The organism is Pseudomonas sp. RA_15y_Pfl2_54 (assembly GCF_963971015.1).
In the GTDB taxonomy this organism is placed as follows: Bacteria; Pseudomonadota; Gammaproteobacteria; order Pseudomonadales; family Pseudomonadaceae; genus Aquipseudomonas; species Aquipseudomonas baetica_A.
In genome coordinates this window covers 54316-111077 of record NZ_CAXAPN010000019.1, presented here as the reverse complement: position 1 = coordinate 111077, position 56762 = coordinate 54316, and the positions used below count along the sequence as shown (strand labels likewise).

Here is a 56762-nt window from a genome sequence, read left to right as displayed (position 1 = left end):
CAGGATGCGCTGGAACGGTTTGCCGTCCCACCATACTGCCGTTTCGCGACCGTCGGCGGCGATCAGTTCGGCGCTCAGCCCCAACCGTTCAAGGTTCTCTCTGACTCGCACCAGACGCTTGGCTTCCAGATCCACCGCTACCACGCCAGCCAGCGCAGGTTCTGCCTCAAGGATGTGGCAGGTCTTGCCTCCCGGGGCGCAGCAGGCATCGAGCACCCGCTGGCCCGGAGCGAGGTCAAGCAAGTCGGCGGCCAGTTGCGCCGCTTCGTCCTGCACGCTGATCCAGCCATCGGCAAAACCCGGCAGGCTGCGCACGTCGGCGGCGGCTTCGAGGACGATGCCGTCGCGGCTGTAAATGCACGGTGTCGCCGCGATACCGGCGTCAGTCAGCAACCCCAGGTAGGCGTCGCGACTGTGATGACGGCGATTGACCCGCAGAATCATCGGCGGATGCGCGTTGTTGGCTTCGCAGATCGCTTCCCACTGCTCGGGCCAGAAAGCTTTCAGGGATTTTTGCAGCCAGCGGGGGTGGGCGGTACGCACCACCGGATCACGCTCCAGTTCGGCGAAAATCGGTTCGCTCTCGCGTTGCGCGTTACGCAGCACGGCGTTGAGCAAACCCTTGGCCCAAGGCTTTTTCAGCTTGTCGGCGCACCCTACCGTTTCACCGATGGCGGCGTGGGCCGGCACACGGGTGTAGAGCAGTTGGTAGAGCCCGACCAGCAGCAGTGCCTCGACATCGGCGTCGGCGGCCTTGAAGGGTTTCTGCAGCAGTTTTTCCGCCAGCGCCGACAAGCGTGGCTGCCAGCGCGCTGTGCCGAACGCCAGATCCTGAGTGAAGCCGCGATCGCGATCCTCGACCTTGTCCAGTTGTGTCGGCAGGGAACTGTTCAGCGAGGCTTTGCCACTCAGTACCGCGGCGAGTGCCTTGGCGGCGGCCAGACGCGGGTTCATTGCGCGGCCACCGCAGCGCCCAGCACGGTGCCGACAGCGAATTTCTCACGACGGCTGTTGAACAGGTCGCTGAAGTTCAGCGCCTTGCCGCCGGGCAATTGCAGACGGGTCAGGCACAGTGCCTGTGCGCCGCACGCGACGATCAAGCCGTCCTTGCTGGCGCTGAGGATGGTGCCCGGTGCGCCGTTGCCTTCGGCGAGCGTCGCCGCCAGCACTTTCAACGCTTCACCGTTGAGGGTGCTGTGGGTGATCGGCCATGGATTGAAGGCGCGGACCAGACGCTCCAGCTCAACGGCCGGGCGGCTCCAGTCGATGCGCGCTTCGTCCTTGTTGAGTTTGTGCGCGTAGGTGGCGAGGTCATCGTTCTGCACTTCGCCTTCCAGCGTTCCGGCAGCGAGACCGGCAATCGCCTGCACCACGGCCGGTGGGCCCAGCTCGGCGAGACGGTCGTGGAGACTGCCGCCGGTGTCTTCGGCGCTGATCGGTGTGACGACCTTGAGCAGCATCGGCCCGGTGTCGAGGCCCGCCTCCATGCGCATCACGGTCACGCCACTTTCGGCATCGCCCGCTTCCACGGCTCGCTGAATTGGCGCTGCACCGCGCCAGCGTGGCAATAAGGAGGCGTGGCTGTTGATGCAGCCCAGGCGCGGAATATCCAGCACCACTTGCGGCAGGATCAGGCCGTAGGCGACCACCACCATCAAGTCCGGCTTCAGCGCGGCGAGTTCAGCCTGAGCGTCAGCGTTGCGCAAAGTCGGCGGTTGCAACACCTGGATATTATTTTCCAGCGCTAGCTGTTTAACCGGGCTCGGCATCAGTTTTTGCCCGCGACCGGCCGGACGATCCGGTTGGGTGTAGACCGCAACGATCTCGTAAGGGCTGCTCAGCAAGGCCTTGAGGTGTTCAGCGGCGAATTCAGGGGTACCGGCAAAAACGATGCGCAGTGGCTCAGTCATGGAAGGCGTCTCATAAAAAGAAAAAGGCTTGCCGCAGCAAGCCTTTGAAGAGGGGCATCAAGCGTTCTGGCGATGCAGCTTTTCCAGTTTCTTCTTGATCCGGTCGCGTTTGAGCGTGGACAGGTAATCGACGAACAATTTGCCGTTGAGGTGGTCGCATTCGTGCTGGATGCACACGGCGAGCAGGCCTTCGGCGATCAGCTCATAGGGCTTGCCGTCGCGGTCCAGCGCCTTGATCCTGACCTTCTGCGGGCGGTCGACGTTTTCGTAGAAACCCGGCACCGAGAGGCAGCCTTCCTGATACTGATCCATTTCTTCGGTCAGCGATTCGAACTCGGGGTTGATGAATACCCGTGGTTCGGTGCGGTCTTCGGAAAGGTCCATCACAACGATACGTTGGTGCACATTGACCTGGGTCGCGGCGAGGCCGATGCCCGGCGCTTCATACATTGTTTCAAACATGTCATCGACCAACTGACGCACTTCGTCGTCCACTACGGCCACAGGCTTGGCGATAGTACGCAGACGCGGGTCCGGAAATTCGAGGATGTTTAAAATGGCCATAGGCTGATTGCTGCACGTATTGAGTAAAGTCGGGTCGATGGCCTGGCAGGTCCGAAGATGCAGGCTACCGTTGTGAAGCGTAGCTAATGCAGTTTGCAGTAGCGAGCCACGGGGGCTCTGACGGTTCACGCGAACGCACATGATAAAGGGATTCGCTGCATGAGGAAAACACTACTCGCCCTGCTGCTTCTGGCTTCGGCCGGCGTGGCGCAAGGGCAAGTGCAACTCAGGGATGGTTTTCCACAGCAATACACGGTGGTTTCGGGGGATACCCTCTGGGATATCTCCGGCAAATACCTGCGTGAGCCCTGGCAATGGCCACTGTTGTGGCGGGCCAATCCGCAAATTGAAAACCCCAACCTGATCTACCCCGGCGACACGCTGACGCTCAATTACGTCAACGGCCAGCCGCAACTGACCCTCAACCGTGGCGAGTCACGGGGCACGATCAAGCTGTCGCCACGAATTCGCACCAGCCCGGTGGCCGAGGCGATTCCGAGCATCCCACTGAAATCGATCAACAGTTTTCTGCTGAGCAACCGCATCGTCGACAAGGTCGAGGACTTCGACAAGGCGCCGTACATCGTTGCCGGTGATGCCGAACGGGTGCTCAGCGGCACCGGAGACCGCATCTTCGCTCGCGGCCATTTCGACCCGAACCAGCCGGTTTACGGGATTTTCCGCCAGGGCAAGGTCTACACCGATCCGCAGACCAAGGAGTTTCTGGGGATCAACGCCGACGACATCGGTGGTGGTGAAATCGTTGCCACCGAAGGCGACGTCGCCACCCTCGCCCTGCAACGCACCACTCAGGAAGTGCGCCTCGGCGACCGTTTGTTCAGCGGCGAAGAGCGTTCGATCAATTCGACCTTCATGCCCAGCGCCCCGGCCAGCAACATCAACGGGGTGATCATCGACGTGCCCCGCGGCGTCACCCAGATCGGTGTGATGGACGTGGTCACCCTGAACAAGGGCAAACGCGATGGTTTGGCCGAAGGCAATGTGCTGGTGGTGATGAAAACCGGGGAAACCGTGCGTGACCGCATCACCGGCCAACCCTTGAAAATTCCCGACGAACGCGCCGGATTGCTGATGGTGTTCCGCACCTACGAAAAGCTCAGCTACGGCCTCGTGCTCAACGCATCGCGCTCGCTGGCGGTGCTCGACAAGGTGCGCAATCCGTAAGCGTGCCCAACAAGTTACCAACAGAGTTATCCACAGCTTGTTCCGAATGGTTCGGGGCTTATAACGATCAAGGATGATCCATGATGATGTCTGTCTGTACGCCCGTTTCCCCGGCGGAACTGGAAGCGCGCCTGCGCCTGCACCGCTTGCCGGAAATCGGCCCGAAGCGGTTTGCCAAATTGCTCGAAGCCTTCGGCTCGGCTTCCAAAGCCATCAGCGCCCCGGCAAGCGCCTGGCGCTCGCTGGGTTTGCCAGCGGCATGCGCTGAAGCGCGGCGCTGTCTTGAAGTGCGCGAGGGCGCCAGTCATGCAATGCGCTGGCTAGAGCGCCCAGGTCAGCATTTGCTGATGTGGGATCAACCGGATTACCCGGCCTTGTTGGCACAGATTCCCGATCCGCCACCGCTGCTGTTCGTGGCTGGCGATCCGCTTATTCTGGAGAAACCGCAACTGGCGATGGTGGGCAGTCGACGCGCTTCGCGTCCGGGAATGGACACAGCGGCGGCGTTTTCCCGCAGCCTCGCCGGGGCTGGTTTTGTCATCAACAGTGGCTTGGCGTTGGGTATTGATGCCGCCGCGCATCAAGCGGCACTGGACGTGGGAGGGCAGACGGTCGGCGTGCTTGGCACGGGTCTGGAAAATTTTTATCCACAGCGCAATCGGCGACTGGCTGACACAATGATTGCCTCGGGCAGCGCGGTGCTTTCGGAGTTCCCGCTGGACGCCGGACCGAGCGCGAGCAACTTCCCGCGACGTAACCGGATCATAAGTGGCTTGTCCCTTGGTGTATTGGTGGTGGAGGCAAGTGTCGCCAGTGGTTCGTTGATCACCGCGCGGCTGGCGGCGGAGCAGGGGCGCGAGGTTTACGCCATTCCTGGCTCCATTCATCACCCCGGTGCGCGGGGTTGTCACCAGTTGATCCGCGATGGCGCGGTGCTGGTGGAAACCATCGAACATATTCTTGAAGCGCTGCGTGGCTGGCAGCGTCTACCGATATCCACCGACACCCCGAAAACCGATCACCCACTGCTGCGCCTGCTCCACGCGGCGCCACACACCAGTGAAGCCTTGGTCGCCAGCAGCGGCTGGGCTTTGCCCAAAGTGCTGGCGGCACTGACCGAACTGGAAATGGACGGCCGTGCAGTGTGTGAAAACGGTCGCTGGTTGGCGAGGACACGCTAGGTTTTACAGGGAAGATCGGTAAACTGCGCGAAACCTGTTTGCGGAGAGTTTTTCATGGTCAACAGTTGGCGTGTGCAACAAGCCGCACGAGAGATTCGTGCCGGGGCGGTGATTGCCTATCCAACCGAAGCCGTCTGGGGACTGGGTTGCGACCCGTGGAACGAAGAGGCGGTGGATCGGTTGCTGGCGATCAAGAATCGTTCGGTCGACAAGGGCCTGATTCTGGTCGCCGACAACATCCGCCAGTTCGACTTTCTGTTCGAAGACTTCCCGCAGGAGTGGATCGACCGCATGGCCAGCACCTGGCCAGGGCCGAACACCTGGCTGGTGCCGCACCAGAACCTGCTGCCTGAGTGGGTTACGGGTGTACACGACACCGTGGCGTTGCGAGTCAGCGATCATCCGCAGGTGCGCGACTTGTGCTCGATGGTCGGGCCGCTGATTTCGACCTCGGCCAACCCACAAGGGCGTCCGGCGGCGCGCACGAGGTTGCGGGTCGAACAGTATTTCCGTGGGCAGATCGATCTGGTGCTGGGCGGGGAACTGGGTGGACGCAAGAACCCCAGCGTCATCCGTGATCTGGCCACCGGCAACGTCATTCGTCCCGACTGACGCCCCCCTCAATCGATAGTATGAGTCCTCCTCGCCTTTATAGGGCGAGGAGGGCTGCATATGCCTACGACTTATCTTTCGAGTCACTAACAAATTTCAACAGTTTGTTGTTTATATTTTTCCCGCTTACGTCAGACTTGTCGCCAAGTATTAAAAACAGGTAACTTTTCCCACGTCATTATCAGAAATCGCGCGGTGGCGATATTTCCAAAAGCATCCATTATTTCAATGCGCTCAGAAAACTTCGATAAGTTAACGTCTGCGGAGAAGGAATGGATACTACGGATTTACAATTAACGGATTATCTTCAGTCACTTCAGGCGGAATTGAATGATCGCCATGAAAATTGTCGTGTCGTTATTCTTGAAGCGGGATCAGACACGCGAGAGTTCGAACGATTTATTGGTCGGCAATTTCGGCTTCGATTACAGCATTACATGCTGACATCAAGGGCTGTTTTGCTTGAAAAGAAGCTGGCGATAGTGTCGCGCAGTACTCATTTTTTACTGTATCAACATGAGCAACTGGTGGCGGTATTAAGAGTGACTCCATCGCCGTTCGAATGGGCGTCACTGACGCAGCAACATGTTGCTCCCACCATGGTGCTATCGCGCCATGTCGAGTTCAGCCGGTTGATCACTCTCTCGCAAAACCATCTGCCGGTTCCGATCAACTGTCTGCTGGCGGCCGCCACAGAGTGGGCCATCACGCGCGGTCATGAGGGTGTCGTCGCACTTTGCCGATCGCCACAACGGCGATTGTTCCAACGGTTCGGTCTGACACCGATTACCTCTGAGGCCCTTCATATCGAACAACGCGCCCGCGGCGATTACTGGCTGCTGTCAGCGCAATGGAAGCAAGTTTTCGCCGCCGTGCAACAACCTGCCCATACAACCACCCTGCACCTGGAGAGCCACGATGATCACGCCCGTCAATTTTGAACAACAGTTGAGCCTGCTTGATGAACGAATCGAAAGTTCGTGGGCGGCAATCCTGAATAATTCACGGCTGGTAAAAGCTATACGCGAGGGAAGTGTTTCCAAAGCGTTATATGCAATCTACATGATCGAAACTTTTCACTACACCGCACATAACGCACGAAACCAAGGTCTGGTGGGGGTGCGACATGCCGATAATCCGGTTTATGCAAAGTTCTGTTTTGAACATGCGGCGCAAGAAGTCGGCCATGAAAAAATGGCGTTGCATGATGTCATGAGTCTTGGTCTAAAGAGTGAAAATTTTAAGATTCCGCCGGCAGCTCCGGAAACTGAAGTGCTGATTGCTTATTTATACTGGATTTCCTTTACCGGCAATTCGCTACAACGGCTGGGATACAGTTATTGGGCAGAAAATGCCTATCATTTCATAAATCCGCTGATTAATAGCCTGCGCGAGACACTCTCGCTAAAGCCGGCTCAGTTGACGTTCTTCATGGCGCACTCCGATATTGATGTCGAACACTTCCATGAAATAAAACTCATCCTGCAGCGCACGTGTAAATCTCAGTCCGACTGGGATGCCATTGCGACTGTCATGGAGACCAGTTTGCGCTTGACCGGCAACATGCTTGAAGCCGTCTATGACCAGTATGAAGCCTGGCAAAACGGCCGCGCGCCGCGTTATGACTTCCTTCACGCGTTGGATAAATCATGAAGTCCGCACTTCGATTTTCAGGGCTGGCGGAGGGAAACCCGCATGGCTGACTATTTCGATCGTCTGAACTATGCACTGGGGGATGAAGACACCGCGCTTGAATACGCGATCCTGCCCCAACGTGCCAGGCATGTGGTGGGTGTCGCCGGGAGTGGCGGACGTCTTCTACCGCTGCTGGCCCGCAGGCCGGTGCGGATGACCTGTACCGATATCAGTGCGCCCCAACTGGCGTTCACGCGGTTGCGGTTTGCCCTGCTGCAACAGACCGATCATGAGTCGTTCATGGCATTCATGGGTTACCGGACAGACGTTTTGGCCAAACAACGCCAGTCCCTGTTTCAGCATCTGGATTTGCCCCGGACCGATCGCCGCTGGCTGTCAGAGTTGTTCCAGTCCCGTCAATGGCAAGCGCCGATCTACATGGGCGCCTTCGAGCAGGCCCTGCAGCGGTTGGCGATGGTCAATCGACTTTTTACCGGCAAAGCGGGTCGAGGCATCTTTGAACACAACGATCTTGGCGAGCAAACGCAATATTACCTAACCCGCTTTCCACTCAAGCGCTGGAAGGCTGTGATCGCCCTGCTGGGCAATGCAGCCGTGCTCAATTCCCTTCTCTACAAAGGCTCGTTTCCACCCAACAACCTGGGCATCAGTTCCCGTGCGGCGTATCTGAAGATTTTCCACGCGATGTTCACCACTCAGGTCGTGCGCGAGAGCTTTTTCCTGCAAATGCTGTTTTTCGGTGAACTGCGCTATCGGCAAGGTTTTCCGCTTGAGTGCGATCCGAAGATTTTCAAGCGTGCCCGTGAGGCACTTCAGCAGTGCGAGTTGCACGTAGTACAGGCCGACATGCTCGACTGTGTTGCCATGCACGCGGATGTTGATTTCGTCTCGCTCTCCGACGTGCCCTCGTTCTTGCCCGAAGCCGCTGGCACCCGTGTTTTGCAGCGATTGCGCCCGTCTCTGGCCGATGAGGCTTTGACGGTCATGCGTGGCCATTTGCATGTGGTTCAACCCGATTGTTCAGGTTTCAGCGATGTCACTGCCGAGTTCCAGAAAGCGATCGCACAAGAAAAAACCCAGCTCTGGCGTGTACAGGTCTATCGCCGGACCCTTTCGCAGGTATCCCGATGAATACTCAACAACCGACCGTCAATTGGGTCAAAAACCGTGTCCGCCAGGCGCGTGACGACCAGCAGCAGTTGTTCCAGGCAGGGCTCAACGGCCTGAAACTGATGAGGCGCGAGGGCAAGGACATCGAATTGAGCAGCGGCGAACGACTCACCGAGTTCCTTTCATGCTCCTACCTGGGGCTTGAGTGCGACCCCCGCCTTATTCAAGGCGCGGTGGACGCCGTCGAATCTTTCGGTGTGCAGTTTGCGGCCGCAAGAACCCGGGCGCTGCTGCCGCCGATGCGTCAATTGGATAAGCAGTTGGACCAGATATTTCAGGGCCATACGGTCACCTTCAACTCGGTGGGCAGCGCGCATTTGGGCTGCCTGCCATTGCTCGGTTCCGGCGAGTTGCCGTCTTATCCGTTGCGTCGTGGTCCCTGCTGGATAGTCGACCGGGCGGCCCATGCCTCGATGCAAGTGCTACAAGGGATTCTGTGGCAGTTCGGCCCTGTACGGCGTTGTGATTGCAGCGATGTGGAGCAGGTCGAGCAGGCATGTTCAACGGCGGTGGCGGCTGGCAATACACCGATCATCCTGACCGACAGTATTGGCTCGATGCGCGGCCTTTATCCGATCAAACGACTGTTGCAGTTGGCCGAGCGTTTTGAAGGCTACCTTTATGCCGATGATGCCCATGGCACCTCGATCCATGGGGTGGCAGGTGGTGGTTATGCATTGGTCGCTGCCGATAAGCGACTGCGCGATCGTTTGATCCTTCTGTCATCGCTGTCCAAGGCATTTGGTGCGACCGGCGGGGCGATTACCCTGCTCACGGCCGGCGATGCCGAGATGATTCGGCGCCATGCGTCGACCTATACCTTCGGTGGGCCACTGTCGATGGGCGGTGTCGGCGCGGCGGTTGCCTCCGGGAAAATTCACCTTTCGCCGGAACTCGGTCAGTTACAGGCTGCCCTGTGGAGAAATGTTGCCCGGATCGACACTCTGCTCGGTTCGGTGCTGGGCAACCATGAAATCGCATCACCCATTCGTTTCGTCCGTGTGGGGGCCGAGCGCGATGCAATCAGTCTGGCATTGCACCTGCGTCGGCAGGGCATCGCTGTCACAACCGCGTTATTTCCGGTGGTGGCCAAGGGCGAGGCGATTTTACGTCTGGCCATCAGCGCGAATCACAGTGAGGGGCAGTTGGAATGTCTGGCCAATGCGGTCAGGAGCGGGTTCGATGAGTTAGGCATTCGTCAGGGAGGGCGTGACGATGAGCGATGATCGGCTAGTTACTGACCAAGCCTTTGCACGCAAACTGGCTTACGCGCGCTCTCTGCCGTGGTTCTGTGCGTTGTGTCCGCAGATCCTGCAAGTGCAGACCCTGGAGGACCTGCATCTTCTGCCGATTCAAGCGGTGGAGGATGAATCTGGCGGTGTGCTGTTCTCCGTACTTGGCGAGGCTTCTCACCGTACGCCGGGCGGCGGGCTGACCCTGACGTCAGGAGGCAGCACCGGCAACCGTAAACACATCACGCATTCCTGGGCGTTCAACGCCGGTATCGTGCCGCTTGGAGCGCGGATGTTTGGGGGGGAAGATGAACGTCCAGGCGTGGTCATCAACGGTCTGACCGCCGGCGAAATGCAGGGTGCCTTTCAATATGCGGCGGCCCTTGTCCAGCATATCGGTGCGCGCCTGTTGCCAGCCGGATCACTGATGGGCGTCCAGCGGATTGCCGAGCTGATCGAGTCACAAGCGGCCGACGCGCTGATTTGTACCCCTTCCCTGGCAGCGGCGCTGTTCAACCACAACGATATTGATGCGGCACAGTTGGCCAGTCTGAGATGGCTCTACTATATCGGGGAACCCTGCAGTCAACCGCTGCGCGAGCAACTGGCCCGGGACTGGCCGGCGCTGAAGATCCGGTCGCTGGGCTACAGCTCGACGGAAACCGGCCCCATCGGCTTTCAGTGCGCTCATCTTGAGCACGGCTTTTATCATTTGCACGCCGACGCGATGCTGATCGAAGTGGTTGATCCCCTGACTTTACAAGCGGTGGCTGATGGTAACAGCGGTGAGTTTCTGCTGACGCCGCTGCTGCCCGATCATGTGCCGCTGTTGCGTTATCGAATGGGTGATCGCGGGCGAATCCTTCGCAACGTATCGAGTTGCGCCTGCGGCAGCAGCTTTCCCGTGCTGGAACTCCAGGGACGGGTTGAGACAACGATCAAGCTAGGCGGCGCGATCATCACTCAACGACAGGTATTGGACCTACTTGGGCAAGCGCTGGCCAAACTGGGCCCCACCGATGTCCAGGTACAGATCCATCGGCGAGCTAGCGGTGCGAGCCTGTGCGTGGTCATCGCTGAGGACAAACTATACGACGGCGCACAAGCGGCTATCGAACAGGCGCTGCACAATGAAGTGCAGGTGAGTGCATTGCTCAGGCTGCCCGGCGTACAGGGCTTGCAGGTGCTGGCTCTTGCCCGCAGCGGCTTCCAAACAAACGCCGCCGGCAAGACGCCATTTTTTGTTGAGTTGGACGACGCCACGAGGAAGCGATGACGATTCATCGGGAGCGCGTGCTGTCAGGGCAGCAGGATCGTGGAGCCGGTGGTGCGCCGTGCCGACAACTCGGTCTGCGCCTTCGCTGCATCAGCCAGTGGATAGCGTTGACTGATAGCCACGTTGAGCTTGCCGCTGATGATCATCTCGAACAGCTCATCGGCCATGCGTTGCAGGTTCTCGGCATTGTTGGCGTAGGTCGCCAGGGTCGGCCGGGTCACGTACAGCGAACCTTTCGCCGAGAGAATTCCCAGATTGACACCGTCGACTGCACCGGACGCGTTGCCGAAGCTGACCACCAGCCCTCGCGGCGACACGCTGTCGAGCGAGGTCAGCCAGGTGTCCTTGCCGACGCCGTCATACACCACCGGGACTTTCTTGCCGTCGGTCAGCTCCAGCACGCGCTGCGCGACGTTTTCGTGGCTGTAGTCGATGGTCGCCCAAGCGCCGTTGGCTTTGGCCAGCTCAGCTTTTTCTTTGGAGCTGACGGTGCCGATCAGCTTGACGTCCAACGCCTTCGCCCATTGGCATGCCAGCGAACCGACACCGCCAGCAGCGGCGTGGAACAGAATGGTTTCGCCACCCTTGAGCTCATAAGTCTGGCGCAGGAGGTACTGCACGGTCAGGCCCTTGAGCATGACCCCGGCAGCGGTTTCGAAACTGATGGCGTCTGGCAGGTGCACCAGATTGGCTTCGGGCAGAACGTGCAGTTCGCTGTAGGCACCCAACGGGCCGCTGCCATACGCCACGCGGTCACCGACCTTGAACCGGGTGACCTCGCTGCCCACCGCATCGACGATGCCCGCACCTTCGGCACCCAGACCGGACGGCAAGGCCGGCGGTGCGTAAAGACCGCTGCGGAAGTAGGTGTCGATGAAGTTCAGGCCGATGGCCTTGTTGCTTACGCGAACCTGCTGCGGGCCAGGCTCCGCAGGCTGGTAGTCAATATAGTCGAGGACTTCGGGGCCGCCGTGGGCGCGGAACTGGATACGCTTTGCCATCTGCCTGCTCTCCTTGGGGCTTTTGTGAGGTCCCTATCCAACTCCCATGCTTGATCTTCGTCAACTGCGGTGCGCCGGTTTGCGGTGGTATGCTACGCGCCCATTTGCGTCGCCCCCCGCCTGCGGGGCGCCGCGTAGTGATGCCCGATTCAAGGTGAAGCCATGACGACCCGCACCGACGCCGTAAAGGCCTATCTGCTCGACCTGCAAGACCGTATCTGCGCCGCGCTGGAAATCGAGGACGGCGGCACGCGCTTCGTCGAAGACGCCTGGGCCCGACCTGCTGGCGGTGGCGGTCGCACCCGCGTGATCGAAAACGGCACGCTGATCGAAAAGGGCGGCGTCAACTTTTCCCATGTCTTTGGCAGCGGTCTGCCGCCGTCGGCCAGCGCCCATCGGCCGGAACTGGCGGGACGCGGCTTTGAAGCCCTCGGCGTATCGCTGGTGATTCATCCGCACAACCCGCATGTGCCGACGTCGCACGCCAACGTGCGCTTTTTCATCGCCGAGAAGGAAGGTGAGGAGCCGGTCTGGTGGTTCGGCGGCGGCTTTGACCTGACCCCGTATTACGGTAATGAAGAAGATTGCATCCATTGGCACCGCGTCGCCGAGCAGGCTTGCGCGCCGTTCGGGGCCGACGTCTATCCGCGTTACAAGGCTTGGTGCGACACCTACTTTCACATCAAGCATCGCCACGAACCGCGCGGCATCGGCGGCCTGTTCTTCGATGACCTGAACGAGTGGGACTTCGACACCAGTTTCGCCTTCATGCGCGCTATCGGTGATGCCTACATCGATGCGTACCTGCCCATCGTGCAGCGACGCAAGAACGATGCGTTCACTGCAAAACAGCGTGAGTTCCAGGAATTCCGCCGTGGCCGCTACGTTGAATTCAACCTGGTTTACGACCGTGGCACGCTGTTCGGCCTGCAATCGGGCGGGCGTACCGAGTCGATCCTCATGTCGCTGCCGCCACAAGTGCGCTGGGGCTACGATTGGAAAGCCGAGCCCGGCAGCGAAGAAGCGCGCCTGACCGAGTACTTCCTGCAAGATCGCGACTGGCTGGCTCAAGCCTGAGGACATCTGATGGATCGTTACGTCGTTTTCGGTAACCCGGTCGGCCACAGCAAATCGCCGATGATTCACAAGCTGTTCGCCGAGCAGACCGGGCAAAGCCTCGATTACAGCACCCTGCTGGCGCCACTCGACGACTTTTCAGGCTGTGCCACGGCGTTCTTCCAGGAAGGTCGTGGCGCCAACGTCACCGTGCCGTTCAAGGAAGACGCCTATCGCCTGGCCAACAGCCTGACCGCTCGTGCACAGCGTGCTGGCGCGGTGAACACCTTGAGCAAACTGGCTGACGGCTCGCTGTTGGGCGACAACACCGACGGTGCCGGGCTGGTGCGGGATCTGACGGTGAACGCCGGATTCAGCCTGACCGGTAAACGCATCCTGCTGCTAGGCGCCGGTGGCGCTGTGCGTGGGGCGCTGGAGCCGTTGCTGGCGGAAAAACCGGCGTCGGTGATCATCGCCAACCGCACGGTGGAGAAGGCCGAATGGCTGGCCGAATTGTTCTGTGATCTGGGGCCGGTATCGGCCAGCGGTTTCGACTGGTTGCAGGAGCCGGTGGACGTGATCATCAACGCCACCTCCGCCAGCCTCACCGGTGACGTGCCGCCTATTGCGCCGAGCCTGATCGAGTCGGGCAAGACCCTGTGCTACGACATGATGTACGGCAAGGAGCCGACCGCGTTCTGCCGCTGGGCCAGTGAACACGGCGCGGCGGTGTCGATGGATGGTTTGGGCATGCTGGCCGAGCAAGCTGGCGAGGCGTTCTTTTTGTGGCGCGCAGTGCGGCCCGACACGGCGCCAGTACTCCAAGAGTTGCGTCGTCAACTCGGCCTTTAAAAGCTTCGCGAGCAAGCCCGCTCCCACGTTGGAATGCATTTCAAATGTGAGAGCGGGCTTGCTCGCGAATGGCCGCACCGCCGATCCTGGATCAATCCTCAAACCGGATCGGACACTGCTGCGGCCCTTCGAGCTTGCGCAACTCCTCCACCACCTGCGGCCGCGCACCGCGCAACGTCAGGCTGCGATTGTGCCGCAATAAACGCCGCGCCTCCTGATGCAGCATCTCCACCCCTGAATAATCGATGAAGTTGATCTGCTGCGCCTCAATCACCACCCGCGTGCCGTGCATGCGTTGCAATCGCACTTGCAGGTAATGGCTGGCGCCGAAAAAAATCGAGCCGCCAACCCGCAGCACATCGTCCTCACCATCGCGAAAATGCTGCACCCGTGGTTGTGAAGTGCGCTTGAGATAGAAGAACAGCGACGCCAGCACCCCGGCGTAAATCGCCGTCTGCAATTCCAGCAACAACGTGGCGAGACAGGTCAGGGCCATGACCACGAACTCGGCGCGGCTGACCCGCAGCAATGACCGAATGCCGCGATGATCCACCAGTCCCCAGGCGATCAACAAAATGCTGCCGGCCATGGCTGGAATGGGAATCTGCGCGATCAGCCCTGCCCCGAAAATCGCAAACAGCGCCACCCAGATCGCCGAAAACACTCCGGCCAGCGGCGAGCAGGCGCCCGCCTCGTAACTGAGGCCCGAGCGGGTAAACGACCCGGCCGACAGCGAGCCGGAAAAGAACGCCCCGACGATATTGGATAAACCCTGTGCCCGAACCTCTTGATTGGCGTCGAGCAGTTGTTGCGAGCGCGCGGCAATCGAGCGGGCAATCGACAGGCTGGTGACCAGCCCGAGCATGCCCACCGCGACAGCGCTCGGCAGCAGGCGCAGGATCAAGTCCAGATCCAGCGGCAAGCCACTGAACGGCGGCAGACGCCCGATAAAAGCGCTGACCCGGTGCACATGCCCGAACATTGCCGGCCACAGCCAAACCAGCAAGCTGGCCAGTACCAGTGTGATCAACAGCGTTGGCCAGCGTGGCAGCAATTGTTTCAACACCACGCCGACCGCGACCGTGGCCACGCCAAGCACCAGCGAAGGATTATCCACAGCCCTGAGGTGTTGCAGCAGATCCATCAAACTGGCCAGCGCCGTGGCTTTGGCCGGCAGATCCAGCCCCAACAGATTGGGCAACTGGCCGATGGCAATCACCACCGCCGCCCCCAGGGTGAAACCGAGTACTACCGAATGCGAGACGAAGTTCACCAGTGCGCCAAAGCGCAGCAAACCGATCAGCCATTGGAAAACCCCGGCCAGAAAGGTCAGCAGCAGAATCAGGGTGATGTAGTCCTGTGACGCTGGCACGGCCAATGGACTGACGCTGGCAAACAGCACAATCGAAATCGCCGCCGTTGGCCCGCAGATCAGATGCCACGACGAACCCCACATGCAGGCGATCAACACCGGGATGATCGCCGCGTAGAGACCGTATTCGGGTGGGAGTCCGGCGATCAGCGCGTAGGCAATCGACTGGGGTAACGCGAGAATTGCACCGCTGAGGCCGACGATCAGGTCCCGTCCGACGCTGGCGCGGGTTTGCCGGGGCAGCCAGGTGAGGAAGGGCAAAAGTGAGCGGCGAGTGGGGAAGGCCATGGGTCCTCGCGGTTTGGGGTTTGCGCAAGAGTAACAGGGTAAAACGTGCGGGAGCGTGCCCTCTGGTGAATGCGGTGGGTCATTCGACAAAGACACCGCAATCGCGAGCAAGCCCGCTCCCACGGGGTGAGACGACTGCCTCTAGTGAATCAGAGCCTGGCTTTTACCGCCGGCAAGGCAGCCTTCCCATCCAGCGTCTTCACGCCGTCCAGCCACTTGTCCAGCACCGCCGGATTCGCCTTGATCCAGGCCTTCACCGCCTCAGCATTGCTGACCTTCTTGTTGGTCACCTCAGCCATGATGCTGTTCTCCATCTCCTGAGTGAACGAAAGATTGGTCAGCAATTTACCCACATTCGGACACGCCTCGGCGTAGCCCTTGCGCGTCAACGTAAACACGCTGCCGGTGTCGCCAAAGTACTTTTCGCCACCCTTGAGGTAATGCATTTTCAACTGCACGTTCATCGGGTGCGGGGTCCAGCCGAGGAAGGTGACGAACTTCTGTTTCTTCACCGCCCGCGACACTTCGGCGAGCATTGCCTGTTCGCTGGACTCGATGAGCTTCCACTGGCCCAGGTCGAAGTCATTTTTCTTGATGATTTCCTGCAGCGAGATGTTCGCGGGTGCGCCCGAACCGATGCCGTAGATTTTCTTGCCGAACTTGTCGGCGAATGTATTCAGATCCGCGAAGTTATGCACACCCGCGTCCCAGACGTAATCCGGCACGGCGAGGGTGAATTCGGTGCCGTCGAGGTTCTTCGCCAGTTGTGTCACGTCACCGGTGGCGATGAACTTGTCGTAGAAGCCCTGCTGCGCCGGCATCCAGTTGCCCATGAACACATCCACCTGGCCATCCTTCAGGCCGCCGAAAGTAATCGGTACCGCGAGGGTGTCGACCTTGGCCTTGTAGCCCATGCCGTCCAGCAGAAAACCGGTGATGGCGTTGGTCGCGGCGATGTCGCTCCAGCCAGGATCGGCCATTTTCACCGTCTCGCAATTTTGCTCGGCAAATGCCGAGGCGCTGCCCAGAGCCAGCAGGCTGACCGTCAGTACTGTGGATAACTTGCGCATGGACTTCCCCTTAACGTTATTGGTTTTGGCAGGGTTGTGGATAACGTGCTTTGCGTTCCAGATCATCGAGGTCGATATGGTTGCGCATGTACTGCTGACTGGCATCCACCAGCGGCTGGTGATCCCAGCTCTTCAGTTTGCCGACGGTCAATGCATCGGCGACAAAACGGCGGCGACGCTGGCTCGCGAGGACAGCCCGGTGAATGGCGGGGATGTCCCACTTGGCCCGTGCCTCGGCGAGAAAATCGTCGAATAGCTGGTGATGTTGCGGCGATTGGCTGAGTTCTTCCAACTCGCGCGGATCGTTGCCTACGTCGAAGAGTAGGCAAGGGTCGCTTTCACTGTAGATAAATTTCCAGGCGCCACGGCGGATCATCATCAGCGGACTGATGGTGCCTTCGGCCATGTATTCGCCAAATACCTCGTCATGGCCGCCCTGCCCTTGCAGGTGTGGCACCAGCGAGCGGCCATCCAGCGGCAGGCCCGGCTCCAGGGTGCCGCCGGCCAGTTCGACGAAGGTTGGCAACAGGTCTGCGGTCGATACGGCAGCGCTGATGCGCCCGGCCTCGAACTGGCCAGGCGCACTGATCAACAGGGGCACGCGGGCGGCCATTTCGTACCAGTGCATTTTGTACCAGAGGCCTTTCTCGCCCAGCATGTCGCCGTGGTCGCCGGAGAAGACGATGATCGTTTCGTCCATCAGCCCTGTGTCTTCAAGGGTTTGCAGGAGTTTGCCGACGTTGGCGTCGATATAACTGCAAGCGCCGAAGTAGGCACGCCGAGCATCGCGAATCTTATCCACAGGCAGCGGCTTGTCCCACAGGTCGTAAACCTTGAGCAGGCGCTGCGAGTGCGGGTCGAGTGAATGTTGATCCGGCGTTGTCGGAAGCGGGATATCGCCATCGTCGTACAAATCCCAGAAGGCCTTGGGAATTGTGTACGGATCGTGTGGGTGAGTCATCGACACCGTCAGGCAAAACGGCTGATCGCCGTCCTCGCGAATGTGATCGAAAAGATATTGCTGGGCCTTGAACACCACTTCTTCGTCAAAATCGAGTTGGTTGGTGCGCACGCAGGGCCCGGCTTGCAGCACCGAAGACATGTTGTGATACCAGGTCGGCCGCACGTCAGGCTCATCCCAGTTCACCGACCAACCGTAATCGGCCGGATAAATATCACTGGTCAGGCGTTCTTCGTAACCGTGCAACTGATCGGGGCCACAGAAATGCATCTTGCCCGACAGCGCGGTGCGGTAGCCGAGACGGCGAAGGTAGTGGGCGTAGGTCGGAATGTCGGCGGGGAAATCGGCGGCGTTATCGTAAGCACCGATTTTGCTCGGCAATTGACCGCTGACCAGAGTGAAACGCGACGGCGCGCACAATGGGCTGTTGCAGTAAGCGGCGTCGAACACCACGCCTTGGGCGGCGAGGCGCGAAAGATTCGGCAGTTTGATTGGCGAAGGGCCGTAGAACGGCAACATTGGCGCGGCCATCTGATCGGCCATGATGAAAAGAATATTCTTGCGCTTCATGTGATCGCGGCATTCCATAGTGAATATTTATGCGACATTGCTGCGATCAAGCTTGGAGTCCATGCTCTATCGGGTAAAGCCCATGCCGGGCAATGACTGGGATAAGCTCTGCTTATGTATGAAGCGTTAGGCGATCTGTCTCTCGACCTGTTGCGTGCCTTCGATGCCGCCGCGCGCCATCGCAGCTTTACTGCGGCAGCGGTTGAGTTGGGCACCACGCAACCGGCCATCAGCCAACAGATCAAACGACTGGAGGAGCAGCTCGGTACGCGCCTGTTTGATCGCATCTACCGGGGCATCGAACTGACTGAGGTCGGCATGATCCTGTTCGAGCAAGTTAGCCTTGGTTTGCAGAATATCGACGCAGGATTGAGCGCGATCAGCACACAGCAGCAACACGAGGTGCTGCAGGTCGCCACCGATTTCGCCTTCGCCGCCTATTGGCTGATGCCGCGTCTGCACCGCTTCCACGAAGCCAATCCCCACGTCGATGTCAGCCTGGTCACCAGCGAACGTAACCACAACATGCTGCGCACCGACATCGACGTGGCGATCCTGTTTGGCGACGGCCGCTTTAAACAGGGCGAGAGCCATTGGCTGTTCAGCGAAGAAGTGTTCCCGGTGTGCAGTCCACTATTGCTCAAGGATCGCCCGGCGCCCTTGCCTGCTCAGGCGTTGCTGGAATTGCCCCTGCTGCACTTGCGCGGTGAAAACAGCAGCAACTGGTTTGACTGGAGTGGTTTGTTTCGCCAATTGGGCATCACCACGCCGCCGGCACCGGGGCAGCTGCGTTTCGACAATTACACGCTGTTGATTCAAGCGGCGATTGGCGGGCAAGGCGTGGCGATTGGCTGGCGGCACCTTGTGGATAACTTGCTGACTCAGGGTTTGCTCTGTCGCCCGATTGCCGAAACGACGCTGTCACGGCTGGGCTATTACGTCGTTCTGCCGCAACGCAAACGGCGGGGGGCGCTGATTCAACTGTTTGTTGACTGGTTGATGGAGGAACAGGCCAGCAGTGCAGAATCGCTCAATGGACTCGCACTGCCGTCCATTGCCATCTAGAACCTATTGGCCGGTCGCCACAAAATTCACATGCTGCCCGACATGCAGATTCAAGCGCAGCTCATCGGCAATCCCCACCGCGACCCGGTTCAAACGCTCCAGCGGTTCGGTTAGCCCCGGCTCCAGATGGCCTCCAACCTGGCTGAAATGCTCAACGGTCAGCCCCGCGACGCCATGGGGCGCATTGACCAATGTCCATTGCAACGGACTGCTTTGCAGGGCCTCACGGATTTCTTCGGCGGCGTGGCGTTGCAGGCGATCGTCGAGGTCCGGTTCGTCGAGCACGGCGAAATCGCCCACCAGAAACAGCCGCGAAACATTGGCCAATTGCAGGCCATCGACCAGCGCGTCGACCGCGAGCACCTGTTCCACCGGCCCAAGCACGATGGACCTTTCGACGTGATCGCTGCTCAACGGCAGGCCCGGCGCATCCAGCAGGCAAATCACCGCCGAGCTTCCCGCAACGCTTTGATTGACCCGCTCGGCATCGAACAGATCGCCACTTTTTGTACGCAACCCCGGACGCGGCGCGAGCGCCGTCAAATCGTCGAGAATGGCGATGACTTCATGCTGACGACGCAGCAACTCAGCCATCAACGCACCGCCCAGGCTGGCCATGGCACCATAGAGCACCACTTTAACCGCTGGGGTTTCGGCATTTTTCATGGCTGATCCCTTTTCTTGTCCCTTCTATGGCGTGTGACATGCGGGCAACGCCGAGGGTTCGAACCGATTTGCGAGGGCTTCAGATGCAACCGATCAAGGGCTACCACGCCCACGTCTATTTCGACGCCGCCTCCATCGACCAGGCACGCGCGTTATGCGAGCAAGCCGCTACGTTGTTTCCATTGAAAATGGGCCGCGTCCACGAACGCCCGGTCGGCCCGCACCCCGACTGGAGTTGCCAGTTGGCCTTCGGCCCGGAGCTGATCGGTGAAGTACTGCCCTGGCTGGCGCTCAATCGCAAAGGCTTGGTGGTGTTTTTGCACCCGGACACGGGCGATGATTTGCTTGATCACACCGAGCATGCGATCTGGATGGGCGCCATGAGGCCGCTGAATCTGGCTGTTTTTTGATGACGCCCGCCGCATTCGGCGGGCCGGTTGACCGTTCACTCAAAGCTTTCACCCACGAAAGCTGGCTGAAAGCTTCCCCCATTAGGATCGCCCCCACTGCCGGCAACAGACCGGTTGGCCAATCCGTGTGATACCCGCACGAACGGCCCAATTAACAACAACAATGGTGATTCTGATGTCCTCTGTAGCCCGCCTCCGCGCTGTCACTCCGTCCGTACGTCTCGTGCTGCCCGCTCTGCGCTGATCCCGCCCGATCCGCTCATTCCATTAGCCGCGCTACGCCCGGAGTATTCCCATGCTGACTTTCCTTGGCTTTGCCATGGTCATCACGTTCATGTTCCTGATCATGACCAAGCGCCTGTCCGCGCTGATTGCGCTGATCATCATCCCGATCCTGTTTGCCCTGTTCGGTGGTTTTGCGCCGAAGATCGGTCCGATGATGCTCGAAGGCATCACCAAGCTTGCGCCGACCGGCGTGATGCTGATGTTCGCCATTCTCTATTTCGCCCTGATGATCGACTCCGGTCTGTTCGACCCGGCCGTGCGCAAGATCCTCAAACTGGTCAAGGGTGACCCGCTGAAAGTTTCGGTCGGCACCGCCGTACTGGCGCTCGTCGTTTCCCTCGACGGTGACGGCGCGACCACTTACATGATCTGCGTGGCCGCCATGCTGCCGCTGTACAGCCGCATCGGCATGAGCCCGCGAATCATGGCCGGCCTGATCATCCTGGCCGGTGGCGTGATGAACATGACGCCATGGGGCGGCCCGACCGCCCGTGCTGCCAGTGCGTTGCACGTCGACCCTTCGGACATCTTCGTGCCGATGATTCCGGCCATGGCGGCCGGTGTGGTGGCGATTCTGCTCATTGCCTATTTCTACGGCAAACGTGAGCGAGCGCGTCTGGGTGAGTTGCACCTGATCGACGATGAGATCGATCACAGCGAAATCAGCGTTTCGCAGTTCCCGGACGCCCGTCGTCCGAAGCTGATCTGGTTCAACGGCGCCCTGACCTTCGGCCTGATGTGCACCCTGATCGCTGGCCTGTTGCCGCTGCCGGTGTTGTTCATGGTGGCGTTCAGTATTGCCATGATCGTCAACTATCCTTGCCTGCAAATGCAGAAGGATCGCGTCGCGGCTCACGCCGGCAGTGTGCTGGCAGTGGTCGGGCTGATCTTTGCGGCGGGTATCTTCACCGGTATCCTGTCGGGCACCGGCATGGTCGATGCGATGTCCAAGAGCCTGCTGGCGGTGATCCCGGATTTCCTCGGTCCTTACCTGGCCGTGATCACGGCACTGGTGAGCATGCCGTTCACGTTCTTCATGTCCAACGACGCGTTCTACTATGGCGTGTTGCCGGTGATGGCCGAAGCCGCCAGTCACTACGGCATCACCGCCGTGGAAATGGCCCGGGCCTCGATCGTCGGTCAGCCCGTTCACTTGCTCAGCCCGCTGGTGCCATCGACCTATCTGTTGGTGGCCCTGGCCGGGATTGATTTTGGCGACCACCAGCGGTTCACCCTCAAATGGGCGATCCTGGTTTGTATCTGCATTCTGATTGCTGCACTGCTGCTCGGGACTTTCCCGGTGTTCAGCACTCTATAAGCCCAAGACTCACCGTTTGCGGTCCTGGCTTCGTGGTTTGAAGCCAGGACCTTTTTCGGTTTAACACACGCTCAAAGGAATACACATGGATTGGCTGACCAACCCCGAAATCTGGGTTGCCTTCTTTACCCTGACCGCCCTGGAAATTGTCCTGGGTATCGATAACATCATCATGATTTCGATCCTGGTCAGCCGCATGCCCAAACACATGCAGCCGCGCACCCGGATCTTCGGTCTTGGCCTGGCCATGATCACGCGGATCCTGTTGCTGCTGTCGATCACTTGGGTCATGCGCCTCACCGCCGACCTGTTCGAAGTGTTCGGCCAGGGCATCTCCGGGCGTGACCTGATCCTGTTCTTCGGCGGGCTGTTCCTGCTGTGGAAAAGCTCGCAGGAGATGTACCACGCGCTGGAAGGTGAAGACGAAAGCGGCGACGAGCCTTCGGGCAAGGGCGGTAACTTTCTCTACACCATTATTCAGATCGCGATCATCGACATCGTCTTCTCGCTGGACTCGGTGATCACCGCGGTCGGCATGGTGTCCCATGTGCCAGTGATGGTGGCGGCGATCATCGTCGCGGTGCTGGTGATGATGGCGGCGTCGGGCAAGATCAGCGAATTCATCGACAAACATCCGTCGCTGAAGATGCTCGCGCTGTCGTTCCTGTTGGTGGTCGGTACGGTACTGATCGCTGAATCGTTCGACGTGCACGTACCCAAAGGTTACGTCTACTTCGCCATGGCGTTCTCGCTGGCGGTGGAAGCGATCAACATCAAACTGCGCGGCGCGATGGCCAAAAAGAAGCAGCAAGATCCGGTGAAACTGCGCAAGGACATTCCGGGGCAGTAACCCGCTAGTCCAGCAACACGCAACACCCCTTGTGGGAGCGGGCTTGCTCGCGAATGCAGTCGATCAGCCAACATTATTGTCGACTGATACGCCGCCTTCGCGAGCAAACCCGCTCCCACAGTTGTTTTGTACGTTGGCTAACACTCACTCCAGCAGGGAGGTGCCGGTGAAGTGCTGTTCATGACACTTGTGTTTCAATCATGGTTTTAGCTGTGCAATGCTGGCGCCCAGACCGTTAGCCAACTACAGCTTAAGTATCAAAAACGTAGAAACCGCGCGGTACCGTCAATTTGCCTCTCTGGGGCGCTGCCATTACAGGGGGTCTGCATGCTCACCCTGCTCAATCTGCTTTCCGCCGTCGCCCTGCTGATCTGGGGCACGCACATCGTCCGAACCGGCATCCTGCGGGTGTATGGCACCCAACTGCGCCATGTCATCGGCCAGAACATGGCCAAGCGCTGGCTGGCCTTTGTTGCGGGCATCGTCGTCACGGCGATGGTGCAAAGCAGCAACGCCACGGCGATGCTCGTCACCTCTTTCGTCGGCCAAGGGCTGATGGCGCTGACGCCGGCGCTGGCGACCATGCTCGGCGCCGATGTCGGTACCGCGCTGATGGCGCGGGTGCTGACGTTCGACTTGTCTTGGCTGTCGCCATTGCTGATTTTTCTTGGGGTGATTTTCTTTCTGTCGCGCAAACAGACGCGGCTCGGGCAAATGGGCCGGGTCAGCATCGGTTTGGGGCTGATCATTCTCGCGCTGCAACTGATCGTCGAGGCTGCTGCACCGATCACCCACGCCCAAGGGGTGAAGGTGATTTTCGCTTCGCTGACCGGCGACATCCTCCTCGACGCCCTGGTCGGCGCGCTGTTTGCGATGATTTCCTACTCCAGCCTCGCCGCTGTGCTTCTGACCGCTACCTTGGCCGGCGCCGCCGTGATCAGTCTGCCGGTGGCGATTGGCCTGGTGATCGGTGCCAACATCGGCAGCGGCGTGCTGGCGTTCATGAGCACCAGCATGCAGAACGCCGCTGGCCGGCAAGTGGCGCTGGGCAGCCTGTTGTACAAACTGATCGGCCTGCTGCTGATCATCCCGGTGCTCGACCCGCTTGTGCATTGGATCGACAGTCTGGATTTCAGCCCGCAGGAAATGGTCATCGGCTTCCACCTGCTCTACAACACCGCACGCTGTCTGATCCTGCTGCCGAGTGTCGGGCCGATGGCGCGTTTGTGCGCCTGGCTGCTGCCGGAACGGCCTGAGGTCAACGGCACCGCCAAACCACGTCACCTTGACCCGACCGCGCTGGTCACGCCAAGCCTGGCCTTGGCCAACGCCGTGCGCGAAACCCTGCGCATGGGCGATCTGCTCGACAACATGCTCGACGCGACCCTCGATGTGTTGCGCGGCAAGCAAACGGCGATCACCCAGGACATGCGTCGGATGACCGATGACGTAGAGTCGCTGTACAGCGCGATCAAGCTGTACCTGGCGCAAATGCCCCGCGAGGATCTTGGCGAGCAGGACAGTCGGCGCTGGGCGGAGATCATTGAACTGGCGATCAACCTCAAACTGGCCTGTGACTTGATCGAGCGCATGCTGCGCAAGGTCCAGCAGCAGAAGACCTCGCAACGCCGTTCGTTTTCCGAGGAAGGGCTGGAGGACCTGGCCGGGCTTCAACAGCAACTGATCGCCAACTTGCGGTTGGGGTTGTCGGTGTTTCTCAGCGGCGACAAGGAAAGCGCTCGCCAGTTGCTGCGCGAGAAACGGCGCTTCCGCGCACAGGAACGCCGTTTGGCCCATGCCCACGTCAGCCGTTTGCAACGCAAGATCGTGCAGAGTATTGAAACCAGTTCGTTGCACCTGGAGCTGATTGCCGACATGAAACGGCTCAATTCGCTGTTTTGCAGCAGCGCTTATGTAGTGCTGGAAACGGCGGACATCGGGGCGCTGGCGGCGGATGAAATGGCCGACATTACGCATTCGCCTTGAACGTCTGCGGCTAAGGTCAGTCAGTAACTCAGCGTTCAGCCTCAGGGACGCCTTCGCGAGCTTGCTCGCAAAGGCCATCTGCCTGACGACACGGATCTCCAAATCAGCCGTACGGAAGCCTGTTATGCGTTGCCTGTTGTTCGCCTGTCTGTTGCTCGGTTCACTCCCTTCCTTGGCCCTGGATCGTTTTCAGGTCGAAGGTTATGCGCTGCCCAACGGTTTGCAGTTGTTGCTCAAACCCGGCACCGAGCGCGGGCATGTCGCGATCCGGCTGGTGGTCGGCGTCGGTCTTGATGATTTTGACTGCGATGAAAAAGAGCTGCCGCACCTGCTTGAACACTTGCTGTTCAGTGGCATTGACGCCACCGGCGAAGGTGGCCTCGAAGAGCGCATGCAGGCCCTGGGCGGTGACTGGAACGCCTTCACCAGCAATGCCGATACCACCTTCGTCATCGAAGCTCCGGCGAAAAACCAGCGCAAGGTACTCGACCTGCTGCTGGCGCTGCTGACACAGACCCGCATCGACGACAACGCGATCAACGCCGCCAAACGTGTGGTCGAGCGTGAGGACGGCGGCCACTACACGCGCCTGCGCCGCTTTCTCGACCGCCAGGATCTGGGGCACAGCGCGAGCAATCAATTGGCGGTGGAGCTGGGCCTTAAATGCCCGCAGCGCGCCGAAGTCGCACATCTGACCCAGGCGCAACTGGAGAAGGTGCGCAAAGCCTGGTACGCGCCGAACAACATGACCCTGATTGTCGTCGGCGAGCTCGACAAACTGCTGCCGGCCTATCTGGAGCGGACGTGGGGCGCGCTTGATGCGGTCGAGCCCAGTGAGCACCGGCCGTTGCCGGATATCCGCACCAGCGCCGCCCATGAGCGCACCCTCACACGCGGTTTTATCGGCGACAGCGCCAAGTTGCACTGGTTGGTGCCAGAGCCGGTGCTGGACGGTCAGTACGACGAGACGTTCGACATTCTCAAGGACTACCTCGACTGGGCGCTGTACCGACAGATTCGTCTCAACCATGGTTTGTCTTATGGGCCGTGGGCCGAGCGCGAAGTGTTTGGGGGCGTCGGGTTCATGAGCCTCAATGCTGACCTTGATCGCGATAACGTCGATGAAGCCATTGAGGTGCTGGAAGACATCAAGGCCGACCTGCTGAAAAATGGTCTCGATCCGGCCACCTTCGCCCGCATCAAACAGGCGGCCATCGCCCATCAGGCCTGGGCGGTGCAAGGCAACAGCGCGATGGCCGATTACTACTGGAGTGCGCTGGGCGACTACGAGGACGGCCGCTTCGCCAATCCCGCCCGCGAACTGCAAGGCGTGACGCTGGAAACGGCGAACAAGGCCATGCGCGAGTTGTTGCTGCAACCGGGGTATCTGCGTATCGAGAAGCCTTTGATCAGTGATGATCAGGTGTTGTGGCTGGCGGCGGGTGGACTGGGTGTGTTGCTGCTGATCCTGATCGTATGGCGCTTGCACCGCCGCAAATCCGCCGAACACTGAACCGGTGGGAGCGGGCTTGCTCGCGAACGCGGTGGGTCATGCAACAAATGCAGTGACGGATACGACGCCTTCGCGAGCAATCCCGCTTCCACAGGGGACTGTGGTGATTTTGCTGACCGGCAGCCTCGCCACACCGCTGTGCGAGCGGTACTCTGTCGAGGTTTTTTCCCACGACTGTTGCGAACCGCCCTCATGCCAAAACTGACCCTTCTGATCCAGCGCATTCTCGAACTGATGAAGCGCTATCCCGGGGTCATTGCGTTGGGTGGTTTCATCTCCGGGGTCGGCAGTTTCATTCTGGTCGACCGCCAGCAAGGGCTGGCGAGCTGGATCACCATCATCATGCTGCTGAGCTGGATCTGGCTGATGCTGGAAAACACCCTCACTGGCCTTTTTACGCGGATTTTCAAACGGGAAATCCCCCAGCCGCTGCTGCGTTACGCCACGCAGATGATTCACCAGGAAAGCCTGTTTTTCGTTCTGCCATTCTTCTTCATCACCACGACGTGGAACAGCAGCCAATTGATCTTCACCGGGCTGCTGAGCATCGCCGCGCTGATCTCCGTCATCGATCCGCTCTACTACAAATGGCTGGCGCCCCGGCGCTGGGCGTTTCTGGCGCTACACACCCTGACCCTGTTCGCGGCCCTCCTGACCGCACTGCCGGTGATCATGCACCTGACCACCTCGCAGAGCTTCAAATGGGCGCTGGGCATTGCCGTGCTGCTGTCGTTCCCGAGCCTGGCGTCGATCTTCCCGATCCGCACCGTGCGCAATGCGCTGGCGATCCTGTGCATCACCGTGGGTATCGGCGGTGTGGGTTGGGCGCTGCGCTCGTGGGTGCCGCCGGCAACGCTGTGGATGACTGACGTGGCGATCAGCACGCAGTTGCAGGATCGGACCCCCGGCGCGAGCCTCAAGCAAGTCAGCGCCGAGCAGATCCGTGGCGGTGGCCTCTACGCCTATACCGCGATCAACGCGCCACGCGGGCTCGATGAGCGGATTTATCACGTCTGGCAGTTCAACGGCAAAGAGGTCGACCGCATTGCTCTCGACATCCATGGCGGGCGTAAAGAAGGCTACCGGGCGTGGACGCACAAGCAGAATTTTCCCGGCAACCCGGCGGGCAAGTGGCAGGTACGGGTGCTGACCGAGGACGGCCAGGTGATCGGCGTGCTGCGCTTTGAAGTCACCGACAGCACAGCGATCAAAGAAAAGTAGTCGGGTTCGTGCTATTACGTATGCCAGCCTCATCAGCCGAAAAGCACGGAGTTTATGACCAGCAGCTCGACGACGGGCAGTGCCCAACTCGACACATCGACCACCCCTGCTCGCCTGCGAGTCAGCGGGGACTGGACGCTTGCCCATTACGCTGACCTCAAGCAACTGAGCGAAAAGCTCCACGGCCAATACGACGCCCATACGTCCATCGACCTGAATGACCTGGGCGCCCTCGATACCGCTGGCGCATCCTTGCTGGTCGAACTGCTCGGTTCCGAGCGCCTGGGCAAATCCGCTGAACATCCCGACTGTACGATTTCCCCGGCTGACCGCGCGTTGCTGCAGACGGTGTATCGCTCGCTGACCGATTTCTGCGTGCCGATCAAGGAGCCGGAAGTCAGCGTCAGCGTGCAACTGCTGACGCGCATCGGTCGCGCCGTGGAAACGGTCTGGCAGGACACCCTGCAAGTGCTGGGCTTCATCGGTCTGATTCTGGAAACCATCGCTCGCAGCGTGTTCCGCCCCAAGCGTTGGCGCATTACGCCAATCGTCGCGCACATCGAACAGACCGGCCTCGACGCTGCGCCGATCGTGGCGTTGCTGACCTTTCTGGTGGGCGCCGTGGTGGCTTTTCTTGGCGCGACGGTGCTGGCCAGTTTTGGGGCCAGTGTGTTCACCGTCGATCTGGTGGCGTTTTCATTTCTGCGTGAATTCGGCGTCTTGCTCACCGCGATTCTGATGGCCGGGCGCACCGCCAGCGCCTTCACCGCGCAAATCGGTTCGATGAAGGCCAACGAAGAGATCGATGCAATCCGCACACTTGGCCTTGACCCGATGGAACTGCTGGTGGTCCCACGGGTACTGGCGCTGCTGATCGCGCTGCCGATGCTGACGTTTCTGGCGATGCTCTGCGGGATCGTCGGCGGTGGCGTGGTCTGCGCGTTGTCGCTGGGAATTTCACCGGCGATGTTCCTCTCGCTGCTGCAATCGGACATCGGTGTTCAGCACTTTCTGGTGGGGTTGGTGAAAGCACCGGTCTTCGCCTTCCTGATCGCCGCGATTGGCTGTCTCGAAGGCTTCAAGGTCAGCGGCAGCGCCGAATCGGTCGGCGCCCACACCACGTCCGCCGTGGTGCAATCGATTTTCGTGGTGATCGTCCTCGATGCGGTGGCCGCGCTGTTCTTCATGGAGATGGGCTGGTGAGTCGTCCACCCTGCGCGCCCTCGGAGGCGGTGATCGAAGTCCGTGGCCTGTGCAACCGCTTTGGCAAGCAGAGCGTGCACGAAGGCCTCGACATGGATTTGTACAAAGGCGAAATCCTCGCCATGGTCGGCGGCTCTGGCAGCGGCAAATCGGTACTGCTGCGCAGTATCATCGGCCTGCGCCGGCCCAGCGAAGGCCGGGTGAACGTATTCGGCCAGAACCTGCCGAGCCTGTCCGGACATGAGCGCTCGCTGATCGAACGACGCTTCGGCGTGCTGTTTCAAAAAGGCGCACTGTTCTCCTCGTTGACGGTGACCGAGAACGTCGCTTTGCCCCTGATCGAGCATGCAGGGTTAAGCCGCAACGACGCCGAGCATCTGGCGGCGGTGAAACTGGCGCTGGCCGGGCTGCCGTTGTCGGCGGCGGACAAATACCCCGCGTCGCTGTCCGGCGGCATGATCAAGCGCGCGGCATTGGCCCGTGCATTGGCGCTGGATCCGGACATCCTGTTTCTCGACGAGCCCACCGCCGGTCTCGATCCGATCGGTGCGGCGGCGTTCGATCAACTGATCCTGACCCTGCACGATGCGTTGGGCCTGAGTGTGTTTCTGGTCACCCACGACCTCGACACGCTCTACACCATCACCGACCGCGTGGCAGTGCTGGCGCAGAAAAAGGTGCTGGTCGCCGGTCCGATTGACGTCGTATCGGAAACCGATGACGCGTGGATTCACGAATATTTCCACGGCCCGCGCGGCCGCTCGGCGCTGGACGCCGCCAAACTGCTCAACGAGGTCTGATATGGAAACCCGAGCCCATCATGTGTTGATCGGCCTGTTCGCAGTGATTGTCGTGGCGGGCGCCCTGCTGTTCGGCCTGTGGCTGGCCAAGTCCAGTATCGATAGCGAGTTCAAGGATTACGAAGTCGTGTTCAACGAGGCGGTCAGCGGCCTGTCCAAGGGCAGCGCGGTGCAATACAGCGGGATCAAGGTCGGTGACGTGGTCAGCCTGCGTCTTGACCCCAAGGATCCCCGCCGGGTGTTGGCGCGGATTCGTCTGGGCGGTGACACTCCGATCAAGGAAGACACCCTGGCCAAACTGGCCCTGACCGGGATTACCGGCACCTCGATCATCCAGCTCAGCGGCGGCACGCCAAACAGTCCGAGCCTACGGGGCCATGACGGCAAATTACCGATCATTGTCGCGTCGCCCTCGCCCATCTCGCGGTTGCTCAATGACAGCAACGACTTGATGAGCGGCGTCACCGCACTGCTGCAAAACGCCAACCAGATGTTCTCCGCCGAAAACGTCGAGCGCGTGAGCAAAACCCTCGCCCACCTGGAACAGACCACCGGCTCGATCAACGATCAGCGTGGCGACCTGCGCCAAGCCATGCAGCAACTGGCGACGGTCGGCAAACAGGCCGGCAGCATGCTCGAACAGACTTCGCTGCTGATGCGCAACGCCAACGGTTTGCTCAACGACCAGGGCAAGCAGGCGCTGAAGTCGCTGGAGCAAAGCAGCGCCACGATCAACGGCCTGCTGAGCAAGAACCAGAATGCCCTCGACAACGGCCTGCAGGGCCTCAATGGTCTGGCGCCGGCCATCCGTGAATTGCGAGAGACGCTGACCTCGCTGCGCGCCATCTCGCAACGTCTTGAGGCCAACCCCAGCGGTTACCTGCTGGGCAGTGACAAGAACAAGGAGTTCACGCCATGAAGCTGACTCGACTCGCCCTCTTCGCCGCCGGTTTTACCTTGATCGGCACGCTGATCGCGTCGTGCTCGATCCTGCCCCAGTCGCAGCCATCGGACGTTTATCGTCTGCCAGCCACGCAGGTGCCTGCGCCGGCCGGTTCAGCGGCCACTCAGCACTGGTCGCTGCGGCTCAACAAATGGCAGGCCAGTGAAGCGCTGAACCGGCCGAACATCGCCGTGATTCCACAGGGCAACATGATCAGCAGCTACAAGGCGTCACGCTGGAGCGACCCCGCACCGGTGCTGTTGCGCAATCGGCTGCTCGAAGGCTTTACGCGTGATGGCCGGGTGACGTTGCTGAGCACCGATGACAGCTACTTCCAGGCGGATCTGGAACTGGGGGGGAATTTGCAGGCGTTTCAGACTGAATATCAGGGCGATAAGGCCAGCGTTGTCGTGCGGGTCGATGCGTTGCTGGTGCGTGGCTATGACCAGCGCATTCTGGCCAGCCGCCGGTTTGAAGAGCGCCAGCCCCTGAGTGATGTGCAGGTGCCGGCGGTGGTCGCCGGGTTTGGTCTGGCCAGTGATCGCCTGACCGCGAAGGTTGTGGCGTGGGCGGTCGAGCAAGGCCAGCAGTTCGCGCCCTCACCCAGACTTTAACCTTATCCATAATCCCTGTAGGCGCGGGCTCGCTCGCGAAGGCGGTGTGTCAGGCAATGCATACGTCGCCTGACACGCCCTCTTCGCGCACCCACAGGGGGATTTGTGGCTAACCGAAGAACCAGTAGCAGACGCCAATGGCGCCGAGTACCCCGGCCAGTTCGGCCAACAGCGCGCAACCTACCGCATGCCGCGCCCGCTGAATCCCCACCGCGCCGAAATACACCGCCAGCACATAGAACGTCGTCTCGGTACTGCCCTGAAGCGTCGCCGCCACCAGCGCCGGGAAGCTGTCGACACCGGAAGTCTGCATGGTTTCGATCAGCATCGCCCGCGCCGCGCTGCCGGAGAATGGCTTGACCATCGCCGTGGGCAGCGCATCGACAAAGCGTGTGTCCCCTCCGGCCCATTCGACCAGATGACGGATCCCGTCGAGGCCAAAATCCAGCGCTCCGGACGCACGGAGCACGCCGACGGCGCAGAGCATGGCCACCAGATACGGCAGCAGGTTCTTCGCTACATCGAAGCCTTCCTTCGCGCCTTCAACGAATGCTTCGTAGACCTTCACCTTACGTAGAGCACCCATCACCAGAAACAGCATGATCAGACCAAACAGCGTGAGATTGCCGAGGATCGACGACAATCCCGCCAAAGCGGTGGCCGACATTGTCCCCAGCAATGCCATGAAGGCGCCGAGCATCAACGCGCCGGGAATCAGATAGGCCAGCACCACCGGATCCCAGATCCGCAAACGCTGCATGAACGCCACCGACAGAAAGCCGACAATCGTCGAGCAACTGGTCGCCAGCAAAATCGGCAGGAACACCAGCGTCGGGTCAGGCGCGCCTTGCTGGGCGCGGTACATGAAGATCGTCACCGGCAGCAGGGTCAGGGAGGAGGCGTTGAGCACCAGGAACAGGATCTGCGCGTTGCTGGCGACGGTGGCGCTGGGGTTGAGTTCCTGCAGTGCCTTCATGGCTTTCAGGCCGATGGGCGTGGCGGCGTTGTCCAGGCCCAAGCCATTGGCGGCGAAGTTCAGGGTGATCAGGCCAAGGGCGGGGTGACCGGGCGGGACTTCCGGCATCAGTCGCAGGAACAGCGGGCCCAATACCTTGGCCAGCCATTCAACAATGCCGGCCTTCTCGGCGATGCGCAGAAAACCCAGCCACAGGGTGAGGGTGCCGAACAGCAGCACCATGACTTCGACCGACAGCTTGGCCATGGCAAAAATGCTTTCCACCATCGCCGCGAAAATCCCGGCATTACCGCCAATCAGCCACTGCGCCAGCGCCGACACGGCTGCCACGACGAAGAAGCCAAGCCACAGGCCATTAAGCATCAGTCAAATCCCTCGGAAGATGCGGCGAATAATAGCGGGGTGGCCAGAAACGACAAACCCCGGATTTTGTCCGGGGTTTGTCTGTGCATCACTGGCGGGGGCAATGAATGCTTGGCTCTGACTCAAATCCCCTGTGTGAGCAAGCCCACTGGCACAAGCAGCCAATCCCCACAGGGTTCAGCAATCAGTTCTTGGAGATCTCGCCCGCGGGCAGTTTTTCCTTGCTGCGCCAGTGCGGCAGGGAGTTCCAGTAGCGCTCGCCCTTGGCATCGTCGTACATGCCTTCCCAGCGCGAGATGACCAACACCGCCAGGGCGTTGCCGATCACGTTCAGTGCGGTACGGGCCATGTCCATGATGCGGTCGACACCGGCGATAAACGCCAAGCCTTCCAGCGGAATACCCACGCTGCCCAGCGTCGCCAGCAGCACCACGAAGGACACGCCCGGTACGCCGGCGATGCCTTTGGAGGTGACCATCAGGGTCAGGACCAGCAGCAGTTGCTGGCTGATCGACAGATCGATGCCGTACAACTGGGCAATGAAGATCGCCGCGATGGACTGGTACAGGGTCGAACCGTCGAGGTTGAACGAGTAACCGGTCGGCACCACGAAGCTGCAGATGGCTTTCGGCGCGCCGTAGGCTTCCATTTTCTCGATCACGCGTGGCAGCACGGTTTCCGAGGAGGCGGTGGAGTAGGCCAGCACCAGCTCATCCTTGAAGATGCGCATCAGCTTGAGCACCGAGAAGCCGAACAGCCTGGCGATCAGGCCCAGTACCACGAAGGCAAAGAAGGCGATGGCGACGTAAACCAGGATCACCAGTTTGGCCAGCGGCAGCAGGGAGGCGAAACCGAAGTTGGCGACGGTCACCGCGATCAGTGCGAATACGCCGATCGGCGCGTAGTTCATGATCATGTGGGTGACTTTGAACATGCTTTCCGACACGCCCTGGAACATCTTCACCAGCGGTTCACGCAGGTCCGACTGCAGGCTCGACAGACCGAGACCGAACAACACGGAGAAGAAGATGATCGGCAGCATTTCGCCGCGGGCCATGGCCGCGAAGATATTCGACGGGATCAGGTTGAGGATGGTCTCGATGAACGCATGTTCATGTTGTACTTCGGCGGCGGTCGCCTGGTACTTCGAGATGTCGACCGTGCCCAGGGTACTCATGTCGATGCCGGTGCCCGGATGGAACACGTTGGCCAGCAGCAGGCCGACGACGATGGCGATGGTGGTGACGATTTCGAAGTAGACGATTGTCTTCAGGCCGATACGCCCAAGCTTCTTGGCGTCGCCCACGCCGGCGATGCCGACGATCAGGGAGGAGATGACGATCGGGATCACGATCATCTTGATCAGACGGATAAAGATATCGCCTGCCGGTTGCAGGACGTTACTGATCCACCAGGCCTTTTCGGCACTGAAGTGGTTGAGCAACGCACCAATTGCAATACCCAGAACCAGACCGATGAGGATCTGCCAGGCGAGGCTGATTTTTGCCTTCTTCATTATCTTTACCCTTACTTGCGTTTGACTCAGGCACATGCAGGAACTGGAACGCTCTTTAGCGGAAAAGTCTATGCATCTGCCTCCGTATAAGGTGCCCCGAAGCGCGTATTTACGGCTCTTCGGCAGGCGAAAAAAGGCGCAACTATTCCGATGCAAGGTTGCGCCGTCTAATGCCGTAAACGCCTACCCTATGCTGAATCGGCATGAGATTTTTTAATTGAAACTCGCGTCCCAATCGGTTCGATTACGCCATTTAAGCCAGCAAAAGTGCCGTGAACCGGCCATTTCGGCGTAAGGTGGGTTGTTTTTTGAACGAGGAATTTCGACGTAAAATTTCGGAAAAGGCCTACGTTACAAGACCAATAGTCCTACTGTTTAAACGGTATCTTTCTCGATATACGGTCGCCCGGAAACACCGCGTAATGTTTTCGCGCGCAGTGTGAGCGATAGACAAGATGAGCTGGGCGCTCTGGATCAACGTTTTGATGGTTTGAAAGCTCAGCGCAAGTCCGTCAAGCCAAAGAGGGCTGGCGAACTTGCGGCGCAGCTTTTTTCCCCTGACCCGGCCCTCTCGCAGGCACTCCTTGTACCCGTAGGTCACTGCGACCCTGTAACAGTCAGAGCGTCCCGGCCCCTTGGTCATGCGCCGGCCCTCCTCGGGCAGGTGCAATAAAGAGCAGCGGGGGGTGCTGCCCTTATGTTCGAAACCTAATACCAGTTCGGATCTTTCTTCAGGGTTTCCATCAGCAGATCCTGCATGCCCTCGTCGGGATTGCCGAGGAAGCGGTAGGTGGCATGTCGCGTTGGCGACTTGTCGGCCGGCAGTCCTTCGGGCACATCGACGAGCATGGCGTAAGCGTCTTTCTTGTCGAAACTGAACGCGACGATCAAGCGGTGGTTCAGGCATTTGTCTGCGGATTCGCAGAGAGGCCCGACCAGATACTTGTCGCCATCTTCCGTCACGGCAGTCATCTGTTGGTCAGGCGTGCCAGAGAGGTTCATCACCCACTCCGGCAGGCGCTCTTCCTTCTTCACCACGCCTTCCCAGGTTTCCCTGTATTGCGCATCGGAGCTCAACAACTCGTTGGCCCTTGTCTGGCCATCATTGGCCGCCATCGCCATGGCACTACCGCCCAGAAGCAGGGCGGCTGCCAGTGTCTTAAACGCAAGCGCACTCATCGTTAACCTCGGCCGCGACGGCCAAAGAAGAAGGAAGCGATGAACATCACCAGGAACACGACAAAGAGGATCTTGGCGATACCCGTGGCGGTGCCCGCGATACCACCGAAGCCCAATACGGCGGCGATGATGGCAATGATCAAGAACGTAATTGCCCAACTCAACATGGTGATTCTCCTTACTTCTCTATTTAGGGATGTTGCGTGTTCCGGCGCGTTGCGCCCGAATCTGTTTAATCCGTCAGAAAACCCAACGTTCTTCGCGTGGCAACTCATTGAGTGGCTGCGCTTGATCGACGTCCATCATGCGCATCGAGGCGCTCTCGGCCTGGCTGCTGCTGACGGCGCTGAAGTGTTTCTGCGTGCTGTGCTGGATCGAGATCAGCGGCTCAGGCTTCTGGCTGTTTTCCCAGCGCAGGTATTGCTGGCACACGATCAACGTGATCAACAGCGCAAGTACGCCAAACAGGCCTTGCTGGAGATGCAGTGGCGAGATACGCACTTGGGCGGCACGTTGGCGAGTCATCCTGGGTTCCTCACGCTTGTTCGGTTGGGGCAGTTCTGATCTGCCCGGGATGAGTGAGGTATTGCAGCCTGCATGCCAGTTTTTTTAATGAAAAAAATACAATAAAATCAATAACTTAAATGTAGTCTGAAAATAATTGGAGACGCATCCTGCACGATGGGTCATCTGTGGTCGTGCGGATTGCACGATTATTTCGTAGGAGTTTTCATTCTTATTGAATTGAGAGCAGGTCGTGGATGTCAGAAAAGGACGCAGGGAACGCCCTGCAAATCGGTGATTGTTTAAAAATTCAATAAAATCAGTGGATTAGCCGTAAAGGCATGAGAGAGCTACCCTCCTATGGCTGGCATCGTTCAGAATCAACCATGCAACTTGCCCGATTTTTTCGGGACTAACTCAAGACCAATCACTATGGAGCGTAGGAAAAATGGAATCTGCCACTGAGCATCAAGGCCGCATTCTGCTGGTGGACGATGAGTCCGCCATCCTGCGCACCTTCCGTTATTGCCTCGAAGACGAAGGCTATACAGTGGCCACCGCCAACAGCGCGGCTCAGGCCGATGCATTGCTGCAGCGCCAGGTGTTCGACCTGTGTTTCCTTGATTTGCGTCTGGGCGAGGACAATGGCCTCGACGTGCTGGCGCAAATGCGCGTTCAGGCACCTTGGATGCGTGTGGTCATCGTCACCGCGCATTCCGCTGTCGATACCGCCGTTGATGCGATTCAGGCCGGTGCCGCCGATTATCTGGTGAAACCGTGCAGCCCTGACCAGTTGCGTCTGGCCACTGCCAAGCAACTGGAAGTGCGCCAACTCTCGGCACGTCTGGAAGCGCTCGAGGGCGAGATTCGCAAACCCAAGGATGGTCTCGATTCCCACAGCCCAGCGATGAAAGTCGTACTGGAGACCGCGCGTCAGGTGGCGGGCACCGACGCCAACATTCTTATTCTGGGTGAGTCCGGCACCGGTAAGGGTGAACTGGCCCGGGCGATCCATGGCTGGAGCAAGCGCGAGAAGAAATCCTGCGTGACCATCAACTGCCCGTCGCTGACGGCGGAATTGATGGAAAGCGAGCTGTTCGGTCACAGCCGTGGAGCCTTTACCGGGGCCAGCGAAAGTACCTTGGGTCGCGTGAACCAAGCCGACGGCGGCACGTTGTTTCTCGACGAGATCGGCGATTTTCCCCTGACGTTACAACCCAAGTTGCTGCGTTTCATTCAGGACAAAGAATACGAACGGGTAGGGGATCCGGTGACCCGACGCGCCGATGTGCGGATTTTGGCGGCGACCAACCTCAATCTTGAAGACATGGTGCGCGATGGCCGCTTCCGTGAAGACCTGTTGTATCGCCTCAACGTCATCACTCTGCATCTGCCGCCACTGCGCGAGCGTGCCGAAGACATCCTGACCCTGGCCGACCGTTTCCTTGCACGCTTCGTCAAAGAGTATGCACGCCCCGCACGGGGGTTCAGCGATGAGGCCCGTGAGGCGCTGCTGGGCTATCGCTGGCCGGGCAACATTCGTGAACTGCGCAACGTGGTCGAGCGGGCGAGCATCATCTGCCCGCAGGAGCGTGTTGAAATCACTCACTTGGGTATGGCCGAACAACCCGCGAACAATGCGCCAAGGGTCGGCGCGGCGCTGAGCCTGGACGAGTTGGAAAAAGCCCACATTGGCGCGGTGCTGGCCACTGCCGGCACGCTGGATCAAGCGGCGAAAACCCTGGGCATCGACGCCTCTACCCTGTATCGCAAGCGCAAGCAGTACAACCTGTGAGTGCGCGACGATGAAACCGGCGGTGAAGTTGCGCACGCGTCTGTTCCTCAGTATTTCCGCGTTGATTACTGTGGCCTTGCTCGGGCTGCTGCTCGGGCTGGTCAGCGTGATGCAAATGGCCAGGACTCAGGAAGCGACGATTAGCAGCAACTTCTTGACCCTGGATCTGGGACTCAAACTGCGCCAGACCCTCGGCGACCAGTTGGTGCTTATGCTTGCGGAGAAGCCCGACCCTGCGGCGTTCGAGGCGTCCAGGCAGCGTTACCTGCAATTACTGGATGAAGGTATTGCGCAAGAAGTAGGAGGGGAGGCCAGAGAGTACGGCTTCAAACAGGCCAAGTCGGACTATCTGAGTTTTCTCAAGGCATTCGATCTGTCCCGCGACCCGACCAACGTGCTCAGTAACAATCGTGATCTTAGAGAGCGCTTCAACACGTTGCGCAACGGATTGATCACCGAGCACAAGCACGCGCTGGATAACGTCAACGCGGTGCAGCACGAGGCCCGTGACCGGGCACTTTTGATCGCTGGCCTGCTCGGGCTGGTGGGGCTGGCGGTGTTGATCATCGGTTTCGTGACTGCGCACGCAATTGCCCGGCGCATTGGTGCGCCCATCGAGGCATTGGCCAAAGCGGCTGACAATATAGGTCAGGGCAATTTTGAAGTGACCCTGCCGACATCGACAGCGATGGAAGTGAATCTGCTGTCCCGTCGTTTTGGCCTGATGGCGCAAGCGCTGCGCGAGCATCAGGCCACCAACGTCGACGAACTGTTGGCCGGCCAGCAACGGTTGCAGGCCGTACTCGACTGCATCGATGACGGATTGCTGATGATTGATCGTGACGGGCATCTAGAGCACCTCAATCCGGTCGCCCAGCGTCAATTGGGCTGGGACGATGACCGTCTGGGCCAAGGCTTGGCCAGCGCTCTTGAGCGGCCGGAACTGGATGCACAACTGCAACTGGTGTTGCGTGGTGGCACCCTGGAGCGAGCGCCGGAGGATTTGAGCATCGAGGTCGACGGCGAATCCCGCTTGCTGACGTATAGCCTGACGCCGGTCAGCCACACCCAGGGCCATATCCTCGGCGCAGTGATGGTGTTGCACGACGTCACCGAGCAACGGGCCTTCGAACGGGTGCGCAGCGAGTTTGTGCTGCGTGCCTCCCATGAGTTGCGCACCCCGGTCACCGGTATGCACATGGCGTTTGGTCTGTTCCGTGAGCGGGCGAAGTTTCCAGCAGAGTCTCGCGAAGCCGACCTGCTCGACACCGTCAACGAAGAAATGCAGCGCCTGATGCAGTTGATCAATGACTTGCTGAACTTCTCGCGTTACCAGAACGGTTTGCAGAAGCTGACGCTGGCGCCCTGTTCCATTGAGGATTTGCTGAGGCAGGCGCAGTTGCGGTTTGCCGAAACGGCAGCGGAAAAAGGCGTCTCATTGGAGGTGGAGGTGCAAGGGGTATTGCCGCATCTGCAGGCCGATCAGGCGCAACTGGATCGGGTGCTCGACAATCTGATCGACAATGCCCTGCGTCACACTGCTCGCGATGGCCAGATTCGCTTGCAGGCGCGCCGTCATGGCGAGCGTGTGATTATCAGCGTTGAAGACAATGGCGAAGGCATTGCCTACGGTCAACAGGGGCGGATCTTCGAACCGTTCGTGCAGGTCGGGCGCAAGAAGGGCGGCGCCGGGCTCGGATTGGCGCTGTGCAAGGAAATCGTTCAGTTGCATGGCGGGCGGATGGGGGTTTATTCGCGGCCGGGGCAGGGCACGCAGTTCTATATGGCGCTGGCGGTTTAGGCCTCGTCATCCATTCGGCGTCCTGCAAGGCGTCGCCCACGGGTGATCAGTTCAATGAACTGCACCGCGCTCAGCGCATGGGCGAACAGCCAGCCCTGACCGAACTTCACACCTTCGCTGCTGAGCAGTTCGGCTTGTGACTCAAGCTCGATCCCTTCGGCAATTACCTTCAAATCCAGTGCCTGGGCCATGTGAATGATGTGCGGCGCAACACCACTGCTGGCAGCGTCATGGCCGAGTGCATCGATGAAGGCCTTGTCGATCTTCAGGCAGTCCACCGGCAGGGTTTGCAGGTACGCGAGGCTGCAATAGCCGGTGCCGAAATCATCGATCAACACTTGATGGCCAACATTGCGCAACGCTTGCAGGTTTTCCCGCGCCACCACCACATCGATCAAACCGCGTTCGGTGACTTCGAAGGCAATCTGCCGCGCAGCGACCCGGTGCAGCGTCAACAGCCGCGCCATGACCTGACCGATGCGCGGCACCATCACGTCGCAGGCCGCGAGATTCACTGAGATGTACAACTGCGGGTTGGCGCGCAACACCGGCCCCAGTTGTTCGAGCAAGCGCTGGAGGACGAAGTCGGTCATCTGGCGGATCTGCCCGGTATTTTCCGCCATGGGGATAAACAGATCAGGGCTGGTTAACGTGCCGTCAGGGCGCCGCCAGCGCAGCAGGGCTTCGGCGCCAACGCAGTTGCGGCTGTCAAGGTCGAAGATCGGTTGATAGAGCACCTGCAACTCGCCCCGGCGGATGGCCCCGTGCAGTTCGGCGTCCAGCGACTGGCGCTGGCGCACCAGTAAAAACACAAAAAAACCCAAGAACGCACCCAGTAGCGCACAGGCTGGAATCATCCACCACCAGATGGCAGGGATGTGCAAGGCGCTCCTCGGCGTGATCAGCACCAGTTGGTATTGCGGATTGTCAGTGGGCATCCGGTAGATCAACCGGTTCTGGGTGATTTGCAAAACATCGCGGCTTTTTTTCGGCCAGGTTTCTGCGGGGGGCCAGGCCTGAGCCGTCCCCAGAACCGGGATCGCTCGGGTGCCATGATCCAGCACCACGAGCAAGCTGCTGCCGGGCGACAGGTCAACCATGTCCGTCAAATGTCCGCGCGAGGTCGCCACACGAAAATTGCCACGCCCGAGCATCAGCGCGGCACGGTTTTCATCGGGTTCGGTGGTGGTGTTCAGCCAATAGCTGTAGGTCGGGCCTTTGATGTCGGGAGGGCGCGCGACCGACAGGCCTTCCTGCCGTGGACGGTTGGAGCAGGTGCGCGTGGCGTCTTTGTAAGCGGCCTCGTAGACGAAGCGGTAGTTGAAGGTGACTTGCTGCAGCGTGGCGATCATTTCGTCATCGCAACGGCGCAACGGCTGGGCTTCCAGATCGTCGAGACTTTCGCGCAACTGGCCGAACAGTTGCTCGAGGCGTGCGAGAAAACGTTCGCCCTGAGCGTTCATTTCCTGGCTTTCACTTTGCTCGACATAGCGCGTGGCGATGAACATTGTGCCAGCGATCAACAGGCAGGTGCTGAGGACAGCCGCGATCATCGCCAAAAACCAAGGGCGATAAAACCAGCTACGCAGTGTCTCTCGGGTAGCAACCATCATGGAATATCCGAAGAGTTACCAATGAGTTATAGCTGCTGATTGCGCATTTGCCCTGACCGTCGGGCGGGCGTCATTATTTTGTCTGGTTGAGTACCAGCAACAGTGCTGCCGTTTGCGCGTCCGGTGTGCCGTCGAAACGCGCGGGGCGGAAATGCATCTGGAACGCAGCGATTACATGACGCGTCGCAACGTCCAGTTCGCCGGTCTGCGGAGTGTCGTAACCCAAATGGGCCAGTTGCTCCTGGAACCAGCTGATGCTCGGCAGTTCGCGGCTGTTGAACAGTGCCTGCTGACGGGCCACGGCTTGTTTATTGGGCCACACGCCAAGGCCTTGTTCGGCGAGTCGCTTCCAGGGGAACAACGGCCCCGGATCGAGCTTGCGCAAGGGCGCAATGTCGCTGTGACCGATGATGTGGCGTGGGCTGATGCCATTACGCTTGCTGATGTCCTTGAGCAGAACGATCAAGGCTTGAATCTGCGCTTCGCTGTAGGGATACCACAGGCGTCCGGTCGGGGTGTCCTTGAAACCCGGATTGACGATTTCGATACCGATGGAGCTTGAGTTGAGCCAGGTGCGGCCCTGCCATTGGCTTTCGCCGGCGTGCCAGGCGCGCTGACGTTCATCCATCAATTTGTAGACCGTCGCGTTTTTATCATCACCAATCAGGTAATGGCTGCTGACTTCGCCGTGGGTCAGCAATTGCAGCGAGCGCTCAAGCGAAGCGGAGGTGTAATGCACGACTACGAACTGGATGCGGCTGTCGTGATTGGCTGAAGGATGGCTGGTGTCGTAACGCGGGCCGCTGGCACAACCGGCAAGAACGAGCAGTGACGCGAGGAGGGCAAAGAATTTCATGGCAGAGGGCAATACACGCAAGTCAGTAATGCAACAGTGTAACGTACTGACTTGCGTCTAGATGATCAGCGGGTGGATTTAAACAAAATGGAACAATTTGCTCAGCCCAGTTCGATCCGGTTGCGCCCGGCATCTTTCGCGCGATAAAGCGCCTGATCGGCTCTTTTGATGACGAGATCGCTGTGTTCTCCCGCTCTGAACGAGGCGAGTCCCATCGAAAGGGTGATCGTGACCCGTTCGCCCTTGAAGTGGAACGGACACGCCTCGACGGCTGCCCGCAGGGTTTCCAGCAATTTTGCGCCGACCGCTGGCGGGGTGGCCGGTAGCAGCAGAACGAACTCTTCGCCGCCGAAACGAGCGATGAAGTCAGAGCCGCGCAGACGCTTGCGCAGCACGGTGGCGATGATCTTCAGCACCTTGTCGCCGGCCAGGTGGCCATAGTTGTCGTTGATCCGTTTGAAGTGATCAAGGTCGAGCATCGCCAGGCTCAAGGTGTTGCCGTGTTGCTGCCATTGCTTGATTTCATGTTCGAGGCGTTCGCTCCACGCGGCGCGGTTGGGCAGGCCGGTGAGCGGGTCGATCAAGGCCTTTTGGCGTTGTTCTTCAAGGTGCTCGCGAAAGCCCTGAGCCTCTTGTTCCATATGGGCCACACGTTCGGACAGACCTTTGAGTCGCGCCGCCACTTCCTGCTCGCGGGCATCGCGCTGCTTCTGGTGCTGATCCATGGTGCCGAGCAAACCTTCTAGATGGTTTTCCAGCACTTGCTTGAGGTCATCCAGATCTGCCGCTTCCTGCACGCTGGTCTGCAAGCCGTCGACTTGCTCACGGATCTGCGTGTCCATGGCCCGCGCCGCCGAGCTGTTGTCGGCATGGCCATCGCTGGCGGCTTGCAGGTTGCTCTGGAATGCTTCGAGGCGTTCGTTGAGTTGCTGCAGATACACTTCAAATTCGTGCTGGCCACTGTCGGTGATGGCCAGCATCAACGTCGCGAGATCGTCGAGGATCGGGATCAATTCGTACCAGTTCAGGCCGTGCTTGAGCCGGTCGCGCATGGCTTCGGCTTGCGGGCGGTGACGTTCGGGCAGGGTCAGGTCGTCGAGCAGGCCGATCAGCGTGTCTTCGATGTGCTTGGCCACCGAGCTGTAGGACGGCTCGGGGGAGTCAGGCAGAGCGAACAGGATATCGTCCTCGGATTGCTCCGGGTCGATGGCTGCCAAGGCCTGAGCGATTGGCTCGGGCAAGGGCAGGCTGTCGAGGATCATCGGCGTTGGATCACCGGGGTGGATCAACTCGTCGGGGTTCAGGTTTGCGGGGATGACCGGGGGCGGAGCTGGCGCGCCAATGACTTCAGGCTCAGGCTCGATTATTTCTGCTTCGGTCGGGGCGCTGACCACTTCAACGGCGACCTTGGGCGGCACAAAGGCGAGTACTTGCGGTTCGGCCTGAATCGGGGTCGTTGGCGCGGGTGTTTCGATCGCTACGGCTGGCGCTGCTTGCTCAAGCACAGGAGCCGCAGGCAGTGGTTCGCTGATGTCGGTGGGAGCGACCGCTATGGGCTCGGACTCGGGCGCCGCGGCGGCGAGCGACGGCTCTTTGGGTGTTTCCTGCGCAGGCGCTTCTGGGGCTGACGCTGGCGTCTCCTCAGTGTCACGACTGCCAAACAAGCGTTGGAACAATCCCGGGCGCCCCGGTTCTGCCTGCGTCTCCAACTGGCTCAAGGCTTTGCCTTGCAAACCGCTCAGCTCACTCAGCAGCAGCGGCATTTCGCGGGCCTGACCCACCCGGCCGTCCAATTGTTTGGCGAATTTTTTCAGCGGTTGAGCGACGTCCCTTGGCAACGGCAAGGATTGCAACTGAGCGACCAGCGCGGTCAGCGCGGTGCTGACCTGTTCAATCCGGGTTTCGCGACGCTGCTCGGAATCGAGCACGGCTTTTTCCAGGCGTGGCAACAGGGCGGCGAGGCCGGCATCCATGTCGTCGGTGCGCACCACGTCGCGCATCTCTTTCATGCATTGATCAACGACGCGGTCGGTGCCTTCGGCCGCCAGCGTGCTGCGCACCAGCCCACGACGCAGCAAGTCGAGCCGGGCGGCCCAGCGGCGCTCAAGTTTGTCCTGTTGTTCGATGCTTTTGAGGTACTTCTCTTTCCAGCGCTGGGCGTCGTCGCTCATTCAGGGGTTCCGCGAGGGGCAGGACTCAGCGCGGGGAATGCATCGGCCGTGAGCGAACCCGGCAAACGAATCTCCACCGCGACCGGCAGGTGATCGGAAATCGGTTGGGCCAGCACTTCGACCTTTTCCAGGGTCAGGGTCGGGCTGAGCAAAATATGATCAAGGCAGCGCTGAGGTCGCCAGCTGGGGAATGTCGCTTCCACCTGCGGGGCCAGCAAGCCGAGATCGCGTAACGGCGAGTGTTGCAGCAAATCGCTGGCATGGGTGTTCATGTCGCCCATCAACACCTGGTGCTTGTAACCACCGATCAGCTCGCGAATGTAGGCCAGTTGCAGGCTGCGCACGCGCGCGCCGAGGGCCAGGTGCATCATCACCACCACCAGCGCTTCCGGCCCTTCGCCGAAGCGCAGCAGGATCGCGCCGCGACCTTTCGGGCCGGGCAGCGGGTGATCTTCAATCGCCCATGGGCGCAGACGACTGAGCACGCCATTGCTGTGCTGAGCCAGTCGGCCGAGGTTGCGATTGAGTTGTTGATACCAGTAAGGGAAGGCGCCGAGGTGGGCCAGATGTTCGACCTGATTGACGTAGCCTGAGCGCAGGCTGCCGCCATCGGCTTCCTGCAGGGCGACCAGATCGAAATCGCCGAGCAGGTCGCCGATCTTTTGCAGATTGCCTGAGCGCCCGGTGTGCGGCAGAAAATGCTGCCAGCTTCGGGTCAGGTAATGGCGATAACGCTCGGTGCTGATGCCAACCTGAATGTTGAAACTGAGCAAGCGCAGACGCTGGTCTGCTGGCAGACCCGTAGACGCCAGGTGATGCTCGTTGACCTGCGGATCATGCAGGCCAACGATGCGTTCGGTTTTCCAGCGGCGCATGACGGTTGCCGCGCTTAGTTGGCAGCAGCCTTGTTAGCCGCTCGCTCTTTGGCGACCAGTTGATCAGCCAGTTGCAGAGCCTGCTCGGCACCACCGGCGGAGCCGATGTCGAAGCGGTACTTACCGTTGACGATCATGGTTGGAACACCGGAGATTTCATACTTCTTGGCCAGTTCTTTGGCTTTGCGGATCTGACCTTTGATGGCGAACGAGTCGAAGGTTGCCAGGAACTTGTCTTTGTCCACGCCCTGGGTGGCGAGGAAGTCAGCCATGTCGTTCTTGTCGGTCAGCTTCTTGTGTTCTTTCTGGATGGCGTTGAATACCGCGGCGTGAACCTTGTGTTCGACGCCCATGGCTTCCAGGGTCAGGAACATCTGACCGTGAGCGTCCCATGGGCCGCCGAACATGGCAGGAATGCGCACGAAATTCACATCTTTAGGCAGCTTTTCAACCCATGGGTTGATCACGGGCTCAAAGGCATAGCAATGCGGGCAGCCATACCAGAACAGCTCGACCACTTCGATCTTGCCAGGCTCTGCCACTGGCACCGGATTAGCCAGTTCAACATAAGGTGCGGCAGGGGCTTCAGCGGCCTGGGCGGTCACGCCGAACAGGCTGGCAGCGACGAGGGCGGCGCTGATGATCAGATTACGCATGCTTTACTCCTGGACAATTTGGGTCGCCTCGCGCGACCTGTTTTCTGACAGGTCCTGGCGGGCATGAGTTCTGTAGTGTAACGGCAGCGGCCACAAAAAAGGGCGGCCAAAGCCACCCTTTTTATACTTGCTGGGAAGGATTAATCGAGCGTTAACGTTGCAGGCGATGTGCATCACCCGCAACGCTCGAATCAAGGCGATCAGTGCAGGCCTTGAATGTAGCTGGAGACTGCCTCGATGTCCTTGTTGCTGAGCTTGGCAGCGATGCTGCGCATGATCATGGTGTCGCCATCGTTGGTGCGATCACCCTCACGGAAATCGGTCAACTGCTTGGCGATGTACTGAGCGTGTTGGCCACCCAGATGCGGGAAGCCGGCAGCTGCGTTGCCAGCGCCATTGGGCGAGTGGCAGCCGATGCACGATGGCATGCCTTGATCGAGCTTGCCGCCACGGAACAGCGCTTCACCGCGCGCGACGAGCTTGGGATCCGCTGCACCGACGCTGCCTTTCTGGCTGGCGAAGTAGGCGGCGAGGTCGGCCAGATCCTGATCGCTCAGGTTGGTCAACAGGCCGGTCATTTCCAGAACCGTGCGCTTGCCCGACTTGATGTCGTGCAGTTGCTTGGTCAGGTAGCGTTCACCTTGACCCGCCAGTTTCGGAAAGTTTGGCGCCATGCTGTTCCCGTCCGGGCCATGGCAGGCGCCGCAAACGGCGGCTTTTGCCTGGCCGGCGGCGGCATCACCGGCAGCATGGGCAAAGCCTGAGATTCCCACGGTCAACAGCAGACTCACGATCAATTTGTTCATCAGCTAATCCAACTACGGCTAAGGGTTAAGAGTTATGGGCCGGGCTTACTCTCGCTCATCCAAAGGATGATGGCCTGGTAATCCTCGGCACTGCAGTCCATGCACAAACCACGCGGCGGCATCGCCTTGAAACCCTGGGTCACGTGTTGCACCAGCGTCTCCATACCTTTCGCCAACCTCGGCGTCCAAGCCTTCTGATCGCCTCTTTTGGGCGCCATGGGGAGTTGGCCGGAATGACAGGCACCACAAACACGGTTGTACACGGCTTCCGGTTCCTGTGTAGCCTGTGCGCTGTAAAGCGGTATCAGGACTCCGGCAGCCAGCAGCCATTTCGTCATAAAACGACCTTTTCAGGGTTGAGAGCGTTCTGCGTTCTAATGCGCAATCAAGGTCTGTCGCTCTCCTGAGCTTCATCCTACGCTGGGACAAAGCACACACAAAATCTGCGGCATTATATACTGGCGTCACTGAAACGGAAGCGACACCGCGTTCCGGCGCCGCCCACATCGGAAATCTCATGCAACTCAAGAATCCCATCCTCGGCCTGTGCCAACAGTCCACGTTCATGCTCAGTGCCGCCAAAGTCGATCAATGCCCCGACGACGAAGGCTTTGAAGTGGCTTTCGCCGGTCGTTCCAACGCCGGCAAATCCAGCGCCCTGAACACCCTGACTCACGCCAGCCTGGCGCGCACCTCGAAAACCCCGGGGCGCACGCAACTGTTGAACTTCTTCAAGCTAGACGATGATCGGCGTCTGGTCGACCTTCCGGGCTACGGTTATGCAAAAGTGCCGATCCCGCTCAAGCAGCACTGGCAGCGTCACCTTGAGGCTTACCTCGGTGGCCGCGAGAGTTTGAAGGGGTTGATTCTGATGATGGACATCCGTCATCCAATGACCGACTTCGACCTGTTGATGCTCGACTGGGCCGTTGCGGCCGGCATGCCGATGCACATTCTGCTGACCAAGGCCGACAAGCTGACTTACGGCGCGGCCAAGAACACGCTGCTCAAAGTGCAGTCGGAAATTCGCAAGGGTTGGGGTGATCTGGTCACTATCCAGCTGTTCTCGGCGCCAAAACGCATGGGCCTGGAAGAGGCCTACACTGTGTTGGCAGGCTGGATGGAACTGGCTGACAAGGGCGCTGAAGCAGCGGCTGAGTAAGTGATTGCAAAATTGTCAGTGGCGCATTCTGGCAAGGGCGTCGCAGGCAATTTTTGGGCAAAAAAAGCCCCGGATTTCATTTGGGGAGGGAGAAATTCCGGGGTTCAAGTTCCGAACCGCTAGGGCGGGGTTCAGATATCTGCCAACACTTAACACAACATAGGAGCATCGAAGGGCTTCACCAGCCATTCAGTAACTCTGAGTCGTGTTCTTCCAGATTAGTTCAGATTTTTTTCAAAAAGCTTTGGAATAACCCCAAGAGCTTTTCGGACTAAGCGCATTTTCCGGGCTCTGCCGCGACGTCATGCCGCAGCAGAGCCGGTTTCAAATGGCTCAGTGAGCCTCATCCCAGTTGTTGCCCACGCCGACTTCCACCAGCAACGGCACATCCAGTTTCGCCGCTTCGCTCATGTGCACGCGAATCTCGGCGCTGACCTGCTCGACCAGATCCTCGCGAACCTCCAGCACCAGTTCATCGTGCACCTGCAGGATGACTTTGGCGTCCAGTCCGGACGTCGCCAACCAGTTGTCCACCGCCACCATGGCTTTCTTGATGATGTCCGCTGCGGTGCCCTGCATCGGCGCGTTGATCGCCGTGCGTTCGGCGGCGGCGCGTTCCTGTGGCTTGTTGGAGTTGATCTCCGGCAGGTACAGGCGCCGACCAAAGAAGGTCTCGACATAACCTTGATCCGCCGCTTGGGCGCGGGTGCGATCCATGTATTCGCGAACACCTGGATAACGGGCGAAGTAGGTATCGATGTAAGCCTTGGCGGTCTTGGTGTCGACGCCGATGTCCTTGCCGAGTTTCTGTGCGCCCATGCCGTAGATCAGACCGAAGTTGATCGCTTTGGCGCCGCGGCGCTGGTCGGAAGTGACTTCGTTGAGCTCCACCTTGAACACTTCGGCAGCGGTTGCGGTATGCACGTCCAGATTGTTGCGGAAGGCGTTCATCAAACCTTCGTCCTTGGACAGGTGCGCCATGATCCGCAGTTCGATCTGCGAATAGTCAGCCGCCAGCAGTTTGTAGCCTTTTGGCGCCACGAACGCCTGACGGATGCGCCGGCCTTCAGCGGTGCGTACCGGAATGTTCTGCAGGTTCGGATCGCTGGAGGACAAACGACCGGTCGAGGCCACCGCCTGATGGTACGACGTATGGATGCGCCCGGTACGCGGGTTGATCTGCTCCGGCAGGCGATCGGTGTAAGTGCTTTTCAGCTTGCTCATGGAACGGTGTTCCATCAGCACTTTCGGCAAGCGGTGATCGTCCTCGGCCAGTTTCGCCAGCACTTCTTCAGCGGTGGATGGCTGGCCCTTGGCGGTTTTCTTGAGTACCGGCAGGCCGAGCTTCTCGTAGAGAATCACGCCCAGTTGCTTGGGCGAGCCAAGGTTGAATTCTTCCCCCGCGATCTCGAACGCTTCGCGCTCCAGTGCGACCATTTTGTTACCCAGTTCAATACTCTGGATGCCGAGCAGTTCGGCATCGACGAACGCCCCTTGGCGCTCGATGCGCGCCAACACCGGTACCAGCGGGATTTCGATGTCGGTCAGCACGCTGGCCAGGCTTGGGATCGCGCTGAGTTTTTCGAACAACGTCTGGTGCAGACGCAGGGTGATGTCGGCGTCTTCGGCGGCATACGGCCCGGCCTGCTCCAGCGCAATCTGGTCGAACGTCAGCTGTTTGGCGCCTTTGCCAGCGATGTCCTGGAAACTCACGGTGGTGTGGTCCAGGTACTTCTGCGCCAGGCTGTCCATGTCGTGACGGGTGGCGGTGGAGTTGAGCACGTAGGACTCGAGCATCGTGTCGAAGGCGATGCCGCGCACGGTGATGCCTTCGTTCTGATCACCGCCGATGGCGCAGTTGGCCAGGATATTCATGTCGAACTTGGCGTGCTGGCCGACCTTGAGCTTGTTCGGGTCTTCCAGAATGGGCTTGAGCGCGCGCAGCACGGTGTCACGATCCAGTTGCTCAGGCACGCCGATGTAGGAGTGGGTCAACGGGATGTACGCCGCTTCGTTGGCCTGCACGGCGAACGACAGACCGACCAGTTGCGCCTGCTGCGCGTCGATGCCGGTGGTTTCGGTGTCGAAGGCGAACAGCTTGGCGCTCTTGAGTTTTTCCAGCCAGACGTCGAAACGCGCCTGATCGAGGATGGTCTCATAGGCGGCTTGGGCCGGAGCGGCCGGGGTCTCGGCCTCTGGCGTGCTGAACAGATCGCCCGCCGGCTCAGGCGCCGCAGCGCTGCTCAATTCCAGTCGTTTGGCGTCTCGATCGAGATCGTTGATCCAGCTCTTGAACTCCAGGAGCGTGTAAAGCTCGTAGAGCTTGGCCTGATCTTCGGCGCGCATCTGCAAATCGTCGAGTTCGACGTCCAGCGGCACGTCGATCTTGATGGTCGCCAGTTGATAGGAGAGGAACGCCATCTCCTTGTGCTCTTCGAGCTTGGCCGGCAGGGTTTTGGCGCCGCGAATCGGCAGGGTCGGCACGATGTCGAGATTGGCGTACAGCTCGGTGAGACCGCCATTCACGCCGACCAGCAGGCCGGACGCGGTTTTTGGGCCGATGCCGGGAACGCCCGGAATGTTGTCGGAAGAATCGCCCATCAGCGCCAGATAATCGATGATCTGCTCCGGAGCGACGCCGAATTTCTCCTTCACGCCCTCCACGTCCATCGAACTACCGGACATCGTATTGACCAAGGTAATGTGGCCATCGACCAGTTGCGCCATGTCCTTGTCGCCGGTGGAGATGACCACCGGGCGATCCGCCGCCGCGCTGCTGCGCGCCAGGGTGCCGATCACGTCGTCAGCCTCGACGCCTTCCACGCACAGCAGCGGGAAGCCGAGAGCGATCACGCTCTGGTGCAGCGGCTCGATTTGCACGCGCATGTCGTCGGGCATGCTGGGGCGATTGGCCTTGTATTCGGCGTACATCTCATCGCGAAAGGTCCCGCCCTTGGCGTCGAACACCACGGCGAACGGGCTGTCCGGGTACTGCTTGCGCAGACTCTTGAGCATGTTCAACACGCCTTTGACCGCACCGGTCGGCAGGCCTTTGGAGGTGGTCAACGGGGGCAGGGCGTGGAAAGCGCGGTACAGGTAAGACGAACCGTCCACCAGGACGAGGGGGGCTTGGCTCATGAGCAGAATCAACCTTTTCGGCGGGCCCGGCGCTAGAATAGCGGGACCGTTGACGACAAAGGGACAAGGTTATCATGCGTACGTTAAATCGCTTGCTGCTGGTCAGTTTGATTGCTGTCTCACCGTTGGCCGCAATGGCGGCAGATGATGCGCCGTCAAAGGAGCCGGAAGTTACCATTAACACGCACACGGAAGGCGACAAGGTTATCCAGGAATACAGTCGCAGTGGTTTCGTCTATGCGATCAAGGTCACGCCGAAGGGTGGCAAACCGTATTTCCTGGTGCGCGCCGATGGTACGGACGCGAACTACATTCGCTCCGACCAGCCGGATATGCTGATTCCGTCGTGGGAAATCTTTACCTGGAAGTAAGTTTCCCGACTTTTAATCGGCGTCGCCTGACCGCGACGCCTGAACTGAGCAGTTTTTAACCATGTCTGTGTTCACTCCCCTGGCTCGGCCCGAGCTGGAAACCTTTCTCGCCCCTTACGGGCTTGGCCGTCTGCTTGATTTCCAGGGGATCGCCGCCGGCAGCGAAAACACCAATTTCTTTATCAGCCTGGAGCAGGGCGAGTTTGTCCTGACCTTGGTCGAGCGCGGCCCGGTGCAGGAGATGCCGTTCTTCATCGACCTGCTCGACGTGCTGCACGAAGCCGATTTGCCGGTGCCTTACGCACTGCGCACCACCGAAGGCCAGGCGTTGCGGGAGCTCAAGGGCAAACCGGCGCTGCTGCAACCGCGCCTGGCCGGCAAGCACATCAAGGTCGCCAATGCTCAGCATTGCGCGCAGGTCGGCGAGTTGCAGGCGCATCTGCACCTGGCGACCCAGGGCGAGCGCATGATCAAGCGCACGACCGATCGTGGCCTGGACTGGATGCTGGAAGAGGGCACCGAGTTTCTCTCGCACCTGGCCGACGAGCCGCGTGCGCTGCTGCACAAAGCGCTGGATGAGATCACTGCGCAGAAAGAAAAAATTCTCGCGCTGCCACGGGCCAACATCCACGCCGACCTGTTCCGCGACAATGCGATGTTCGAAGGCACGCACCTGACCGGTCTGATCGACTTCTACAACGCCTGCTCGGGGCCGATGCTGTATGACGTGGCGATTGCCTTGAACGACTGGTGTTCGGACGATGACGGCTTGATCGACGGCCCGCGTGCCCGGGCTTTCCTCGGTGCCTATGCGGCGCTGCGGCCGTTCACGGCGGCGGAGGCTGAGTTGTGGCCGACGATGCTGCGCGTGGCGTGTGTGCGGTTCTGGCTGTCGCGGTTGATCGCGGCCGAACAGTTTGCCGGGCAGGACGTGTTGATTCACGATCCGAAGGAGTTTGAGCAGCGTTTGGCGCAACGCCAGCAGGTTCTCACCCCTCTACCGTTTGCCCTTTAAAAGCTTCGCGAGCAAGCCCGCCACCTTGGTTCTGTGTCATGCACACATCCAAGGTGGGAGCGGGCTCGCACGCGAATGGGCCGACACAGATGGCCGGGTTTAGAGAGACTCCAGGCAGCCGGCCAGATCATTGCCCAATTTTTCCAGCACCTGCTCATACCCCTGAGCAGTCGCCGGGGTGTACCCGCCCAGCGCATCGAGCTCGGCCAGTTTTACCGGCAGACCGGCCACCAGTGTTTCCGCCAGACGCGGGCGCAGTGGCGGCTCGCTGAATACACACGTCTTGCCTATTTCCTGCAAGCGTTTGCGCATTGCCGCCACGTGTTGCGCACCTGGCTGCACTTCCGCCGCTACGCTGAACACGCCGGTGTGCTTCAAGCCGTAAGCGTCTTCGAAGTAATCAAATGCTTCGTGAAAAACGAAGTACGGTTTGCCTTCAATGCTGGCCAGACGCTTCTTGAGCCGCTGATCCAAGGCATCCAGTCGTTCATCGAACGCCTTGGCGTTGTGCTGATAGCGCTCGGCATTGGCCGGGTCGGCGGCGCTTAGATCCGTTGCCATTTTGTCGGCAATAACGCGCGCGTTCACCGGCGATAGCCACAAATGCGCGTCCAGCGTGCCCGGACGGTGATCGTGATCATGCTCATCGGCGTCTTCGGCGTGGGAATGGCTGTCTTGCGCGAAATGACGCAATTTCAATCCCGGCAAATCCTGCACCGCCACGCTCGGCAGCTTCCGACCGCTCAGCACGCGCGGCAGGAACCCTTCCATGTCCGGGCCGATCCAGTAGAGCAGGTCCACCGATTGCACTTTCCGTACGTCGGATGGGCGCAGGGCATAGTTATGTGGCGAGGCGCCCGGCGGCAGCAGCACTTCGGGAGTCGCCACGCCGTCCTGCACCGCCGCTGCAATCAGTTGCAACGGTTTGATGCTGGTGAGGACTTTGACCTCGGCCTGAGCCGAACCGATCAGCAGGAAACTGGCGACAAATGCCGCAAAAACAGAAAAAAGTCGGGACACGATGACCACTCAAGGAGGCGAGAACGGGTAACATAATAACGTCTCTATCAAAACTCGTCGCCGCCCATGCCTATTACACCGATTGCCAGCCGTCCCCACGACCACTCTCATTGCGTGCACAGTGCTTTGTCCGAGGCCGATGCCTTGTGCGCCCAGAAAGGCCTGCGCCTGACCGCGTTGCGCCGCCGGGTGCTGGAGCTGGTGTGGCAGAGCCACAAGCCGCTGGGCGCTTATGACATCCTCGCGGTACTCAGCGAGCAGGACGGCCGCCGCGCCGCGCCGCCGACCGTCTATCGCGCACTGGATTTCCTTCTGGAAAACGGCCTGGTGCATCGCATTTCCTCGCTCAATGCCTTCGTCGGCTGCGTGCAGCCGGAGCACGCGCATCAGGGCCAGTTCCTGATCTGCCGCGACTGCCACGCCGCAATCGAACTTGAACAAAAATCCATCAGCGACGCGATCATCAACAGCGCCAGGGATGTCGGTTTCATCGTCGAAGCCCAGACCGTCGAAGTCGTCGGCCTGTGCTCCGGTTGCCAGGGGGCTTGATGAGCAACGCGCTGATCCGTCTGGAGCAGGTCGCCGTCACGTTTGCCGGGCAGACCGTGCTGGACAACATCGATTTGAGCGTCGAGCCGGGACAGATCGTCACTCTGATCGGCCCCAACGGCGCCGGCAAAACCACGTTGGTGCGCGCCGTGCTCGGGTTGTTGAAGCCGGACAGCGGCAGCGTCTGGCGCAAGCCGAAGCTGCGCGTCGGCTATATGCCGCAAAAACTTCATGTCGACCCGACCCTGCCGCTCTCGGTGCTGCGTTTTCTGCGCCTGGTGCCGGGCGTCGATCGCCCGCGTGCACTGGCGGCGTTGAAGGAAGTGGGCGCCGAACACGTCATCGACAGCCCGGTACAAAGCGTTTCCGGCGGTGAAATGCAGCGCGTGCTGCTGGCCCGGGCGCTGTTACGCGAACCGGAGCTGTTAGTGCTCGACGAACCGGTGCAAGGCGTCGACGTTGCCGGTCAGGCCGAGTTGTACAGCCTGATCACCCGGCTGCGCGACCGCCATGGCTGCGGTGTACTGATGGTTTCTCACGATTTGCATCTGGTGATGAGCACCACCGATCAGGTGGTCTGCCTCAACCGTCACGTCTGCTGCTCCGGGCACCCCGAGCAAGTCAGCGGCGATCCGGCGTTCGTCGAGCTGTTCGGCAAGAACGCGCAGAGCCTGGCGATCTATCACCACCATCATGACCACGCCCACGACCTGCACGGTTCAGTGGTCAAGGGCCCGGTTTCGGGCCAACCCCACGTTCATGGAGACAACTGCAAGCATGGCTGATTTTCTGTTGTATGCCCTGCTTGCAGGTCTGGCGCTGGCGCTGGTTGCCGGGCCGTTGGGGTCTTTCGTGGTCTGGCGGCGCATGGCCTATTTCGGCGATACGTTGTCGCATGCGGCCCTGTTGGGGGTGGCCTTGGGCTTTGTGCTGGATGTCAGCCCGACGGTTGCCGTAACGGTCGGTTGCCTGCTGCTGGCGGTGCTGCTGGTGACGTTGCAACAGCGCCAGCCACTGGCGTCCGACACGCTTTTGGGAATTCTCGCACCGAGCACGCTCTCTCTCGGGCTGGTGGTACTAAGCTTCATGCATGAAGTGCGGATCGACCTGATGGCCTATCTGTTCGGCGACCTGCTGGCGATCAGCCCGACCGATCTGGCGTGGATCCTCGGCGGCAGCGCGGCGGTGCTGGTGTTGCTGGTGACACTGTGGCGCCCATTGCTGGCGATCACCGTGCATGAAGAGTTGGCCAAAGTCGAAGGCCTGCCGGTGGCCGGTCTGCGCATGGCGCTGATGCTGTTGATTGCGGTGGTGATCGCGGTGGCGATGAAAATCGTCGGGGTGTTGCTGATTACTTCGCTGTTGATCATCCCGGCGGCTGCGGCACAGCGTCATGCCCGTTCACCGGAGCAAATGGCCGTGGGCGCAAGCCTGCTGGGCATGCTCGCGGTGTGTGGCGGCCTGGCGCTGTCGTGGTTCAAGGACACCCCGGCCGGCCCGTCAATCGTTGTGACGGCGGCCGCACTGTTTCTGCTGAGTTTTGTTCTGCCCCGTCGAGGGGTGTAGACTTGCTCGCTTTTTGCGCAAATAGAGAGTCGCAGGAATGAAGCCGTTCGCCTCCCGTTATCTGCTCCTTGTCGCATTTTCACTGCTGCTGGGCGCCTGCCAAAGCACGCCACCGGTGGCTGAAGTCGCCGATGCGCGAGCTACGGCCATCGCACAGCTGGAGCAAAGCCTGGCCAGTAGCGAATTGGCCACTGCCGAAGACCAGTTGGCCGCCATGCAGGCCGAAACCCCCAACGATCAATCCCTTGAGCACTATCAGCGGCAATTGGCCGAGGCGTATCTGCGTCGTAGCCAGATCGTGCTGCAGAAGGGGGACGTGAATGCTGCGGCTACCGCGTTGAGCCGTGCGCGTGCGTTGATGCCGAAAGCGCCAGCGCTGACCGGTGGCGTCAACGGTGCCATCACCCAAGCGCGCAAGGCCGAACTGGAAAAGGCCGAAGCAGCGTTGTTGGCAGCCGAAGCCAAGCCGAAAGCCAAGGTGATTGATCCGACCGCCGAGAGCACTACGGTTGCGCTGAACATCACCGATAGCCGCAAACTTCGTCGGCAGCTCGATGCGATCGCCGCCGATGTGGTGAATTACGAATGTGCAGTGAGCATTCAGGCGCCCCGCACCAATGATTACCCTTGGTTGGCGACGTTGCTGACCAAGCGGGTGAAGAAATTGAATCCGGATTTCGATCTGAAAATCGAGAAACAGATTTTGCGCACGGTGCCGGCGCAGATGGTTCTAAGTCCGAAAAAGCCCTAAAAGCTTCGCAAGCAAGCCCGCTCCCACCCTTGATCCTCTGTGCCCACAAATTTTGTGTTCGACGCAGATCCAGAGTGGCAGCGGGCTTGCTCGCGAAGGTGTCCCTTCAGTCAGTGAATGACTTTTAGGCCGCAATGGCTTTCGCCTTAGGCTCGCGTGCCCAAACCCGATGCTGCCCGATCGCGGCAAAGAACGGTTTGGTCAGCGCACCAACATCCTTGCCCTCAAGCAGCCCGGCATCCGCCTCCAGCTTCAGCACATCCAGCAACTGCTTGGCGTCACCCTGCAACGCAATCGCCTTCAAATGCTTGTACGCCTCCAGCAGGTAGTGCAACGCCACGCCGTCACCGCTCAACGCCTTGATCGATGCCGCGCCACCCGGCACGAACACCGCATCAAAGATCACCGACGGCATACCTTCCATCGAGGCATCCACCGGCAGGCTTTTGCCATCAGCGGTTTTGACGGGTGCCGACGTCGGCCCGAGCAGTTTGGCGTGTGCCCCCTCAGCTTCAAGCGCTTTCTTCATGGCATCAATCGCCGCACCATCGACGCCGTTGGCCGCAAGAATGGCTACTTTTCGCGTCTTGATGTTCTCCGGCAACAGATTTGCCTGACTCAGTGCAGGGGATCGGTCCGGTGACGTTTTGCGCACCTCAATCGTGCCTTTGGCTGGCGCCGGCAAACCGAGGTTCTCGGCCACTCGCTTGGCCAGTTCCAGATCGATGTTGGCCAGAATTTCGTTCACCTGCCGCGCACGGATGAATTCGCGCTCGACCTTGCCCAACTCAAAGCTGTAAGCAGAAATGATGTGTTCCTGCTCATGCTTGCTCATGCTGTGAAAGAACAACCGTGCTTGAGAGAAGTGATCGCTGAACGACTCGCTGCGCTGGCGGATCTTGTTGGCGTCAATGCGTTCCGGATAGCTCTCGAAACCACCGTCCTGCGCGCCCGGCGGAGTTTCTTTCGGCCAGCCGCCATCAATCGAGTTCGGCTCGTAGGACGCACGGCCCTTGTCGATCACCGTGCGGTGCTGAGCATCGCGCTGACCGTTGTGGAACGGCGCCACCGGGCGATTGATCGGCAGTTCATGAAAGTTCGGCCCGCCGAGTCGGCTGATTTGCGTATCGGTGTAGGAAAACAGCCGACCTTGTAGCAATGGATCATTGGAAAAGTCGATTCCCGGGACGATGTGGCCCGGACAGAACGCAACCTGTTCAGTCTCGGCAAAGTAATTGTCCGGATTGCG

At 59.9% G+C, this 56762-nt stretch carries 53 protein-coding genes (2 of these 53 only partly in view); 30 read left to right on the top strand and 23 right to left on the bottom strand.

Translation table 11 applies throughout. The features are described 5' to 3' along the window. The 3 genes in view from rsmB to def are tightly spaced (at most 57 nt apart) and all read right to left on the bottom strand, a layout consistent with a single transcriptional unit that may run on beyond the window. Window positions 1-954, bottom strand: the 5' portion of a protein-coding gene (rsmB, locus tag AACY50_RS15755; RefSeq protein ID WP_339538820.1) for a 16S rRNA (cytosine(967)-C(5))-methyltransferase RsmB. It extends 357 nt beyond the left edge of the window; 954 of the gene's 1311 nt are visible here — the first part of the coding sequence; its start codon is at window positions 952-954; the stop codon falls past the left edge of the window. Then, window positions 951-1910, bottom strand: a complete 960-nt coding sequence (fmt, locus tag AACY50_RS15750; RefSeq protein ID WP_339432327.1) for a methionyl-tRNA formyltransferase — start codon at window positions 1908-1910, stop codon at window positions 951-953. The genes rsmB and fmt overlap by 4 nt, the downstream gene beginning before the upstream one ends. A 57-nt stretch (window positions 1911-1967) precedes the next feature. Then, on the bottom strand, window positions 1968-2474 hold the full coding sequence (gene def, locus AACY50_RS15745; protein WP_339432328.1) for a peptide deformylase: 507 nt from the start codon (window positions 2472-2474) through the stop codon (window positions 1968-1970). A 159-nt stretch (window positions 2475-2633) separates the two neighbouring features. Here def and AACY50_RS15740 point away from each other — a divergent pair, with 159 nt between their 5' ends. From AACY50_RS15740 to AACY50_RS15705, 8 genes are all read left to right on the top strand, one after another. Continuing rightward, window positions 2634-3659: a LysM peptidoglycan-binding domain-containing protein gene (locus AACY50_RS15740; RefSeq protein WP_339432329.1), complete on the top strand. Its 1026-nt coding sequence runs from the start codon at window positions 2634-2636 to the stop codon at window positions 3657-3659. Window positions 3660-3739: 80 nt separating this feature from the next. After that, the gene (gene dprA, locus AACY50_RS15735) at window positions 3740-4840 is read left to right on the top strand and encodes a DNA-processing protein DprA (protein ID WP_339538819.1); all 1101 of its coding nucleotides are present in this window, start codon (window positions 3740-3742) and stop codon (window positions 4838-4840) included. A 54-nt stretch (window positions 4841-4894) separates the two neighbouring features. Beyond that, entirely contained in the window at window positions 4895-5452 is a 558-nt protein-coding gene (locus AACY50_RS15730; protein ID WP_339432331.1) for an L-threonylcarbamoyladenylate synthase, read from the top strand. 272 nt (window positions 5453-5724) lie between these two features. After that, a complete protein-coding gene (locus AACY50_RS15725; protein WP_339538818.1) occupies window positions 5725-6393 on the top strand; it encodes a hypothetical protein in 669 nt (222 codons plus the stop codon). Then, complete coding sequence (locus AACY50_RS15720) at window positions 6371-7105, top strand: iron-containing redox enzyme family protein (RefSeq protein ID WP_339538817.1); 735 nt, start codon at window positions 6371-6373, stop codon at window positions 7103-7105. The genes AACY50_RS15725 and AACY50_RS15720 overlap by 23 nt, the downstream gene beginning before the upstream one ends. Window positions 7106-7147: 42 nt before the next feature. Then, window positions 7148-8239 (top strand): DUF3419 family protein, encoded by a 1092-nt coding sequence (locus AACY50_RS15715; RefSeq protein ID WP_339432334.1) that lies wholly within the window; start codon window positions 7148-7150, stop codon window positions 8237-8239. Then, window positions 8236-9504, top strand: coding sequence for an aminotransferase class I/II-fold pyridoxal phosphate-dependent enzyme (locus tag AACY50_RS15710; RefSeq protein WP_339432335.1), 1269 nt, complete (start codon window positions 8236-8238; stop codon window positions 9502-9504). The genes AACY50_RS15715 and AACY50_RS15710 overlap by 4 nt, the downstream gene beginning before the upstream one ends. Then, on the top strand, window positions 9494-10786 hold the full coding sequence (locus tag AACY50_RS15705; protein ID WP_339432336.1) for a phenylacetate--CoA ligase family protein: 1293 nt from the start codon (window positions 9494-9496) through the stop codon (window positions 10784-10786). The genes AACY50_RS15710 and AACY50_RS15705 overlap by 11 nt, the downstream gene beginning before the upstream one ends. 23 nt (window positions 10787-10809) lie before the next feature. Here the strand turns inward: AACY50_RS15705 and AACY50_RS15700 are convergent, their stop codons facing one another. Next, window positions 10810-11787, bottom strand: a complete 978-nt coding sequence (locus tag AACY50_RS15700) for an NADPH:quinone reductase (protein ID WP_339432337.1) — start codon at window positions 11785-11787, stop codon at window positions 10810-10812. A gap of 162 nt (window positions 11788-11949) precedes the next feature. On the opposite strand from AACY50_RS15700, the gene hemF reads away from it, so the two are divergent. Together hemF and aroE are read left to right on the top strand one after the other, a co-directional pair. Further along, the gene (gene hemF, locus AACY50_RS15695) at window positions 11950-12864 is read left to right on the top strand and encodes an oxygen-dependent coproporphyrinogen oxidase (RefSeq protein WP_339432338.1); all 915 of its coding nucleotides are present in this window, start codon (window positions 11950-11952) and stop codon (window positions 12862-12864) included. A 9-nt stretch (window positions 12865-12873) separates the two neighbouring features. After that, a complete protein-coding gene (aroE, locus tag AACY50_RS15690; RefSeq protein WP_339538816.1) occupies window positions 12874-13695 on the top strand; it encodes a shikimate dehydrogenase in 822 nt (273 codons plus the stop codon). A 91-nt stretch (window positions 13696-13786) separates the two neighbouring features. Here aroE and AACY50_RS15685 read toward each other — a convergent pair whose 3' ends face one another. The 3 genes from AACY50_RS15685 to betC all read right to left on the bottom strand — a co-directional run bounded on the left by AACY50_RS15685 (window position 13787) and on the right by betC (window position 17956). Next, on the bottom strand, window positions 13787-15355 hold the full coding sequence (locus tag AACY50_RS15685; RefSeq protein WP_339465401.1) for a SulP family inorganic anion transporter: 1569 nt from the start codon (window positions 15353-15355) through the stop codon (window positions 13787-13789). 149 nt (window positions 15356-15504) lie between these two features. After that, window positions 15505-16425 (bottom strand): choline ABC transporter substrate-binding protein, encoded by a 921-nt coding sequence (gene choX / locus AACY50_RS15680; RefSeq protein ID WP_339432341.1) that lies wholly within the window; start codon window positions 16423-16425, stop codon window positions 15505-15507. A gap of 16 nt (window positions 16426-16441) precedes the next feature. Next, entirely contained in the window at window positions 16442-17956 is a 1515-nt protein-coding gene (betC, locus tag AACY50_RS15675; protein WP_339538815.1) for a choline-sulfatase, read from the bottom strand. A 114-nt stretch (window positions 17957-18070) separates the two neighbouring features. Here betC and AACY50_RS15670 point away from each other — a divergent pair, with 114 nt between their 5' ends. Continuing rightward, window positions 18071-19021: a choline sulfate utilization transcriptional regulator gene (locus tag AACY50_RS15670; RefSeq protein ID WP_339432343.1), complete on the top strand. Its 951-nt coding sequence runs from the start codon at window positions 18071-18073 to the stop codon at window positions 19019-19021. Window positions 19022-19024: 3 nt separating this feature from the next. On the opposite strand, the gene AACY50_RS15665 is transcribed toward AACY50_RS15670, so the two are convergent. Next, window positions 19025-19687, bottom strand: a complete 663-nt coding sequence (locus tag AACY50_RS15665; protein WP_339432344.1) for an NAD(P)-dependent oxidoreductase — start codon at window positions 19685-19687, stop codon at window positions 19025-19027. An 83-nt stretch (window positions 19688-19770) separates the two neighbouring features. Here AACY50_RS15665 and AACY50_RS15660 point away from each other — a divergent pair, with 83 nt between their 5' ends. From AACY50_RS15660 to AACY50_RS15615, 10 genes are all read left to right on the top strand, one after another. Further along, window positions 19771-20097, top strand: a complete 327-nt coding sequence (locus AACY50_RS15660; RefSeq protein ID WP_339432345.1) for a DOPA 4,5-dioxygenase family protein — start codon at window positions 19771-19773, stop codon at window positions 20095-20097. A 295-nt stretch (window positions 20098-20392) separates the two neighbouring features. Further along, entirely contained in the window at window positions 20393-21700 is a 1308-nt protein-coding gene (locus AACY50_RS15655; protein ID WP_339465404.1) for a CitMHS family transporter, read from the top strand. 85 nt (window positions 21701-21785) lie between these two features. Then, window positions 21786-22550, top strand: coding sequence for a TerC family protein (locus tag AACY50_RS15650; protein ID WP_221732250.1), 765 nt, complete (start codon window positions 21786-21788; stop codon window positions 22548-22550). A 327-nt stretch (window positions 22551-22877) separates the two neighbouring features. Next, window positions 22878-24536, top strand: coding sequence for a Na/Pi cotransporter family protein (locus tag AACY50_RS15645; RefSeq protein WP_339432348.1), 1659 nt, complete (start codon window positions 22878-22880; stop codon window positions 24534-24536). Between the two features lie 124 nt (window positions 24537-24660). Further along, window positions 24661-26049 carry a M16 family metallopeptidase gene (locus AACY50_RS15640; RefSeq protein WP_339538814.1) on the top strand — a complete coding sequence of 463 codons (1389 nt, stop codon included), beginning with the start codon at window positions 24661-24663 and terminating at the stop codon, window positions 26047-26049. A 192-nt stretch (window positions 26050-26241) separates the two neighbouring features. Further along, a complete protein-coding gene (locus AACY50_RS15635; RefSeq protein ID WP_339432350.1) occupies window positions 26242-27270 on the top strand; it encodes a DUF5924 family protein in 1029 nt (342 codons plus the stop codon). A 54-nt stretch (window positions 27271-27324) separates the two neighbouring features. Further along, complete coding sequence (locus AACY50_RS15630) at window positions 27325-28473, top strand: ABC transporter permease (RefSeq protein ID WP_339465405.1); 1149 nt, start codon at window positions 27325-27327, stop codon at window positions 28471-28473. Beyond that, window positions 28470-29273, top strand: coding sequence for an ABC transporter ATP-binding protein (locus tag AACY50_RS15625; RefSeq protein WP_339538813.1), 804 nt, complete (start codon window positions 28470-28472; stop codon window positions 29271-29273). The genes AACY50_RS15630 and AACY50_RS15625 overlap by 4 nt, the downstream gene beginning before the upstream one ends. 1 nt (window position 29274) lies before the next feature. Then, the gene (locus AACY50_RS15620; RefSeq protein ID WP_339538812.1) at window positions 29275-30192 is read left to right on the top strand and encodes an MlaD family protein; all 918 of its coding nucleotides are present in this window, start codon (window positions 29275-29277) and stop codon (window positions 30190-30192) included. Continuing rightward, window positions 30189-30830, top strand: coding sequence for an ABC-type transport auxiliary lipoprotein family protein (locus AACY50_RS15615; protein WP_339432354.1), 642 nt, complete (start codon window positions 30189-30191; stop codon window positions 30828-30830). Before AACY50_RS15620 ends, AACY50_RS15615 begins: the two co-directional genes overlap by 4 nt. Before the next feature lie 109 nt (window positions 30831-30939). Here AACY50_RS15615 and AACY50_RS15610 read toward each other — a convergent pair whose 3' ends face one another. From AACY50_RS15610 to AACY50_RS15590, 5 genes are all read right to left on the bottom strand, one after another. Then, window positions 30940-32169 (bottom strand): nucleoside recognition domain-containing protein, encoded by a 1230-nt coding sequence (locus AACY50_RS15610; protein WP_221732258.1) that lies wholly within the window; start codon window positions 32167-32169, stop codon window positions 30940-30942. Window positions 32170-32353: 184 nt separating this feature from the next. Continuing rightward, window positions 32354-33685, bottom strand: a complete 1332-nt coding sequence (gltP, locus tag AACY50_RS15605; RefSeq protein ID WP_339432356.1) for a glutamate/aspartate:proton symporter GltP — start codon at window positions 33683-33685, stop codon at window positions 32354-32356. A 708-nt stretch (window positions 33686-34393) separates the two neighbouring features. After that, on the bottom strand, window positions 34394-34864 hold the full coding sequence (locus AACY50_RS15600) for an inhibitor of vertebrate lysozyme family protein (RefSeq protein WP_339465411.1): 471 nt from the start codon (window positions 34862-34864) through the stop codon (window positions 34394-34396). A gap of 2 nt (window positions 34865-34866) precedes the next feature. Next, the gene (locus tag AACY50_RS15595; protein WP_003177151.1) at window positions 34867-35031 is read right to left on the bottom strand and encodes a DUF1328 domain-containing protein; all 165 of its coding nucleotides are present in this window, start codon (window positions 35029-35031) and stop codon (window positions 34867-34869) included. Between the two features lie 73 nt (window positions 35032-35104). After that, window positions 35105-35389, bottom strand: coding sequence for a hypothetical protein (locus AACY50_RS15590; RefSeq protein ID WP_339432358.1), 285 nt, complete (start codon window positions 35387-35389; stop codon window positions 35105-35107). A gap of 427 nt (window positions 35390-35816) precedes the next feature. Here AACY50_RS15590 and algB point away from each other — a divergent pair, with 427 nt between their 5' ends. Further along, the gene (algB, locus tag AACY50_RS15585; protein ID WP_047597026.1) at window positions 35817-37163 is read left to right on the top strand and encodes a sigma-54-dependent response regulator transcription factor AlgB; all 1347 of its coding nucleotides are present in this window, start codon (window positions 35817-35819) and stop codon (window positions 37161-37163) included. A 10-nt stretch (window positions 37164-37173) separates the two neighbouring features. After that, window positions 37174-38964, top strand: coding sequence for a KinB sensor domain-containing domain (locus AACY50_RS15580; RefSeq protein WP_339432360.1), 1791 nt, complete (start codon window positions 37174-37176; stop codon window positions 38962-38964). On the opposite strand, the gene AACY50_RS15575 is transcribed toward AACY50_RS15580, so the two are convergent. From AACY50_RS15575 to AACY50_RS15545, 7 genes are all read right to left on the bottom strand, one after another. Next, a complete protein-coding gene (locus AACY50_RS15575) occupies window positions 38961-40574 on the bottom strand; it encodes an EAL domain-containing protein (RefSeq protein WP_339432424.1) in 1614 nt (537 codons plus the stop codon). The genes AACY50_RS15580 and AACY50_RS15575 overlap by 4 nt on opposite strands. 76 nt (window positions 40575-40650) lie before the next feature. Next, entirely contained in the window at window positions 40651-41433 is a 783-nt protein-coding gene (locus tag AACY50_RS15570; RefSeq protein ID WP_339538811.1) for an N-acetylmuramoyl-L-alanine amidase, read from the bottom strand. A 101-nt stretch (window positions 41434-41534) separates the two neighbouring features. Then, window positions 41535-43604: a GGDEF domain-containing protein gene (locus AACY50_RS15565; protein WP_339538810.1), complete on the bottom strand. Its 2070-nt coding sequence runs from the start codon at window positions 43602-43604 to the stop codon at window positions 41535-41537. Beyond that, window positions 43601-44479, bottom strand: a complete 879-nt coding sequence (locus AACY50_RS15560; RefSeq protein WP_339432363.1) for an endonuclease/exonuclease/phosphatase family protein — start codon at window positions 44477-44479, stop codon at window positions 43601-43603. Before AACY50_RS15560 ends, AACY50_RS15565 begins: the two co-directional genes overlap by 4 nt. 14 nt (window positions 44480-44493) lie before the next feature. Continuing rightward, complete coding sequence (locus AACY50_RS15555; protein WP_339432364.1) at window positions 44494-45135, bottom strand: thiol:disulfide interchange protein DsbA/DsbL; 642 nt, start codon at window positions 45133-45135, stop codon at window positions 44494-44496. 200 nt (window positions 45136-45335) lie between these two features. Beyond that, a complete protein-coding gene (locus tag AACY50_RS15550) occupies window positions 45336-45941 on the bottom strand; it encodes a c-type cytochrome (RefSeq protein WP_339432365.1) in 606 nt (201 codons plus the stop codon). A gap of 32 nt (window positions 45942-45973) precedes the next feature. After that, window positions 45974-46279, bottom strand: a complete 306-nt coding sequence (locus AACY50_RS15545) for a c-type cytochrome (protein ID WP_339432366.1) — start codon at window positions 46277-46279, stop codon at window positions 45974-45976. A gap of 179 nt (window positions 46280-46458) precedes the next feature. Here AACY50_RS15545 and yihA point away from each other — a divergent pair, with 179 nt between their 5' ends. Continuing rightward, window positions 46459-47103: a ribosome biogenesis GTP-binding protein YihA/YsxC gene (gene yihA, locus AACY50_RS15540; RefSeq protein ID WP_123455004.1), complete on the top strand. Its 645-nt coding sequence runs from the start codon at window positions 46459-46461 to the stop codon at window positions 47101-47103. Window positions 47104-47436: 333 nt separating this feature from the next. Here the strand turns inward: yihA and polA are convergent, their stop codons facing one another. After that, window positions 47437-50241: a DNA polymerase I gene (gene polA, locus AACY50_RS15535; protein WP_339465412.1), complete on the bottom strand. Its 2805-nt coding sequence runs from the start codon at window positions 50239-50241 to the stop codon at window positions 47437-47439. 74 nt (window positions 50242-50315) lie between these two features. Between polA and AACY50_RS15530 the strand changes: the two genes are divergently transcribed. Both AACY50_RS15530 and AACY50_RS15525 read left to right on the top strand, forming a co-directional pair. Further along, window positions 50316-50612 (top strand): DUF2782 domain-containing protein, encoded by a 297-nt coding sequence (locus AACY50_RS15530; RefSeq protein WP_339465414.1) that lies wholly within the window; start codon window positions 50316-50318, stop codon window positions 50610-50612. Between the two features lie 61 nt (window positions 50613-50673). Continuing rightward, window positions 50674-51627, top strand: a complete 954-nt coding sequence (locus tag AACY50_RS15525; RefSeq protein WP_339432370.1) for a homoserine kinase — start codon at window positions 50674-50676, stop codon at window positions 51625-51627. A gap of 99 nt (window positions 51628-51726) precedes the next feature. Here the strand turns inward: AACY50_RS15525 and znuA are convergent, their stop codons facing one another. After that, a complete protein-coding gene (znuA, locus tag AACY50_RS15520) occupies window positions 51727-52647 on the bottom strand; it encodes a zinc ABC transporter substrate-binding protein ZnuA (RefSeq protein WP_339432371.1) in 921 nt (306 codons plus the stop codon). Window positions 52648-52713: 66 nt separating this feature from the next. Between znuA and AACY50_RS15515 the strand changes: the two genes are divergently transcribed. Genes AACY50_RS15515 through AACY50_RS15500 form a run of 4 tightly spaced genes read left to right on the top strand, consistent with a single transcriptional unit; the run spans window position 52714 to window position 55513 of the window. Continuing rightward, entirely contained in the window at window positions 52714-53196 is a 483-nt protein-coding gene (locus tag AACY50_RS15515) for a Fur family transcriptional regulator (protein ID WP_339432372.1), read from the top strand. After that, complete coding sequence (gene znuC / locus AACY50_RS15510) at window positions 53196-53981, top strand: zinc ABC transporter ATP-binding protein ZnuC (protein ID WP_339432373.1); 786 nt, start codon at window positions 53196-53198, stop codon at window positions 53979-53981. The genes AACY50_RS15515 and znuC overlap by 1 nt, the downstream gene beginning before the upstream one ends. Then, window positions 53974-54762 carry a zinc ABC transporter permease subunit ZnuB gene (znuB, locus tag AACY50_RS15505; protein WP_339432374.1) on the top strand — a complete coding sequence of 263 codons (789 nt, stop codon included), beginning with the start codon at window positions 53974-53976 and terminating at the stop codon, window positions 54760-54762. Before znuC ends, znuB begins: the two co-directional genes overlap by 8 nt. Window positions 54763-54799: 37 nt before the next feature. Then, a complete protein-coding gene (locus AACY50_RS15500) occupies window positions 54800-55513 on the top strand; it encodes a PA5502 family lipoprotein (RefSeq protein WP_339432375.1) in 714 nt (237 codons plus the stop codon). Window positions 55514-55637: 124 nt separating this feature from the next. Here the strand turns inward: AACY50_RS15500 and katE are convergent, their stop codons facing one another. Beyond that, window positions 55638-56762, bottom strand: the 3' portion of a protein-coding gene (gene katE / locus AACY50_RS15495) for a catalase HPII (RefSeq protein WP_339432376.1). 1017 nt of this gene lie beyond the right edge of the window; only the last 1125 of its 2142 coding nucleotides appear in the window; its start codon lies off the right edge, out of view; the stop codon is at window positions 55638-55640.

Bases quoted from the DNA above. Each gene is read 5' to 3' on its own strand.
- fmt (WP_339432327.1), bottom strand. From the start codon at position 1,910: ATGACTGAGCCACTGCGCATCGTTTTTGCCGGTACCCCTGAATTCGCC.
- def (WP_339432328.1), bottom strand. From the start codon at position 2,474: ATGGCCATTTTAAACATCCTCGAATTTCCGGACCCGCGTCTGCGTACT.
- AACY50_RS15740 (WP_339432329.1), top strand. From the start codon at position 2,634: ATGAGGAAAACACTACTCGCCCTGCTGCTTCTGGCTTCGGCCGGCGTG.
- dprA (WP_339538819.1), top strand. From the start codon at position 3,740: ATGATGATGTCTGTCTGTACGCCCGTTTCCCCGGCGGAACTGGAAGCG.
- AACY50_RS15730 (WP_339432331.1), top strand. From the start codon at position 4,895: ATGGTCAACAGTTGGCGTGTGCAACAAGCCGCACGAGAGATTCGTGCC.
- AACY50_RS15725 (WP_339538818.1), top strand. From the start codon at position 5,725: ATGGATACTACGGATTTACAATTAACGGATTATCTTCAGTCACTTCAG.
- AACY50_RS15720 (WP_339538817.1), top strand. From the start codon at position 6,371: ATGATCACGCCCGTCAATTTTGAACAACAGTTGAGCCTGCTTGATGAA.
- AACY50_RS15715 (WP_339432334.1), top strand. From the start codon at position 7,148: ATGGCTGACTATTTCGATCGTCTGAACTATGCACTGGGGGATGAAGAC.
- AACY50_RS15710 (WP_339432335.1), top strand. From the start codon at position 8,236: ATGAATACTCAACAACCGACCGTCAATTGGGTCAAAAACCGTGTCCGC.
- AACY50_RS15705 (WP_339432336.1), top strand. From the start codon at position 9,494: ATGAGCGATGATCGGCTAGTTACTGACCAAGCCTTTGCACGCAAACTG.
- AACY50_RS15700 (WP_339432337.1), bottom strand. From the start codon at position 11,787: ATGGCAAAGCGTATCCAGTTCCGCGCCCACGGCGGCCCCGAAGTCCTC.
- hemF (WP_339432338.1), top strand. From the start codon at position 11,950: ATGACGACCCGCACCGACGCCGTAAAGGCCTATCTGCTCGACCTGCAA.
- aroE (WP_339538816.1), top strand. From the start codon at position 12,874: ATGGATCGTTACGTCGTTTTCGGTAACCCGGTCGGCCACAGCAAATCG.
- AACY50_RS15685 (WP_339465401.1), bottom strand. From the start codon at position 15,355: ATGGCCTTCCCCACTCGCCGCTCACTTTTGCCCTTCCTCACCTGGCTG.
- choX (WP_339432341.1), bottom strand. From the start codon at position 16,425: ATGCGCAAGTTATCCACAGTACTGACGGTCAGCCTGCTGGCTCTGGGC.
- betC (WP_339538815.1), bottom strand. From the start codon at position 17,956: ATGAAGCGCAAGAATATTCTTTTCATCATGGCCGATCAGATGGCCGCG.
- AACY50_RS15670 (WP_339432343.1), top strand. From the start codon at position 18,071: ATGTATGAAGCGTTAGGCGATCTGTCTCTCGACCTGTTGCGTGCCTTC.
- AACY50_RS15665 (WP_339432344.1), bottom strand. From the start codon at position 19,687: ATGAAAAATGCCGAAACCCCAGCGGTTAAAGTGGTGCTCTATGGTGCC.
- AACY50_RS15660 (WP_339432345.1), top strand. From the start codon at position 19,771: ATGCAACCGATCAAGGGCTACCACGCCCACGTCTATTTCGACGCCGCC.
- AACY50_RS15655 (WP_339465404.1), top strand. From the start codon at position 20,393: ATGCTGACTTTCCTTGGCTTTGCCATGGTCATCACGTTCATGTTCCTG.
- AACY50_RS15650 (WP_221732250.1), top strand. From the start codon at position 21,786: ATGGATTGGCTGACCAACCCCGAAATCTGGGTTGCCTTCTTTACCCTG.
- AACY50_RS15645 (WP_339432348.1), top strand. From the start codon at position 22,878: ATGCTCACCCTGCTCAATCTGCTTTCCGCCGTCGCCCTGCTGATCTGG.
- AACY50_RS15640 (WP_339538814.1), top strand. From the start codon at position 24,661: ATGCGTTGCCTGTTGTTCGCCTGTCTGTTGCTCGGTTCACTCCCTTCC.
- AACY50_RS15635 (WP_339432350.1), top strand. From the start codon at position 26,242: ATGCCAAAACTGACCCTTCTGATCCAGCGCATTCTCGAACTGATGAAG.
- AACY50_RS15630 (WP_339465405.1), top strand. From the start codon at position 27,325: ATGACCAGCAGCTCGACGACGGGCAGTGCCCAACTCGACACATCGACC.
- AACY50_RS15620 (WP_339538812.1), top strand. From the start codon at position 29,275: ATGGAAACCCGAGCCCATCATGTGTTGATCGGCCTGTTCGCAGTGATT.
- AACY50_RS15615 (WP_339432354.1), top strand. From the start codon at position 30,189: ATGAAGCTGACTCGACTCGCCCTCTTCGCCGCCGGTTTTACCTTGATC.
- AACY50_RS15610 (WP_221732258.1), bottom strand. From the start codon at position 32,169: ATGCTTAATGGCCTGTGGCTTGGCTTCTTCGTCGTGGCAGCCGTGTCG.
- gltP (WP_339432356.1), bottom strand. From the start codon at position 33,685: ATGAAGAAGGCAAAAATCAGCCTCGCCTGGCAGATCCTCATCGGTCTG.
- AACY50_RS15600 (WP_339465411.1), bottom strand. From the start codon at position 34,864: ATGAGTGCGCTTGCGTTTAAGACACTGGCAGCCGCCCTGCTTCTGGGC.
- AACY50_RS15595 (WP_003177151.1), bottom strand. From the start codon at position 35,031: ATGTTGAGTTGGGCAATTACGTTCTTGATCATTGCCATCATCGCCGCC.
- AACY50_RS15590 (WP_339432358.1), bottom strand. From the start codon at position 35,389: ATGACTCGCCAACGTGCCGCCCAAGTGCGTATCTCGCCACTGCATCTC.
- algB (WP_047597026.1), top strand. From the start codon at position 35,817: ATGGAATCTGCCACTGAGCATCAAGGCCGCATTCTGCTGGTGGACGAT.
- AACY50_RS15580 (WP_339432360.1), top strand. From the start codon at position 37,174: ATGAAACCGGCGGTGAAGTTGCGCACGCGTCTGTTCCTCAGTATTTCC.
- AACY50_RS15575 (WP_339432424.1), bottom strand. From the start codon at position 40,574: ATGGTTGCTACCCGAGAGACACTGCGTAGCTGGTTTTATCGCCCTTGG.
- AACY50_RS15570 (WP_339538811.1), bottom strand. From the start codon at position 41,433: ATGAAATTCTTTGCCCTCCTCGCGTCACTGCTCGTTCTTGCCGGTTGT.
- AACY50_RS15565 (WP_339538810.1), bottom strand. From the start codon at position 43,604: ATGAGCGACGACGCCCAGCGCTGGAAAGAGAAGTACCTCAAAAGCATC.
- AACY50_RS15560 (WP_339432363.1), bottom strand. From the start codon at position 44,479: ATGCGCCGCTGGAAAACCGAACGCATCGTTGGCCTGCATGATCCGCAG.
- AACY50_RS15555 (WP_339432364.1), bottom strand. From the start codon at position 45,135: ATGCGTAATCTGATCATCAGCGCCGCCCTCGTCGCTGCCAGCCTGTTC.
- AACY50_RS15550 (WP_339432365.1), bottom strand. From the start codon at position 45,941: ATGAACAAATTGATCGTGAGTCTGCTGTTGACCGTGGGAATCTCAGGC.
- AACY50_RS15545 (WP_339432366.1), bottom strand. From the start codon at position 46,279: ATGACGAAATGGCTGCTGGCTGCCGGAGTCCTGATACCGCTTTACAGC.
- yihA (WP_123455004.1), top strand. From the start codon at position 46,459: ATGCAACTCAAGAATCCCATCCTCGGCCTGTGCCAACAGTCCACGTTC.
- polA (WP_339465412.1), bottom strand. From the start codon at position 50,241: ATGAGCCAAGCCCCCCTCGTCCTGGTGGACGGTTCGTCTTACCTGTAC.
- AACY50_RS15530 (WP_339465414.1), top strand. From the start codon at position 50,316: ATGCGTACGTTAAATCGCTTGCTGCTGGTCAGTTTGATTGCTGTCTCA.
- AACY50_RS15525 (WP_339432370.1), top strand. From the start codon at position 50,674: ATGTCTGTGTTCACTCCCCTGGCTCGGCCCGAGCTGGAAACCTTTCTC.
- AACY50_RS15515 (WP_339432372.1), top strand. From the start codon at position 52,714: ATGCCTATTACACCGATTGCCAGCCGTCCCCACGACCACTCTCATTGC.
- znuC (WP_339432373.1), top strand. From the start codon at position 53,196: ATGAGCAACGCGCTGATCCGTCTGGAGCAGGTCGCCGTCACGTTTGCC.
- znuB (WP_339432374.1), top strand. From the start codon at position 53,974: ATGGCTGATTTTCTGTTGTATGCCCTGCTTGCAGGTCTGGCGCTGGCG.
- AACY50_RS15500 (WP_339432375.1), top strand. From the start codon at position 54,800: ATGAAGCCGTTCGCCTCCCGTTATCTGCTCCTTGTCGCATTTTCACTG.